This is a genomic window from Pseudomonas sp. SLFW, from assembly GCF_009905615.1.
GTDB lineage: Bacteria > Pseudomonadota > Gammaproteobacteria > Pseudomonadales > Pseudomonadaceae > Aquipseudomonas > Aquipseudomonas bambusae.
Genome location: NZ_JAAAKW010000013.1, coordinates 57,672 through 113,120, shown reverse-complemented (window position 1 = coordinate 113,120; position 55,449 = coordinate 57,672). Strand labels below are relative to the sequence as shown.

Sequence of the window (55,449 nt, the reverse complement as noted above, 5' to 3'; positions counted from 1 at the left end):
TGGGCTTCACGCCGGTTCAGGGCGGCAATGGCCCTCAGTTGACCGTGACCTTGGCTGAACTGAAGTATCAGTCGCCGAAGGAAGGTCTGTACGTGACCGAAGCCAACATCAGCGCGACGTTCCGTGCGGATGTGCAGAACAACGGTCGCAGCTACAACGGCCGTTACGCCGCTTCGCTGGATCAGCGTTTTGGCATGGCGCCGAATGAAGAGACCAACACCAAGCTGATCGGCGACGTCCTCAGCGACGCATTGACCCGCGTGTTCCAGGACCAGACCATCGGTCGCCAGCTGGGTCAGTAACGCTTTCGGTTGATACGAAAAAGCCCCGGTATCGCGAGATGCCGGGGCTTTTTTGTGGGGGAATGCATGACTACATCTGTGGGAGCGAATTCATTCGCGAAAAGGGCAGTACATCCGACACATCTCTGGTGCCTGACCCCTTTTCGCGAATGAATTCGCTCCCACAGGTTTCGGATCGTTCGCCAGACGTGTGTTTCAGGCGTGAGGCAATCTCATGCCGCCTGATAAAAATCAAGAAAGCTGAATCCGGTCACCAGGTCCACTTCAGGCAGGTCGTTGTGCTGGTGCCCGCCCAATGCGCAATAGACCAGCCAATGACGGTCCTGCACGTTGAACGCCAGGCCATCGATCAAGGCTTGTTGCTCGTCACTGGAGGCAATGAGGTAAAGGCGATCCTGGTTGTGGGCGTGCAGCATGACGGGCTCCGCGTCTGAATGGGGGCGTTCGAGGCGCTACACAGTGACCGGTTCAGGTGACGTTAAGGTGACAGGCGATACCGTATTCGGCAGATCCCACCGAAGAAACGGCGCGCCATCGATCGCGTGCCATTGAGGCCCCATGTCGCTCATCCAGCACTCCCCCGGGATGGTCATTAATCTTTTCGCGCTGCTGGCGGCGGGCCCTGGCATCTGGCTGCTGTACACCACGCGCAGCCGTGAACAGCGAGAAACCGCGCACCTCAACAACCTGACCGAACAAGCCCCGATCGACGAGCCGATGCACCTGATGGACGTGCCAACGCTGCGCCTGATTCGCCAGAGCTACCGGATCGGCGCCGGGTGCCTGGCGTTTGCGTTGGTGTTGTCGTGGGTGAGCACGAAAATCTGACGGCTATGGGTAGCCACTGTAGGAGCGCCTGACTCAGCTTCGCAGTGCAAATGAGCTTCTACAGGTTTTGCATCGCCGGCGTGCCATGGCCGGGAATAAAAACGGCGCCTGATCAGGCGCCGTTTTTTCATGGGACAGTCATCAGAGCGGCAATCCCGCCTTGACCCGATACTGATTGCGCACTGGGGTCGCGTATTGCAGCACCAGATAAGGCCGGTGCGTTTCAGGGCAGCCGTCCAGACGACGCTGCCATTCCTCCTTCGCACGCTCCAGTTCATCCGCCGGAAACACCTCGGCGGCCGTCGGCACGTTCAGGCTCGGATCGGCATCGGCCCACTGCGCATACGCCAGGTAATGCACCGGGAACAGGCGATAGCCGCCGAGGATCTGCTTGTCCATCTCAATCGCCAATTGCTTAGTGTCTTCGAACACTTCGGTGATCGGCGGCGCGAAGTTGACGTGCACGCGGCCTTTATAGCCCGTGATGCCCAAAGCAATGCTGACGTCGTCCTCGCCCGGCGCTTTCGTGTAGCTGCCGGTGGTGGCGCGGATGAACAGCTCGCGGGCCTTGGCGTGATCGCACGGGTCGTATTCGTAGCTGATGGACACTGGCGTTAGGTTCAACGACTGAATCACTTCGCCAAACGGCTCGTCCTTGCGGCTCATGTGGAACATCTTGAGGATCGCCGATTCAGTGCGGTCGTCGCCGTCCTTTGCGCGGCCTTCGGCCTGGGCGATCCAGATCGATGCGCAATCGTTGCGGATCGAGTGGTTGATGTACGCCGACAGCAACTGGTATGCCGCCATTTTCTCGCGACGCCCGGCGATGGAGCGGTGCACGATGAAGCTCTTGTTCAAGCGCATCAGGTCGCTGACGAAGGGCTTCTGCAGCAGGTTGTCGCCAATGGCGATACGCGGCGTCGGCAAGCCTGCGTGGTACACGGCATAGTTGACGAAGGCCGGGTCCATCACGATATCGCGGTGGTTGGCGAGAAACAGATAGGCGATCCCGGACTTGAACTGCTCAACGCCGGTATAGGTCACACCATCGGTGGCGCGCTCGATCGTATGGTCAACGTAATGTTCGACCTTGTCCTGCAAGGCCGCGACCGAGTCGATGCCCGCGAACTGGCGACGCAGCTTGCGCGCGATGGCGGGCTGCAAGATCCAGCCGAGGGAGCCGGCCAGACGTGGAAAACGGAAATGCGTGAGAATCGCGAGGAACGCCTTGTCACCCAGCAGCCGATTGAGTACGGCTTTTACTTCGGTGTCGTCGTACGGTCGGATGGCATCAAATTCGCCCATCATGCTCTCTTGTTGGAAACGGCTAGGGTAATGGTAGGTCGGGCGAATACTGAAGAATGAAACCCGGCCTGCAAACGAGTCGGCGATTATACGCAAAACTGCTCTCGGAGACTGTGATGCACGAAATACAACCAGCAGCGCCTTACGAGTGCCCCTATTGCGGCGAGCCGGGAGAGACCCTTCTTGATCTCTCCGAGGGGGATCATCATTTCATAGAAGATTGTCACGTGTGCTGTCGCCCGATCGAATTTCATCTGGAAACCGATGGCGAGCAATGGGACCTGGAAGTCCGTGCCGAGAACGAATAATGCGCAAAATCTACGAGCCGGAAAACATGATGGAAGGGGAGTTGTTGCAGTCCATGCTCGCCAGCGAAGGCATCGAGTCCCACATCACCGGGCGTCATCTATTGGGAGGGATCGGCGAATTGCCGGTGTTTGGTCTGTTGGGGCTGGCGGTGGACGATGAACAGGCCGAACGCGCGCGCCAGTTGATCACTGAGTACAATGGCGCCTTTCCGTTGTCGGGCGATGAACCTGACAGCTACCCCGACGTGTTGTTGTGCTGAAACCGGCGCCGCGTCATTTGAATTGCTTTACAGACGAGTTGCCCTGAGCCCATGTGTGGACGTTATGCGCTGTTTCGTTGGACGCCCGCTTTTGCGGCCTTGCCCGGATTCCCGGCAGACCAGCAGGCGCAGTGGAACATTTCGCCTGCCGATTCGGTGCTGATGATGCGGGCAGCGCAGGGCGAGGAGGGCGGTCGTGAACTGGCGCGGGCACGCTGGGGGCTGACCCCGCCCTGGCTGACGGACATGTCGAAAACCCCAGCGCACGCACGGGCCGAAACCCTGGCCGAACAACCGATGTTTCGTCAGGCGTTTCGTGAGCGACGGTGTCTACTGCCCGCGAATGGCTTTTACGAATGGCGTGGAACGGTGCGCAAGCGCCCTTTCTGGCTGACGCCGGGTGAAGGTTCGGCGCTGTTTTTTGCCGCGATCTGGGAAGCGTATCCGGTGGAGGGGCACGTGTACCTGAGTGTGGCGGTGGTGACGCAAGCGGCAATGAGTCAACGCAGGCCGCTGATTCTCGATGCTGAAGGGCAGGCCGCCTGGCTCGACCCCGAGGCCACGATGCCGACGTTGCAATCGCTGCTGGCTGCGCCGCAGATGCAACTGCGTGAGCGGCCATTGGCAAACCTGGTGAACGATCCGAAGCTCAATGCACCGGAGTGTTTGACGCCGTTGTAAGGCATGCGGCTCCAACGTTCCCGGTTTCTACCCGGAATTGTGGAAACGCCATCCCCCTGTGGGAGCGAATTCATTCGCGAATGGTCGGTACATCCGACTCATCTCTGGTGCCTGACCCCTTTTCGCGAATGAATTCGCTCCTGCAGTGAGTAATGCGGCGGGTCAGGCACGCCGCATTTTTTGCATCAAACCCTGAACTGATTGATCAACCGGCGTTGTTGCTCCGCCAACTTGGTCAACTCGGCACTCGCTTGGCTCGACTCATCCGCACCGCCCGCCACCTCGTTCGCGACCTGACCGATGTTGATCACATTGCGGTTGATGTCGTCGGCCACGGCGCTCTGTTCTTCGGCGGCACTGGCGATCTGGGTGTTCATGTCGTTGATCACCGACACGGCCTTGGTAATGCTTTCCAGCGCCTGTGCTGCTTCCGCCGCATGGCCCACGCTTTCGTCGGTCTTGGTCTGACTGTCTTCCATGACCTTGACCACTTGCCGCGTGCCGGTCTGCAGGGCCTGAATCATGCTCTGGATTTCTTCGGTGGCTTGTTGCGTCTTCTGCGCCAGATTTCGCACTTCATCGGCCACGACGGCGAAGCCTCGGCCTTGCTCGCCCGCGCGGGCCGCCTCAATTGCCGCGTTGAGGGCGAGCAGATTGGTCTGCTCGGCAATCCCGCGAATGGCCGTCAGGATCGCGTTGATGTTCTCGCTGTCCTTGGCCAGCGTCTGCACCACGCCCACGGCGCGGCCGATTTCCACGGCCAGTTCGCTGATGGAGTTCGAGGTGTTGTGGACGATGCGCATGCCTTGATTGGCGGCATCATCCGCGTGGTTCGCGGCTTGTGCGGCCTGAGTGGCGTTGCGTGCGACGTCCTGAGCGGTGGCGGTCATTTCATGCACGGCCGTGGCGACCAGATCGATCTCCGCCATCTGTTTATGCACGCCTTTGTTGGTGCGAATGGCGATGTCGGCGGTGTGTTCGGACGAATCGCTGACTTTCTGCACCGAGGTCACCACCTGGCTGATCATCACCTGCAACTTGCCCAGGAAGGTGTTGAATCCCGTGGCAATCGCGCCGAGTTCGTCGGCACGGTCGCTGGTCAGGCGACGGGTCAGGTCTCCTTCGCCCTTGGCGATGTCGTCGAGCATCACCACCATCTGTTTCAGCGGACGCGCAATGCCGCGACCCACAAACCAGACAATCAACAGCCCCAGTGCGGCGATCAACAAGCCGACCATGGTCATGCCAAAAATGTCGGTTTCACGCTGGTGCGCGAGGTCAGCCTGTAGTTTTTGCAGGTCGGCCATCACGGCGCTGACCGGCATGCGAATCATCAGGGTCCAGCGCGCGTCGGTGTCGCCGATCCCGAACGGCATGTACAGCTCGATGTGGCCGTGCTCCTTGTCGATGTCGTAACGCACTTCGCCTTTGGTAATGGTGTTGAGGTTCGCGACTTCGTTTGCATCGAGGATGTCGCTGGCCTTCTCGCCGAGCTTGCTGGTGTCCTTGGTGTAGGCGACCAGTCGACCGTTGGTGGCGATCAGCGCCATGTCACCGGCGCCCTCATAGAGCTTTTTATCAGCGCCTTCGAGCATGTCCTGGATGAAGTTCACCGACAGGTCGGCGCCGACGATGCCCTGAAACTTGCCGTCCAGCATGATCGGCTCGATGAACGACGACAGCATGACCATTTTGTCGCCGACTTTATAAGGGGCCGGGTCGATCACGCAGGGTTTGCGGGTTTCTCGTGAGCACAGGTAGTACTCGCTGGAGCGAATGCCCGTGGAGAGAATTTTGGTGTCTTCGAGGCTGGCGAGTTTTTCCAGGTTGAACGTGCCGTCCGGCTTGCGATACCACCAGCCCATGAAGCGGCCGTCCTTCGGATCGACGCCGGTGATGGGCGTCTCGGCGTACGCGGCATCGTTGTGATCCAGCACGTCTTTTTCCCAGCCAATGTAGGAACCGAGAATTTTCGGGTTCCGCACGACGGTTTCGTGCAGCACGTTGAGCAATTGCTCGCGGCTGACTTTCAGCAGCGGTTCGCCCTTGCTGTCTTTCATGCCCAGCGTGGCGTTCATGGTCGCGAGGCCGGCCGCGGTGTGCAGCGGCGCTTCCAGTTCGCGCTGGATTTCACTGGCCTGGGTGCGCGCAATCGCGGTCAGGCGCTGCTGGATAGCCTGTTCGAATTGTGCGGTGGTGCGCTTGTCCACCAGTTCCTGAGTTCGGGCCCCGGAAAACAAGGAATAAAGCACGAGGGCAGCCACGACGCTGAGCACGATGGCACCCGCCAGTGCCGCAACTGAAAACTGTATCGATTTGAACTTCATAGTGGCTCCGGACGTGGAATTACGCCTGAAGGAGATATCGCCTTGTCTCGCACTTAATTGAGGCGAAACCGACGAAGTGGCCGCTTTTGAATCGCTCAGGTCGCAATTGGGTATGTCGCCCACAGCCCACGGTTTCTAAGGCCTTCGAACTTTTTGAAGCGCTGATGCAGGAACTAAGGGGAATGTTTTATCTCTGTTACAAATGTGCGAATTTTTAACCGCTATTTATATGGCAATCGGCTGCTATATGGCACTCACCGGGCGTACGGCCTAGGATGAGCGCCTTGTTTCCAAGGAGATACAACATGCGTAAGGCCTTTACTCTCTGTTCCCTGAGCGCCGCGTTGTTGGTGGCAGGCTGTCAAGCCGTCAACACCACCAGCGGAGATTCGGTGGGCGTCGAGCGCAAGCAGTACATGTTCAGCATGTTGTCGACGGATCAGGTCAATCAGATGTACGCGCAGTCCTACCAGCAAACGGTCAGCGAGGCGTCGTCCAAGGGTGTGTTGGATAAGGACAGCGCCGAAGCCAAGCGCGTGCAAGCCGTTGCCCAGCGGCTGATCGCCCAGGCGCCGAAGCTGCGTCCGGATGCCGCCCAGTGGCAGTGGGATGTGAACCTGATCAAGAGCGATGAGCTGAACGCCAACTGCGGCCCGGGCGGGAAGATCATCGTGTACAGCGGTTTGATCGATACGCTCAAACTCAGCGATGACGAATTGGCGGCGGTGATGGGGCATGAAATCGCCCATGCCTTGCGCGAGCACGGTCGTGAAGCCATGTCCAAGGCGTATGGCATCCAGATGGCCAAGACCGGCGCAGGCTCATTGCTCGGTCTGGGGCAGGACAGCCTGGCGCTGGCCGACACCGTGGTCAATTACAGCCTGACGTTGCCGAACAGCCGTGCCAATGAAAACGAAGCCGACCTGATCGGGTTGGAACTGTCGGCCCGTGCCGGTTACAACCCCAACGCTGCGATCACCCTGTGGCAAAAGATGCAGGCTCAGGCGGGGGCGTCGCAGCCGGAGTTCATGAGCACACACCCGGCTTCGTCCAATCGGATTGCCTCGTTGCAGGCAGCGATTCCAAAGGTGATGCCGCTCTACGAGCAAGCGCCGAAGGGGTGACCCTCATTTGATGATTGACGCGATCCCAACTGTGGGAGCGAATTCATTCGCGAAAAGGGCTCACAAACGACAGATATGTATCGAATGTACTGGCCAATCGCGAATGAATTCGCTCCCACAGGGATGAGCATTCCGACACGGGTGATGCGGTATTTCAGGTGGGGTTAAATCCAGCCGCTCACCTGCATCGCCTTGTACACCGCCACGATGGCGAGAATGAAGAATGCCCCCGCTGCCAGGCGACGGATCAAGGTGAGGGGCAGTTTTTCCGCCGCGAAGTTACCTGCCAGCACCACCGGTACGTTGGCCAGCAGCATGCCCAGCGTCGTGCCCAGAATCACCAGCCACAGGTACGAATACTGCGCCGCCAGCATAACGGTCGCGATTTGCGTCTTGTCGCCGATTTCAGCGAGAAAGAACGCAATCAGCGTGGTCATGAACGGGCCGAATTTGCGCGCGGTGTTGGCTTCGTCGTCGTCCATTTTGTCTGGAACCAGCGTCCACAGCGCGGTGGCGGTGAAGCTCGCGGCGAGAATCCAGTGCAGCATGGCGTCAGAGAAGAAACTGCCGAACCAGGCACCCACGGCACCGGCTGCGGCGTGGTTGGCGAGCGTGGCTGCGACAATACCGGCGATGATCGGCCAGGGCTTGCGAAAGCGGGCTGCGAGGATGAGCGCGAGGAGTTGGGTCTTGTCACCGATTTCGGCCAGTGCGACGACTGCGGTGGGGACCAACAGGGATTCCAGCATCAGGATTTTCCTAAGGGGCGGGTCAACACGGCTATGACACGTACAACCTCCCCGCCCCGGGTCAGGATGTTCGTGTCATAGGTCTTGTCAAACCACCGATCCGTCTGATGCGGATTCCGGGGTCGCGCGCACCATGGTCTGAGGACCAAGTATGTTGATGCACGCCGGACGAGCGTGGCGCTCGTGGGAGACTACTCCCCTAGGACGGAGCGGATTCTGCCTTCGAGAATCCGGTTCGGCAAGCGTTAATTTCAGGCGCGTTTGGCGCGGTAAATCCGGAAGCCATTCCCTTCGGCCATGACGGCACATACGCCAAGATGCTGCTCGATGATCGGCTGGTAACGCAGGAAGCTATTGGCGACCAAGCGCAGTTCGCCGCCTTTTTTCAGATGTTCGCGGGCTTTTCTCAGCAGACTTTCAGTTGCAGCGTAATCAGTGTGCACGCCTGTGTGGAAGGGCGGATTGGTCAGAATCACGTCCAGATGTTCCGGCGCGGCGTCGATGCCGTCACCGGTAATGACCTCGGCTTCAAGACCGTTGGCGACGAGCGTCAAGCGGGTGCTGGCCGTGGCGAAGGCGTCGACATCGAGCATCGTCACTTTCATGTCGGGGTTGCGACGTTTGACTGCAGCGCCCAACACGCCCGCGCCGCAGCCGAAGTCGAGCAAATGGCCGGTGGGCAGGCGATCCAGATTGTCCAGCAGCAGGGCCGAGCCGCGATCCAGACGGCCATGGCTGAACACGCCGGGCAGACTGACGACTTTCAAAGGGCCGCCTTGCACTTCGATGTCGAAGTGTTTGGCGAGGCTGTTCAATTCGATGGCGTGAGGGGCGTCCTCGACGGTGACCTGCCACAGCTGGCAATGACGGGCGCTATCGAGTTTGCGCGCACGGCCAAATGGGCTGAGCTGACGGGCCGCCGCTTCGATGCCGGCGCGCTTTTCGCCCACCAGGAACAGTTCGCGACCGGCCAGGCGCGAGGCGAGAGCGTTGAGCAGGTAATCGGTGAGGTCTTTGGCTTTCGGCAAGAACAGCACCGCCGCCTCTAGGGGCTCGGCGGGTGCTTCAGTCCCGAAATGGGTGCGACCGTTGAAGCGGGTGTCCAGCGCGGCGAAATCCCCGGCATGCCAGCTCCAGCCTCGGGCGTTCGGCAGTGTGCCCAGCAGGTCGTCGGCGGGCAGATTGGCGAGCAGCAACGAACCCTGAAAAAGCTCGGCCTGACGGAGTAACACTTCACTGCGCGGGTCCATCATCGGCTCCTGAAAAAAGAGCGGAGTTTAACAGGGGAAACGGCCAAACACCGATCTACTGTAGGAGCGTGGCTTGTCCCGCGATCGGCGGGGAACCCGTCGTAACACCTGGAAATGTGGTGTTCCTGCCACACCGCTGTCACCGAACTTACGACGACTTCGTCGCCGTTCGCGGGACAAGCCACGCTCCTACAGATTGCGGGGCACTCAGCCGACCACCCGAATCGGCGCACCGGCATAGAACGCGCGGGCGTTTTCGTTGACTTGGCCGACGATGCGCTGGCGGGCTTCTTGGCTGCCCCAAGCGCTGTGAGGGGTGACGATCAGGCGCGGGATGTCGCCGGACAGCAGCGGGTTGCCGTTGACCGGTGGCTCGACAGTCAACACGTCGGTGGCCGCGCCGCCCAGATGGCCGTTGCGCAGGGCGTCGGCCAGCGCTTGTTCGTTGATCAATCCTCCACGCGCGGTGTTGACGATGAACGCCTTGGGTTTCATCAGGCTCAGTTCGTGGGCGTTGATCATGTCGCGGGTGTGTTCATTGAGCGGGCAATGCAGGGTCAGGGCGTCGACTTGCGGCAGCAATTCGTGCAACGGCACGCGATCCGGCCGGGCAGGGCGGCCGGGAATCTGGCCCACGATCACGCGCATGCCAAACGCTTCGGCGAGTTTCGCCACCGCGCCGCCCAGTTCGCCATGGCCCAACAGGCCCAGTGTCTTGCCTTCCAGCTCCACGATGGGGAAGTCCAGCAGACAGAACTGCTTCGACTTCTGCCACTGACCCTGTTGAATCGCCTGCTGATAGTCCGGCAGACGCGTGGCCATCGCCAGCAACAACATCAAGGCATGCTGCGCCACGGACGGCGTGCCGTATCCCTGGCAGTTGCTGACCACGACGCCATGTTTGCGCGCTGCGTCGAGGTCCACGTTGTTCACACCCGTGGCCGTGACGAGTACCAGCTTGAGGTCAGGACACGCTGCGAACGTGGCGGCATCGATCATGATTTTGTTGGAAATCACTGCGTGCGCACCTTGCAGGCGTTCAATCACCTGATCAGCCGTCGTGCTGGAATGCAGGACCAGTTCACCAAAGGTTTCACGCCAGGGATTCAGGTCCAGATCGCCGAGATCCAGTGAGGTGTGATCCAGGAAAACTGCTCTGCGTTGACTCGACATCAGCTGTACCTTTTGTCCGTTGGATAGGAAGCGTAAGGTAGCGAACGTAACAGCGCATGTCATTGGCCAAAGCGCCTTGGAGACCCTTCGATGTACTGGACGGAATTTTTCACCGTAGCCCTCATTCACCTGCTCGCTGTGGCCAGCCCCGGCCCGGACTTCGCGGTGGTCGTCCGCGAGAGCGTGACCCATGGCCGCAAGGCGGGCACTTACACCGCCATGGGCGTGGGGACGGCGATTTTCCTGCACGTTGGCTATTCGTTGCTGGGCATCGGGCTGATCGTGTCTCAGTCCATCGTGCTGTTTAACGCGTTGAAGTGGGCCGCTGCGGCGTACCTGCTGTACATCGGCATCAAGGCCCTGCGCGCCAAACCGGCGAACGCATCGGACGCACCGGTTGATCTTGCCAAGGGCGAGCGAACGGCGCGAGGCGCCTTTACCGCCGGTTTCGTGACCAACGGTTTGAACCCGAAAGCGACGCTGTTTTTCCTGTCGCTGTTCACTGTCGTGATCAACCCACATACGCCGCTGCTGGTTCAGGCGGGTTATGGCGTTTATCTGGCCGTCGCGACCGGCGTCTGGTTTTGTCTGGTGGCACGTCTGTTCAGCCAGGAGCGTGTTCGGGCCGGTTTCGCCCGTATGGGGCATTGGTTCGATCGGGCGATGGGCGGGGTGTTGGTCGCGCTGGGGCTGAAGCTCGCGTTGACCGAGATGCATTGATCTAAGTCGTTGTCATGCTGGATGCTTTTAATCTGTAGGAGTGAGCTTGCTCGCGATGGTGTCACGTCTGTCAGAACAATCGGCACAGGCCCACCGCTATCGCGAGCAAGCTCACTCCTACAGGGAGTCTCTATCACTTCAGCTGGCTCAACTGCCGCAACGCCCCCAGATACTCCCGGGGGCTCTCTCCCAAAAGGCGGCTGAACATCGCGCTGAACGCGCGTGCGCTGCCATACCCCAGATCATTCGCCACCCGCTGCACACTCTCGCCATCGAGCAGTCTCGGCAACGCTTCCATCAAGCGCACTTGCTGACGCCACGCGTTGAAACTCAGGTCCAATTCCTGTTTGAACAGCCGCGTCAGTGTGCGTGAGCTGGCGCCGACTTCCTGCGCCCAATCCTCCAGCGTGTTGCCGTGATCGGGGGCCTTGAGCACGGACACACAAATGCTGTGCAGACGCCGGTCGCGGGGCATCGGGATGTGCAGCGGCAGGTTTTTCAGCCCGGCGACTTCTTCCAGCATCAACTGTTGGATCAGCGGATTGGCCGCATGCTCGTCACCTTGAGTGGCCCGCACGATCAACTCGCGCAAAAGCGGCGTAACCGCCAGCACGCAACACTGATTCAACCCCGGTGGGCAGTGTTCGCCGGCGATGAACAGCGAGCGCATCAGCACCTCGCCGGACATGAACGTCTCATGCTCCACCATCGGCGGGATCCACACCGCCCGCGTTGGCGGAATCACCCAAGCGCCGGTTTTGGTCACCAGCCGCATCATGCCGCTGACCGCATAGAGCAACTGCGCCTCGGCATGAATGTGCCACGGGTGATAGCCGCCTTCGGGGTAGTCCGCAGGGTGGGCGGTCACGGGGCTGTGGCGGAGGTGATTGATCAACATGGCGGATTCGATGACTTTGTTGTCTGAAATGCGAATTGTCGCCAACTTAGCATGAGCATCCACCTTCACCGCAAGCCTCAGGATGCGCTGCCATGAGTCAATCCCAACGCCCCAACTCACCCCGACGGGTGATCCATTTCATTAACGCCGCCCACGTCATCGATCACATGTTCATGCTGATTTTTCCGGCCGCCGTGCTGGGCATGACACAGGCCTTTGCGCTGGATTACGCGCAACTCATCGGCCTGTCGCTGGGCGGTTTCATCGCTTTCGGGGCTTGCTCGCTACCGGCGGGCTGGCTCGGTGATCGCTGGAGTCGGCGGCACATGATGCTGCTGTTCTTCTTTGGGATCGGCGCGGCTTCGATCATCACCGGGCTGAGCACCAGCACAACCATGCTGGCGGTCGGCATGACGCTGGTGGGCGTGTTTGCCGCCATCTATCACCCCGTCGGCACTGCCATGCTGGTGGCCTACGCACAAAACCGTGGCCGCGAAATCGGTGTCAACGGCATGTGGGGCAACCTGGGCGTGGCGTTTTCCGCGCTGCTGACGGGCTTTGTCGTCGCGCAATTTGGCTGGCGCTCAGCGTTCATCCTGCCGGGCAGCGTGTCGATTCTGATCGGACTGGCGTTCGCCTGGCAGATCAAGGACGAGCCGATCCCGGTGCGGGCGCACACTGCGCCGAAAGGCAAATCCGGCCAGCGTATCTCCATGACAATGGTCTTCAGCGTGCTGGCCATCGCCACGGCCACCGGCGGTGTGGTGTTCAACGCCACCACCATGACGTATCCGAAGCTGTTTCAGGATCGCTTGCACGACCTGTTCGCCTCGCCGCAAACCTTGGGTCTCATCGTCAGCCTGGCCTACGCCTTCGGGGCGATTGCGCAATTGACCATCGGCCGTTTCCTCGACCGGTTCAGCCTCAAGTGGCCGTTCGTGATCCTGACCGTCTGCCAGGCACCGTTTCTGTTCGCGCTGGCCTACGTCGACAGCTGGCCGGTGATAATGCTGGGGGCAGGTTTCATGTTCGTGGTGTTTGGTCAGGTGACGGTTAACGATGCGATGGTCGCCAACTTCGTCGCGCCGCAATGGCAGTCGCGGGTATTCGCGTTGCGTTACTTCCTGTCCTTCGGCGCGAGTGCTACAGCGATTCCGTTGATTGCCTACGTCGAGCCACGACAAGGGCTGGCGGGGCTGTACGTCCTCCTGGCGGGCTTCGCGGCATTGACCTTCCTTGCGGCGGCCGTTTTCCCACGCACTCCGGCTGAAAACCCCTCGGCTCAGCTCGCTTAGGGCCGTTTCACCCTGTCAAATGGCGCAATGCCTGCATGGTCACTCGTCAATCGAATCATCCCTTTGGCTGATTTGGCTGGCGAGTGAAGGCTCTAGAGTGCATATTTTCAGCACCGCCCATGCATCTTGAAAAGGGATTCCTATGCTGCAGACTCGCGTGATTCCGCCAGCCGATGGCGCGTACCAGTACCCCCTGTTGATCAAAAGTCTGCTGATGTCGGGCAGTCGTTACGAGAAATCGCGGGAAATCGTTTACCGGGACCAATCACGCTATTCGTATCTGACCCTCAACGAGCGCATCTGCAGACTGGCCAATGTGCTGACCGAGGCGGGGGTGAAAGCGGGTGACACCGTGGCCGTCATGGATTGGGACAGCCATCGTTATCTGGAATGCATGTTTGCCATTCCCATGATTGGCGCCGTGATTCACACCATCAACGTGCGCCTTTCACCGGATCAGATTCTGTTCACCATGAACCACGCCGAAGACAAGTTCGTGCTGGTCAACAGCGAGTTCGTTCCCCTCTATCAATGCTTCGCGAGCAAGCTGACCACAGTCGAGAAGACCCTGTTGCTCACCGATACGGCAGACAAGACCGCCGACCTCCCGAACCTCGTGGGTGAGTACGAAACGCTGCTGGCGGCTGCCAGTCCGCACTACCGCTTCGAGGATTTCGACGAGAACTCAGTGGCGACGACGTTCTACACCACCGGCACCACGGGCAACCCCAAAGGTGTGTATTTCACTCACCGTCAGTTGGTGCTGCACACCCTGGCCGTCGCGACGATCATGGGCAGCGTCGAAGGGCAGCTGTGCAGCGACAAGGTCTACATGCCGATCACGCCGATGTTCCACGTGCATGCGTGGGGTGTGCCGTACGCGGCCACCATGCTTGGCGTGAAGCAGGTCTACCCCGGTCGTTATGACCCGGAATTGCTGGTCGAGCTATGGCGCAAGGAGAAGGTCACGTTCTCCCACTGTGTGCCGACCATCATGCAAATGGTGCTCAACGCCAAGGCCGCCAAGGATGTGGATTTCACCGGCTGGAACATCATCATCGGCGGCAGCTCGCTCAACCGGTCGCTCTACGAAGCGGCCAAGGCCAAGGGCATTCAACTGACGGGTGCGTATGGCATGTCCGAAACCGGGCCCCTCGTCTCGGTGGCGCACTTGAACGACGAACTGATGGCGGGCAGCGAAGACGAGCGCATCACGTACCGGATCAAGGCCGGTACACCCGGTGTTTTGGTGGAAGCCGCGATTGTCGACAGCGAGGGCAATTTCCTGCCGTCCGATGGCGAGACCCAAGGCGAGTTGGTGTTGCGCGCGCCATGGCTGACCGAGAGCTACTACCGCGAACCGCAAAAAGGCGCCGAGCTGTGGGCCGGTGGCTGGCTGCACACAGGCGACGTGGCGACGCTCGACAGCATGGGCGGCATCGACATTCGCGATCGCATCAAGGACGTCATCAAGACGGGCGGGGAATGGGTGTCTTCGCTGGAGCTCGAAGACTTGTGCAGTCGCCATCCTGGTGTGCGCGAAGTGGCCGTGGTCGGGGTCGCCGATCCACAGTGGGGCGAACGTCCCTTTGCGTTACTGGTGGTGCGCGAAGGTCATGTGGTCGACGCCAAGGCCTTGAAAGAACACCTGAAACCATTCGTGGAACAGGGGCACATTAACAAGTGGGCGATTCCGAGCCAGATCGCCCTTGTTACTGAAATTCCCAAGACCAGTGTCGGCAAGCTCGACAAGAAGAAAATCCGCCTCGACATCCTCGAATGGCAGAGCACCAACAGTACTTTCCTCTCGACTCTCTGAGTCATTTTGCTCGCATGCATCGCTCGGGTCCTGACCCGGGCGATGTGTCGCGAAGCCGCCGTCTAGACGTCCTGCTTGCCAAATTCCTAAATTCAGCCATCCTCCCTTTGCCGCACGCGTGAGTCCGTCGAAATCGGCGGATCAGAGGCGTCGACGCTGTAAATCACACTTTAGAGGGATCAAGCCGTTGTACCTGCTGGCTATAGTCGGCAGTAGGTAGGAACTGGAGAAAAACGCCGCCTCGTTTCGCAGCTTTACATGGGCTGCCCGACACGCGTTGACACCCAGGCATCGCGGATCTGTCTGCCTGAGTCGTTTCTGGAAGCACCCACTGCCATAAAAATAAAAGCACATGGAGTAGCGTCGATGACATCAGCAAACCCGTTCTGGCGCCGGGCAAGATTGCCCTTGGCCGTCAGCCTCGCTTCCACGCTCGCCGGTCCTGCGTTCGGCGTCAGTTTCAACATCGGTGAAATCGAAGGTAATTTCGACTCGTCGCTCTCCATTGGCGCCAGTTGGTCTACCCAGAACGCCAACAAGAACCTCATCGGTTCCAACAACGGCGGACACGGTCTTTCGCAAACCTCCGATGACGGCCACTTGAACTTCAAAAGTGGGGAAACCTTTTCGAAGATCTTCAAGGGTATTCACGATCTGGAGCTGAAATACGGCGACACCGGCGTATTCCTGCGGGGCAAGTACTGGTACGACTTCGAACTCAAGGATGAAGGCCGCGAGTTCAAGGACATCAGCGATTCAGGCCGCAAAGAAGGCGCGAAGTCCTCAGGGTTCCAGCTGCTCGACGCGTTCGTTTACCACAACTATTCCATTGCCGATCAGCCTGGCGCCGTGCGTTTCGGTAAGCAGGTGGTGAGTTGGGGTGAGAGCACCTTCATCGGTGGCGGCATCAACAGCATCAACCCTATCGATGTGTCGGCGTTTCGCCGTCCTGGCTCGGAAATCAAGGAAGGCCTGATTCCGGTCAACATGTTTTACCTGTCGCAAAGCCTGACCGAGAACCTGTCGGCCGAAGGCTTCTATCAGCTGGAGTGGGACCAGACGGTCGTCGACAACTGCGGCACCTTCTTCTCGCAGCCTGACGTGATCGCCGACGGTTGCCAAAACAACCTGGCGGTACTGCGCACTCGCAACAGCCTGAACGCTGCCTTGCCGGCCGCATTGCGGGGGCCGGTTCAAGCGACGCTGGCAGCGCGTGGCGTCAACTTCGGCAGCCCTGACGAGGGCGCCATCGTGGCCCGTGGCCCGGATCGCGATGCCCGCGACAGCGGCCAGTACGGCCTGGCCATGCACTACAACTTCGAGCCGCTGGACACCGAGTTCGGCGCCTACTACATGAATTACCACAGCCGCTCGCCGATCTTCAGTGGCAAGGGTGGCCCGGCCAGCGCCTACAGTGCGGCCGGTCTGGTGGGTGGTCTGGCGAGCCGCGGCGTACCGTTGGGTGTGGCCACCAGCCTCGCGCCGACGCTGCTGCCGGTCGTGGTCGCGGCCAACTCCAGCTATTACGTCGAATACCCCGAAGACATTCACCTGTTCGGCCTGAGCTTCTCCACCACGCTGCCTACGGGTACGGCGTGGAGCGGCGAGCTGAGCTACCGCCCGAACGCGCCGGTTCAGCTGAACACCACCGACATTCTGTATTCCGGCCTGACGCCGCTGAACCCAAGCGTTGCGTTGCTGCAAGGCACGCCGGGCGCTGACCAGAAAGGCTACCGCCGCAAGGAAGTCAGCCAGGCGCAGACCACCTTCACGCACTTCTTCGATCAGGTGATGGGCGCCGAGCGTCTGACCATGGTGGGCGAGGTGGGCTGGACTCACGTCGGTGGCCTGGAAAGCACGTCCAAACTGCGTTACGGACGTGACCCGAGCTACGGCCCTGGCCCGTTGCCGAATGGTCAATGTACCGCGCTCAACGCCAGCACCCTGGCAGGCGCGCCGCTCAACAACCTCAGCCGCTACTGCGAAAACGACGGTTTCACCACCACCGATTCGTGGGGTTATCGCGCCCGTGCCATCTGGGACTACAACAACGTGTTCGCCGGTGTGAACCTCAAGCCAAGCGTGGCGTGGTCCCACGACGTCAAAGGTTATTCGCCAGGCCCTGGCGGCAACTTCGAAGAAGGTCGCAAGGCCGTGAGCCTGGGCGTGGAGGCGGAATATCAGAACACCTATACCGCCAACCTTTCCTACACCAACTTCTTCGACGGCAAGTACACCACAGTGGATGACCGCGACTTCGTGGCCCTCAGCTTCGGTATGAACTTCTAAGGAATGACCATGAACATGAAAATCACGAAGGGGCTGCTGCACGTCGGCGTACTGGGTCTGTCATTGCTGGCGACCGGGGTGATGGCAGCGGTTTCCGCAGACGAGGCGGCCAAGCTGGGCACGACGCTGACGCCGATGGGCGCCGAGAAGGCCGGCAACGCCGCCGGTACCATTCCGGCGTGGACCCCGATGGCGACCAATGCGGGCGCGGTGGATGACAAAGGTTTCCTGGCCAACCCGTACGCCAATGAAAAACCGCTGTTCACCATCACGGCGCAGAACGTCGATCAGTACAAGGACAAGCTCGCACCGGGACAGTACGCGATGTTCAAACGGTACCCGGACACCTTCAAAATGCCGGTTTACCCGTCGCATCGTGGCGCGACCGTGCCCGCCGATGTCTTTGCGTCCATCAAGAAAAACGCCACCAACACCAAGCTGGTCGGTGGCGGCAACGGTCTGGAAAACTTCGAAACCGCGGTGCCGTTCCCGATTCCCAAAGATGGCCTGGAAGTGATCTGGAACCACATCACCCGCTATCGTGGCGGTAGCGTGTCGCGTCTGGTGACCCAGGCCACGCCGCAAACCAACGGCTCGTTCAACCCGGTGTATTTCCACGACGAGTTCGTCTTCCGCGACAAGATGAAGGACTACGATCCGAAGAATCCCGGCAACATCCTGTTCTACTTCAAGCAGGAAGTGACCGCCCCGGCACGTCTGGCGGGGACCGTGCTGCTGGTGCACGAAACCCTCGACCAAGTGAAAGAGCCGCGTGCGGCGTGGGTTTACAACGCCGGTCAGCGCCGCGTGCGTCGTGCGCCGCAAGTGTCTTATGACGGTCCAGGTACCGCCGCCGACGGTCTGCGCACCTCCGACAACCTCGACATGTACAACGGCGCACCGGATCGCTACGACTGGAAACTGATCGGTAAACAAGAGCTGTACATCGCCTCCGACAGCTACAAGCTTGACGATCCGAAGCTCAAGTACGCCGACATCATCAAAGCCGGCCATATCAACCAGGACCTGGCGCGCTACGAGCTGCGTCGCGTCTGGCACGTGACCGCCACCCTGAAAGAAGGCCAGCGCCACATCTACGCCAAGCGTGACTTCTTCATCGACGAAGACACCTGGCAAGCCGCTGTCATCGACCACTACGACGGTCGCGGCCAATTGTGGCGCGTCGCTGAAGCCCATGCCGAGAACTACTACGACAAGCAAGTGCCGTGGTACGCCCTCGAAGCCCTCTACGACCTGCAGTCCGGCCGCTACCTGGCGCTGGGCATGAAGAACGAAGAGAAAAAGGCCTACGATTTCGGCTTCACCGCCACCATCAGCGACTTCCAGCCTAACGCGCTGCGTCAGGAAGGCGTGCGCTGATCAGGCAAACGAATGGGCGCAGAGCCGTGCATTGTTGATCACAGCTACAGAGCACGGGCTGTCCTGCGCCGCTTTACCCTACGGCTGAACCCCGTGGTTGCACGTGAAAACACCCCGAATTTTCGGGGTGTTTTTTTCTAAGCCGTTCCTCACTTGTGCGAGAGCCCGCAAGTCGACTCTCACAGATATCCACAAACGTATTGCTTCCCCTCCCCAAACATATAAAGCAACATTCGCCCTGTTGATGGGATACGTTTTCTTACAGTCTTTCGTCGAACATTCTTCAAAAGCGCTGACTTAGCCGCTAGTCTCCCGACATCTGAACGCCGAATAACAAGCACCTCTAACAAGAGCCGGCCATGACTGATCTGTCGCGTTTGCAAGGAATCGCAAATCACGCAGTCACTGCGTTGGAAGGACGTTTCTTCCGCCCACCCCTGCCTGAAGGCTATGTGCCCAGGCCCAGGTTGTGCGAGCGGCTGAGTGCGGGGTTGTCAGGACGGCTGTTACTGGTCAGCGCGCCTGCCGGATTTGGCAAAAGTTCGCTGGCAGTGGAGTTCTGTGAGAGCCTTCCTGGTCAATGGCAAAACCTCTGGCTGGGCTTGAGCCAGCGTGACAGCGATCCCGGTCGCTTCCTCGAACGTCTTCTGTCAGGCCTTCAACAATTCTTCCCTCAATTGGGCAATCAGGCGCTGGGTCTGCTGAAAATGCGCCAGCGGCATCAGCCCTTTGCCTTTGAAGAGTGGCTCGACGGTTTGCTGGACGAACTGGCGATGCACCTGATGTTGAGCAAACCGCTGCTGCTGGTGCTCGACGACTACCACCTTGTGCAAGGCCCGGTGCTCGACCGCTGCCTGCAATTTCTGCTCAATCACCTGCCTGCGGGCCTGATCGTCATGGTCACCAGCCGACAGCGCCCGGACTGGCACCTGGCGCGGTTGCGGTTGTCCCGGCAATTACTCGAACTCTCCGAAAACGACCTGCGGCTGACCGACGACGAATCGATGGCCGTGCTGGATCAGTACAGCAGTTCGTTGACCGATGAAGCGCTACATAACTTGCTGCAGCGCAGCGAAGGGTGGGTGGCCGGTTTGCGTTTCTGGTTGCTCGCCGCGACAGAGGCGGGCAGTAACACCCTGACTCAAGGGGTGAACGGCGGCGAAGGGCTGATCCGCGATTACCTGCTCGAAGAGGTTATCGACTGCCTGCCTGCTGACGTCCAGGCCTTCCTCTATGAAACCGCCTGTCTTGAGCGCTTTTGCAGCCCCTTGTGCGACGCGGCGCGGGACAGTCACGACAGCACGGAAATCATCGCTTTCTTGCAAGCGCATCAGGTTTTTCTGGTGCCGTTGGACGAGAACGGGCGCTGGTTCCGTTATCACCACCTGTTTTCCGATCTCCTGCGCGCCCGGGCGGGCAACACTGTCGCGCCGCAACAAAGACGTCTGCATTTGAACGCCTGCCGCTGGTTCAGCGAGCAAGGCCTGCTGGACGAAGCCATCGAACAAGCGTTACGCGCGGGTCATCACGATGTCGCCGCCAATCTGGTCCAGAACCTGTCCGAAGAGCAGTTGTTGGCCGAGCAAAACGTCGGCATGTTGCTGCGTTGGAAAATGGACCTGCCTGACAGCCTGCTGATCAGCACGCCGCGTTTGATCGTGCTGTACGCGTGGGCGTTGGGTCTGGCCTGTCAGCTCGATGCTGCCGAAGAGTTGGGCAATCACCTCAGTCGTTTTCTGCCTGCACCCTCGGCTACTGCCCAGAAATCCATGCTGGCGCAGTGGCTGGCCCTCAGCGGCATCATTGCCCGGGGCCGTGGCGACAGCGACACTGCGCACCGCTATTGCAGCGAGGCGCTCGTGAGCCTTCCTCAAAAGCGCTACGGCCAGCGGCTGTTGTGCCTGTCCACCCTGGCCAATCTCGCCATTGCCGACGGAGACTTGTGGCGCGCACGGGCATTGAACCGCGATGCGCTGGAATTGGCGCAACGCGTCGCCAATCCCCTCTTCGAGGCGCTGGCCCACTACGACCGAGCGCGCACGCTCTTGGCCAGGGGGGAAGCATTACGTTCTCTGGAAGAGGTCCGTCAGGGATTGCGTCGCTTGAACGGTTTGTCCTCGCAGCGGATTTACGCGGTTCGTGCGCGGCTGACGCTGTATGAAGGCTACTTGCTCGTTCAATGCCTGCAGTTCGACGCCGGGCGCAAACGACTGGATAGCGGGCTGGTCGAAGCGCGCGCGTGCCGGGACATCAGCGTGCTGATCGGTCATTGCGTGATCGCCGGGATGGAGGGCCGGGAAGGGCGGTTCGCCGAAGCCTTCGCGGAACTGGCCGAAGCCGAGCGGCTGATGCACATCTGGGACGTACCGCCCGTGTATTACCTGGCGATGATCACGCTGGCGAAATGCGAGCTGTGGCTGGCGCAGGGAAGAATCGACCTCGCCGACGCCTGGCTTTTGCGTCTGGGGCAAACCTATGGCGGTGACCATCCCGCCGCCGCGCCGGAATGCATGCCGCTCATGCCGCAACACATCGAATTGCTGCGCGCCATGCTGGATCAGATACAAGGTCGCACGGAGGCATCCGTCGAACGTCTGATGGGCCTGGAAACTTATGCGCAACAGATCGGCGCCGGTCTACTCGGCTTGAGCGCCACGAGCCAGTGGCTCACCCTGGCGCTCGATACCGCAGACAAAACTCATGCACAAACGCTGCTCGGCCGCAGTCTCCAAAACGCCACCGGTGGCGCGATCCTGCCCCTGCTCCCCGTCATTCGCCAACACCCGGACTGGCTGAGCGAGCAATTGCTGAAACGCCCCCGTTGCCGACTCGTCGATTACCTGCTCAATCAACTGTCGCCCCATGTCAGCAAAGACCTGCCTTGCGCGCGGGACATCAACGAAACCGCCCCATGTCCCGGCGCCGACGCGCTCAGCGCCCGCGAGCTCGGAGTGCTTCAGTTGATCGCTCAGGGCTGTTCCAATCAGGAAATCAGCGAACGGCTGTTCATCTCGCTGCACACGGTCAAAACCCACGCCAGCCACATCAACAGCAAGCTGGGCGTGGAGCGTAGAACCCAGGCCGTGGCGCGGGCGCAGGAGCTGGGATTGTTGAGTTGATCGGCATTAAAATGCCGCTCTACGCGCTGAGCTACTGAGATTCGGCATTTAAGTGCCGATTTCAGCCGCTACGGCGCCGCGTCACCCGCCCACATCGTGTCCACATCCCCCAGGCCCCAATCCTCCGCCAGTTCGAATTTGACGATGCTGTCCTGTGCGCCGGGATCGCCCAGGTTGACGACTTCCGGTGCGAAGGTGACGCGTGTCCGAGTGGACATGAACACTTTCACTTTGGGGTGCAGCAGCGACTTTTCGCCTTGCTCTATCACCACGCCCAGCCGTTCGCTTTTCAGGCGCACCAGTGCGCCGATGGGGTAGATGCCGACGGTCTTGACGAAGTGCTGGAAGATTTTCTCGTCAAAGTGGCCTTTCCACGACGCCATTTCGCGGATGGACTGCGCCGCGTCCCAGCCTCGCTTGTAAGGCCGGTTTGAAGTGACCGCATCGTAGACGTCACAGATCGCGCCCATTTTGGCGAAGATGCTGATCTCGTCGCCTCTTAGGCCGTGGGGGTAGCCGCTGCCGTCGACCTTTTCATGGTGGTGCAGGCACACGTCGCGCACGGCGTTGGTGACCTGCTGGCAATTCTGCAGGATTTCCAGCCCGGCCTGCGGGTGATGCTTCATCGCTTCGTATTCATCGAAGGTCAGGCGATCGGGTTTGTTGAGAATGGCGGGGGAAATCATCATCTTGCCGACGTCATGCATCAAGCCCGCAACGCCCGCATCGCGCACCTGGTCTTCGCTCAGATTCATTTGACGGGCGAGTGCCACCATCAGCGCACAGACCGCCACCGAGTGCATGTAGGTGTATTCGTCAGACGTTTTCAAACGCGACAGACTGATCAGCGCGTGAGGGTGGCGCATGATCGACGTCGAGATTTCTTCGACCAGCAAATCGACGTCTTCGGCGTTCATCGCACGGCCCATCCGGGCGTCGGTGAACATGGTCATCACCGCATCTTTGGCTCGGCCACAAATCATCTTGGCGCGCGCCAGCTCTTTCTCTATAGAACTCGCGGTGGTGTCAGGCGCGGGAACGTGGGTCGAGGCGACAGCCAGAATCGGCGTCTGCTCATCGGGGATCTTGCCGCGCCGGGTGTCGATCCACACCTCGCGCGTCGATTCCTGAATGCGCTGCAGCACGGCTTCGTCGCGCAGTTCGCGTTCCACGTGCAAGGTCCAGAACGGATCGTGAACACGAGGGCGGCAAAATTCATGGATGTACATACCCAGCGTCAGGTCGGAGACCGCGATTTTTCTTAGCATGGAGCTTGCTCGTTCTTCGCTTCGGGTCTGTGCTGCCCTGCGGGATCATCGGGTCGACTTCTTATCATCCCGAACGCTACACATTCCAATGGTTGCGCAGTGCCAGTATATGAGCGGGTTTTTGAAAAATATATGAATTAAACAAACCCCTAAAAACAGGGCATTTTGGACTTTGTTCATACTAAACAGGCAGTTAGCGTGAAATGCTCATCTCCTCCGAAAGTTGGGCAACAAAAATAAATGGATGAGTTGTCCTGACCCCTCGTTAAAACCCACTCGGGTGAGTGTAGAAGCTGAGCGATAGACCGTCGGACCGTATGGAGAAAACCGGTGCTAGTTCAACCTTTTGCGCGCTTAGAGTCTTCCTAGTCGCGGGCATAGTGGCTGGGAGGACGACCGGTTAGACGACGGAACATGGTCGAAAAAGCGCCCGGGCTTTTATAGCCCAGCTCCAGCGCAATGCGGGTAATGGATTCACCGCTCGACAGCCGCGACAGCGCCAACACCACGCAAGCCTGTTGCCGCCATTGGCCGAAACTCATCTGCGTCTGTTCACGAAACAGGCGGCTGAACGAGCGCTCACTGACGAACAAATCCTGCGCCCAGTCCTGGGGCGATTGATGAATGTCCGGGTGTCGCAAGAAGGCCTGGCAGCGGGCGAGCAGGCGGTGATCATCGGGCAGGGGAATGTGCAACGGCAGCGTTCTGGCCTGCCCGATTTCCAGCAGGGCCAGCGTTATCAGCACCCCGTCGCGGCCGTCGACTGCGTACGTCAACGGCATCTCCACCGCCTCGATCAGCAGTTGGCGCAACAGGGGCGAGATTCCGATGACCTCGCAAGTCTGTCTAAATACGGGCACCGCAGACGGTTCGATGTACAGGCTGCGGGTGCTGACCCCGAGCATCAAGACTTCATGTTCCATCTGCGGCGGAATCCACACTGCCTGTTGAGGCGGCACCACCCAATCGCCCTGAGGGGTGGAGACTTTCATCACCCCCGTCGAGCCGTACAGCAATTGCGCACGGCGATGGTGATGACGACGCAGCAGGTAGCCATCGGCGTAATCATTGCCAATCGCGACGACCGGGCGGGGGGTGTTATCGAGCGTTTCGATAGAGACGTTGCGCATGGCGTTTTTCCAGAGTCTGGCCGAAACACAAACATGAATGGCCCGAATCCTCAAGTTTGACGTGATCACCCTGCTTATTGTGAACACCTCTTTTTCAAGGATTCAGGGCAATGACGTATCTCTTGCTGGCGCTGTTCGGCGCTCTTTCCGGGGTGACGACCGTGCTGTTCGGATTTGGAGGCGGCTTTGTGGTCGTGCCGGTGCTGTACGGTATCTTGAACAGCGAAACTGTCGGCGGCTTGAGCGCGCCAATTGCGATGCATGTGGCCGTAGCGACCTCAACCTGCGTGATGATCGTCAACGCCTCATTGAGCACCCGCCGCTCCGCCTGCTCGGGCACGCTGCTCAAGGATTGGTTGTGGCCACTGGCAGGCTTCATTGGCATCGGCTCGCTGATCGGCGCCGTCGCGGCTGGCTTCGTCAACGGCTCGGTATTGCGCGTAGCGTTTATGGCTTATCTGGCAATCACCATCGCCGATTGCCTGCTCAGACGCGGATTCGTTTCACGCGCTGCTGAAAATGAACCACGCCCACTGAGCGCAATGACGCGCGGCCCCGGCGGCATTCTCATCGGCGCCATTGCGACATTCCTGGGCGTCGGCGGCAGCGTCATGACTGTCCCGCTTCTGAGGCGCTGCGGCCTGAGCATGACCCAGGCCACCGCCATGGCTAACCCGCTGAGTCTACCCGTCGCCCTCTTCGGCACGACGACCTACATGGTCACCGGCGCATTGGACAATACGCGGCTGGGCGCGGGCTACATCGGCTACGTCAACCTCATCGCCTTCGCACTCCTGACCCTCGGCGCCTGGTTCGGCATGGGGCTGGCTGCACGTTGGGTGGGGCGCATCCCGGATCGGCTGCACGCGTGGGCGTACGTGGGGTTGTTGGGGGTGGTGTTGGTGAGTATGGGATTGACCTGAGCGGCTCGGCTCTTTACAGGATCAAGGCGGGTTGAACCACCGGGCTTTTCGGGCGAACCTTGCGTATCCGCTGCGAGGGCATACCCCGCACCACACCCGATACGATCAGGTCATCATGCAAACCCCAGCACCCACCCTCATCCGCGAAACCTTTCCCGTCGGCCCGTTGCAGTGCAACTGCACGATCATCGGCGATCCGGTCACGAAACAGGCCATCGTGGTCGATCCCGGTGGCAATCACGAGTTGATTCTAGCGAAGCTGGAGGCGCACGGTCTGAAGTGCGTGAGCATCATTCATACCCACGCGCACCTCGATCATTTCCTCGCATCGGGTCGGTTGAAGGAAAAGACCGGGGCGACATTGCATCTGCACAAGGAGGACCAGTTCTTGTGGGACAACCTCGAAACCCAGTGTCAGGTGTTTCGTGTTCCCTATGTGCCGGTGCCTTCGCCGGATCGGTGGCTGGAGCACGACGAAGAACTGGCCTGCGGGTGCGGAGTGGCGTTGCACACACCGGGGCATACGCCGGGGTCGATGAGTTTCTGGTTCGAGGACGCGAAGTTGTTGATCGCGGGCGACACCCTGTTCAAGCGCGGTGTGGGGCGGACGGATTTGTGGGGCGGCGATCAGGCCACCATTGTGCGTTCGATCAAGGAGCGGCTGTACACGCTGGACGAGGCGGCGACGGTGGTGACGGGCCACGGGCCGGACACTCGATTAGGGGATGAAATGCGCGAAAACCCTTTCGTCAGGGCGTAAATCGTTCAGGCCGCGTTAAGGAATTTTTGACGGTCTCCATGCTCTAATCGCCCATATCGTCGGCCTCTGTGGTTGGCCGTAGACATGCAAAACAGGAGCTTTCCTTGATGTTGACCTTTCGCCGTTTGATCATCGCTGCTACCGCGTTGGCTGTCCTTTCGGGCTGTGCGACGCAGAATCCTTACGACAATCAGGGGCAGGCGCAAAACTCCGGTGGTGTGAGCAAAACCGCCAAATACGGTGGTCTGGGTGCGTTGGCCGGTGCCGTCGCCGGTGCTGCCATCGACCACAACCATCGTGGTAAGGGCGCGCTGATTGGCGCCGCTGTCGTGGGTGCCGGCGCGGCCGGTTACGGTTATTACGCTGACAAGCAGGAAGCCGCCTTGCGGGCGAGCATGGCCAACACCGGTGTCGAAGTGCAGCGTCAGGGCGACACCATCAAACTGGTGATGCCAGGCAACATCACGTTCGCCACCGACTCTTCCGCGATTGCCAGCAGCTTCTATTCGCCGCTGAACAACCTCGCCGGTTCGCTGAAACAGTACAACCAGAACGTCATTGAAATCGTGGGCTACACCGACAGCACCGGCAGCCGTCAGCACAACATGGACCTGTCTCAACAGCGTGCTCAAAGTGTGGCGACGTACCTGACGTCCCAAGGTGTGGATGCGTCCCACCTGTCGGTTCGCGGTGCCGGTCCTGATTCGCCGATTGCCAGCAACGCCGATGTCAACGGCCGCGCCCAGAACCGTCGCGTAGAGGTCAACCTCAAGCCGATTCCCGGTCAGCAGTATCAGCAGCAATAAGTTGAGCGTGTAACGCCTGAAACCCCGGCCTGAGTGCCGGGGTTTTTGGTTTCTGATTGATGAAGATTCCCTGTAGGAGCGAATTCATTCGCGAACCGCTCGTACTGCCGATACACCTCTATCGAGTGTACCGGCCCTTCGCGAATAAATTCGCTCCTACAGGGGGGGGCGGCGTCGCGAGGATGAGGGACGGCTGGGGGGACATTTACCGGGAATACCGCTCATGCATCTGCCCCAGCAATGCATCCTTCTCTTCCCACAGCCGATTGATCCATTGCTGAAATTCTGCGCGATACGCTTCGTCCTGGTCGTAGCTTTTGCCAATGAACTGCTGCGGAATCTGCACTTCTTCAAAGTGCGCCACCACCTCGCGCACGTTGCCGCACAGCAAATCCCAGTACCCTGGCTGGCCCACCGGGTAATGAATAGTCACGTTGATCAACGATTCCAGTTGCTCGCCCATGGCATCCAGCACAAACGCAATGCCACCCGCTTTGGGTTTCAGCAGGTAACGAAACGGCGATTGTTGTTGAGCGTGCTTACCCTTGGTGAACCGTGTGCCTTCGGCAAAGTTGAAAATCCCCACGGGGTTGTTGCGAAACTTCGCGCAGGTGCGGCGAGTGGTTTCCAGGTCCTTGCCTTTCTTTTCCGGGTGTTTGGCCAGATACGCCTTGCTGTAGCGCTTCATGAACGGGAAGCCCAGCGCCCACCACGCCAGGCCAATCACCGGCACCCAGATCAGCTCTTGTTTGAGGAAAAACTTCAGCGGCCGAATGCGCCGGTTGAGCACGTACTGCAAGACCATGATGTCCACCCAGCTCTGGTGATTACTGGTCACCAGATACGAGTGTTGATAGTCCAGACCTTCCAGCCCGCTCAGGTGCCAGCGGGTGTGGCCGAGCAGGTTGATCCAGGCGTTGTTGTTGCTGATCCAGGCTTCGTGGATGTGGCTCATCAGCCAATCAGTGACTTTCTGCGCCGCCGGAAAGGGCAGGCACAGCTTGAAGATTGCGACGATGAACAGCGGCGTGCAGCAGACAATCGTGTTGAGCGCCAACAGCAGCGAGGCGAGGACACCGCGCAAAGGGGCGGGCAAGAAATCCATGGGGGATCGAACTCCGAAGGTAAGACAGCCGCCGGTGAGTTCCCGGCGGCGTTATTGTGAATGACTGATATTGCAGACCGGCGTTATTGAGGCAGGTTCGCCGCTTGAATGGCCGTGAGGGCAATGGTGTAGACGATGTCATCCACTTGGGCGCCGCGCGGCAAATCGTTCACCGGCTTGCGCAGGCCTTGCAGCATCGGGCCGAGGCTCACGCAGTCCGCACTGCGTTGCACGGCCTTGTACGTGGTGTTGCCGGTGTTGAGGTCGGGGAACACGAACACGTTGGCGCGACCGGCGACCGGGCTGTCCGGCGCCAGTTGCCGAGCCACGTTCTCGTTGGCTGCCGCATCGTATTGCAATGGACCGTCGATCAACAGGCTTCGACGGGTTTCCTGCGCCAGTTGCGTGGCCTCGCGCACTTTCTCCACTTCCTCGCCACTGGCCGAGTTGCCGCTGGAATAGCTGATCATCGCCACGCGCGGCGACAGGCCGAAGGCAACGGCAGAATCCGCGCTTTGCACCGCGATTTCCGCCAGTTCTTCTGCGGTCGGGTGCGGGTTCATGATGCAGTCGCCGTAGACCAGCACCTGCTCGGGAAACAACATGAAGAACACCGACGACACCAGCGTGCAGCCCGGCGCGGTCTTGATCAGTTGCAGGGCGGGGCGGATGGTGTTGGCAGTGGAATGCACGACGCCCGAGACCAGGCCGTCCACTTCGTCCAGCGCCAGCATCATGGTGCCGATCACGACCGGGTCTTCCAATTGCTGCTCGGCCATCGGCGCATTGAGGCTTTTGTTCTTGCGCAGGTCGACCATCGGCCCGACGTAGCGTTCGCGAATTTCGTCCGGATCGAGGATTTCCAGCCCCATCGGCAATTCGATGCCTTGAGCGCGCGCCACGGCCAGCACGTCGTCAGGCTTGGCGAGCAACACGCAGCGGGCGATGCCACGGGCCTGACAGATCGCGGCGGCTTGCACGGTCAGCGGGTCGGCGCCTTCCGGCAGCACGATGCGTTTGTTGGCGGCCTGTGCCCGCTGGATCAGTTGATAGCGGAACACGGCGGGCGACAGGCGCATTTCCCGAGGCGTACCGCAGCGCTGATGCAGCCAGTTGGCGTCCAGGTGGCTGGCGACGAAATCGGTGATGATCTCCGCACGTTCGCGGTCGTCGATCGGGATTTCCTTGTTCAGCCCGTTTAACTGATTGGCGGTGTCGTACGAGCCGGTGCTTACCGACAACACCGGCAGGCCCGCTTGTAGGGCGCCAGCGCACAGTTCCATCAGGCGCGGATCGGGGCGGGTGTCGCTGGTCAGCAGCAAACCGGCCAACGGTACGCCGTTCATGGTCGCCATGCTCACGGCGAGAATGATGTCGTCGCGGTCGCCGGGTGTGACCACCAGCACGCCGGGTTTCAGCAGTTGCAGCGTGTTCAGCACGGTGCGGGCGCAGATGATGATTTTCGACATGCGTCGCTGTTCGTAGTCACCGGCGTTGATCACCTGAGCGCCCAGCAATTCAGCGACGTCACGGGTGCGCGGGGCGTTGAGGTCAGCCTGGAACGGGATGCAACCCAGCAGGCGGAAATCGCCGCTGCGCAGCAAAGGCGAGTGTTCCTTGAGTCGCGCTGAGAAGGCTTCCATGCTTTCGTCGGTGCGCACTTTGTTGAGGATCACGCCCAGCACTTTCGGGTCTTTCGGGCCGCCGAACATCTGCGCCTGCAACTCGACGCGGCCGGAAAGCTCCGTCAGCACTTCGTTTTCTGGCGCAGACACCAGAATCACTTCCGCGTCCAGCGCCTTGGCCATGTGCAGGTTGACCCGCGCGGCATAGCTGGCGCTGCGGGTCGGCACCATGCCTTCGACGATCAACACGTCGCGGCCCACGGACGCTTCTTGATAAAGATTGATGATTTCTTCGAGCAACTCATCCAGTTGACCTTCGCCGAGCATGCGTTCGACATGGCCGAGGGCGAGGGGTTTGGGCGGCTTGAGGCCATGAGTGCGGGCGATCAGTTCGGTCGACCGCTCCGGGCCGAGGTCGCCGGGGTGGGGCTGAGCGATGGGTTTGAAAAAGCCGACCTTGAGTCCGGCGCGCTCCAGGGTACGCACCAGCCCGAGGCTGATGGACGTCAAACCCACACCGAAGTCTGTGGGCGCGATAAAAAAAGTCTGCATGCGGGCTTCTCGAAGGTGAGCGTGCAAGGGTCTTGATTCGTCAGAATCAGAGGACCTAAGTCAAACAGGACGCTGTTCAGTCGCAGCGTCTCAACGGGGCACAAGGTTATCGTCATCTGCCCCCTGCGCGCACCAGCCGCAACGAAACGATTGACCTATTTTTTCTTGTCGCGCCTGCGCATCGAGCACCCAGGCGCGGGATTGCCACGGTGGTTGGTGCCGCAAGTGCTGGGTGTGACCGCAGGCGAGGTCGGCGACCCAATGGCCATCCTCGTCCTGATGAAAGCCGATAATCGTGGTGTCGTTCTGAGGCATCGCAGGGTCGTGCAATCGGGGCCGTCCGTCTGAGTTGCGTTCGCTTTCGCGCGAGGGCTTGGTTAGACTTGCTCGCTCATATCTCTATTTGCAAAAGGTCTTGCCCCATGCCGATCGCCGCCAACAAGGCTGTCTCCATTGACTATACCCTGACCAATGACGCTGGTGAGGTCATCGACAGTTCTGCCGGCGGCGCGCCGCTGGTTTACCTGCAAGGCGCAGGTAACATCATTCCGGGTCTGGAAAAGGCACTGGAAGGCAAGGACGTCGGTGACGAGCTGAAAGTCGCCATCGAGCCTGAAGACGCTTACGGCGAGTACTCGGCTGAACTGGTCAGCACCCTGAACCGCAGCATGTTCGAAGGCGTCGACGAACTGGAAGTGGGCATGCAATTCCACGCTTCCGCGCCGGACGGCCAAATGCAGATCGTCACCATCCGTGATCTGGACGGCGACGACGTCACTGTCGACGGTAACCACCCGCTGGCCGGTCAGCGCCTGAATTTCCAGGTCAAGATCGTTGCCATCCGTGACGCCAGCCAGGAAGAAATCGCCCACGGCCACGTGCATGGCGAAGGTGGCCATCACCACTGATTTGTCCTGCTAAGCTCAAATAGCTGGCCAGGCGTCCTCGCGGGCTTTTGCGAAAACCGTCTTGGTTTCGCGGCCTGACAGGGCGCCTTTTTCGGCCGATAGTGTTTGTTTGGTGAGCAGGGGAGTTTCGTCATGAGTATATTTCACGACCTGAAATTAAAAGCTCTGGATGGCCAGGAACTGCCTCTCGCGCCCCTGAAGGGCAAAGTGGTTCTGGTGGTCAACGTGGCCTCCAAATGTGGCCTCACGCCACAGTACGCCGCACTCGAAAATCTCTATCAGAAATACAAGGACCGCGGTTTCAGCGTCCTGGGTTTGCCTTGCAACCAGTTCGCGGGGCAAGAGCCAGGTTCTCAGGAAGAGATTCAAGAATTCTGTTCGCTGAACTACGGCGTCACCTTCCCTCTGGGTGACAAGCTGGAAGTCAACGGGCCGCATCGTCACCGCCTGTATCAGATGCTGGCAGGTGAAGGTGCAGAGTTTCCGGGGGATATCACCTGGAACTTCGAAAAGTTTCTCGTCGGGCAAGACGGCCGCGTGCTGGCGCGTTTTTCGCCACGTACCACGCCGGATGATTCGGCGGTGATACAGGCCATTGAAAAAGCGCTGCATTGATTGATTCGGTCATCCTCGACGCTTGAACGCTGCCGCAGATTCTCTGTAGGAGCGAATTCATTCGCGAGGGGCCGGTGCAGCCGCTGCATCGGCGTCGCCTTACCCACCTTCGCGAATGAATTCGCTCCCCCAGAGGCCTCGTGGCGTTCGGAGGGCATGTGCATACGCCCATCCCAAGGCGTCTTTTTTGCGACTTCTAAACCTTAATCACCCAAATCAATAGTGCTAGGCATCCCGGCTCGGTCGGCTCATTCTGTATGACCTTCATAATATTCCCTGAGCCGAGGACGTGTGCATGCCAGTCAAAGCCTTGTTTAAACCTTTTCATCTGGGCAGCCTGGAATTGCCTACGCGGGTGGTCATGGCGCCGATGACCCGATCGTTTTCCCCGGGTGGCGTGCCAAATTCCAAAGTCATCGAGTACTACCGTCGCCGCGCTGCGGCAGGCGTGGGTTTGATCATCACTGAAGGCACGACCGTCGGTCACAAGGCGTCCAACGGCTACCCGAACGTCCCGCAATTCTTTGGCGAAGCGGCGTTGGCGGGCTGGAAAAAAGTGGTCGATGCGGTTCACGCAGAGGGCGGCAAGATCGTCCCGCAACTGTGGCACGTGGGCGCCGTGCGTCGCTTGGGCACCGAACCGGATGGCACCATTCCTGCGTATGGCCCGACTGAAAAACTCAAGGATGGTAACGTCGTCGTCCATGGCATGAGCAAACAGGACATCGTTGACGTTATCGCGGCCTTCGCTCAAGCGGCGAAAGACGCCAAGAACATTGGCATGGACGGCGTGGAAATTCACGGTGCTCACGGTTACATCGTCGACCAGTTCTTCTGGGAAGGCACCAACCAGCGCACCGACGAGTACGGCGGGGACCTGGCCCAGCGCTCGCGTTTCGCCATCGAACTGATTCAGGCCGTGCGCGCCGCCGTCGGCCCTGATTTCCCGATCATCTTTCGTTACTCCCAGTGGAAACAGCAAGACTACACCGCGCGTCTGGTGCAGACCCCGGAAGCGCTGGGGGCTTTCCTCAAGCCACTGTCTGACGCGGGCGTGGACATTTTCCACTGTTCGACGCGCCGTTTCTGGGAGCCAGAATTCGAAGGTTCTGATCTGAACCTGGCAGGCTGGACTCGCAAATTGACGGGCAAACCGACCATCACCGTCGGCAGCGTCGGGCTGGACGGTGAGTTCCTTCAATTCATGGTCAACACCGACAAAGTCGCGCAACCCGCCAGCCTGGAGAATCTGCTCAAGCGTTTGGGTGATGAGGAATTCGATCTCGTGGCCGTGGGCCGTGCGCTTCTGGTCGATCCGGATTGGGCGGTGAAAGTGCGCGAGGGTCGCGAGGAAGATATCCTGCCGTTCAGCCGGGACGCATTGGGCAAGCTGGAGTAAACCACCGCCTGCGCAGGTGTGTTTTTCGGTGGGAGCGAATTCATTCGCGAAACGTCGGTACAGACGACACGAATGTGTTAAATGTCCGATCATTCGCGAATGAATGCGCTCCCCAGCGCTAGACCCCTAAAGCGACTCCATCCCGCCGCTCACTGGCCACCCGCAAATATTGCTCGAACGCCTCGATCACCCCCGCCCACCCCTGACGGCTGGCATGTTGCCGAGCATTCAGGCGAACCCTGCGCAGGGTCTCGTCGTCCTCAAGCATCCAGCGTGCAGCGTCAGTAAAGCCCTCTTCATCGCCTGGCATCGCGACTGCGCCGTTGTGGCCGTGTCGAATGTGCTGGGCCGCTGCGGCTTCGTCGTACGCCACCACGCCGAGCCCTGAGGCCAGCGCTTCAAGAACGACATTGCCGAATGTCTCGGTCATGCTCGGAAACAGAAACAGATCCCCCGACGCATAGTGAGCCGCCAGCGCCTCACCTCGTTGGGTGCCGCAGAAGATCGCGTCCGGCACCTGCTGTTGCAGCGTTGCGCGAACCGGGCCGTCACCGACGATCACCAGCTTGAGCTTTTTGTCGGGATAAGCGCTGACCAGACCGTCGAACGCGGTTTTGAGCAGCCCCAGATTTTTCTCCGGGGCGAGCCGTCCTACGTGTAAAACAGCGGTGTCACCAGGCTCCAGGCCCCAAGTCTCACGCAGCACGTTCGAACGTCGGGATGGATGAAACAATTGGCAATCCACGCCCCTCGACAGCAGCTCCAACCGCTCGAAGCCGCGCCGTTCCAGTTCTGTCTTCTGGCTGGCGCTGGGCACCAGCGTGGCGTTCGAACGATTATGAAACCAGCGCAGATACGAGGTCAGCAGGCGCGTAATAAAGCCCATCCCGTACTGCCGCGTGTATTGCTGAAAATTAGTGTGAAAGCCGCTGACAATCGCAATTTGCAAGCGCCGCGCTGCCCTCAAGGCAGAAAGCCCTAACGGCCCTTCAGTCGCGATGTAGAGCACGTCCGGCCGACTCCGCTGCCAGCGCCGCAGCAACTTGTGCATCGACGACTGACCCCACTGCAACCCCGGATACCCTGGAATCGGCCAGCCGCGACACAGCATCAAATCATCACCCGCCGCCCGCAACTCGTCCTCGTTCTGCCGGGGACGAATCACTTCCACACGATGCCCACGCAGCCGCAAACCGTCGCACAACCGGCTGAGCGTGGTGGCCACGCCATTGATTTCAGGCGCGTACGTTTCAGTGATCAAGGTGATATGCAAAGACTTACTCATAACCGCCAGTTTCAGAGTCTGGCGTTGCGCTTGTGTGGCAGTTGGGTGATGGATTTGTGACCGTTCATCTCAGCCTCCGACCGTGAACGGCACGATCCGCGATGACCCGATCTTTTCCAGTGCGGCGGCCTCGGGTGTGTAGTGGGTTTGAACGGGGTTGAGGCTGACCAGATTCAGATGAGACCGCGGTTTCACGGGGCGGGCGAGCGTGGCCGGCTCCGCAGGTGAAGTGTTGGAGGTGGCTGTTTTCACTGCATCGGCCAATGCGTGCATGAACGCGGGTGCGTTGGGATCACGTTTCGCTTTTTGCGGCAGCAGCGACGGTTGGGTGTGATTCACGGGATTGAGACGGCTGGTTTCCATGCGTTTGAACTCCCATTGATGAACGCGCCCGGAGTGGGCGTCACCATGGTTGAACAAGGCGGTTGTGGGACGTATGGAAGACGTTTGTAGGATTGGTCCTGATTTTGTGGGCGTGGCTTACGGTGGGGATTTACCTCATATTCCAACCGTGATCAAAAAAGGCCTCGTATGAGGCCTTCTTATTCGATCAGCGAATCCGCTCCGCCAGCGTCTCCGCCCCCCGCTCTCGGACCCAGAACAACGTCGCTCCCGCCACCGCAGCGGGCATCATCAAAATGTTGACCACCGGAATCAGCAGCACCAGGTACACGATCCCGCCAAAGCTCATGCTCTGCCAGCGCTTGGCGCGCAGCCAGGCGAGCATGTCTTGCCAGCTCATTTTGTGGTTGTCGGCAGGGTAGTCGATGTACTGGATGGCCATCATCCACACGCCGAACATCAGCCACAGCGGTGCGGCGACGATGTTGACGACGGGAATCCAAGACAGGATGAACAGCCCGATGGCGCGGGGCAGGAAATAGCCCAGCTTGCGCATCTCGCGGCTGAGCGTGCGGGGGACCATTTCGATCAGCTCGCCCCAACTGAACGCAGGGAAATCATCGGTGCCGCGCAGGACCACTTCGACTTTTTCTGACAAAAAACCGTTGAATGGTGCGGCGATGACGTTGGCGATCATGGTGAAGGTGAAAAACACCATCAGCGCGACCAGCACCACGAACAGCGGCCACAGGATGTAATTGAGGAAGCTCAGCCAGCTGGGCAGCGTCGGCATGAACGAATCGACCCACAGGCTGAATTCGTGACCAGCGAAATAGATCAGTGCGCTGAACAGCACCAGGTTAATGGTCAGCGGCAGCAGGACAAACAGCCGCAAACCGGGGCTGAGGACCAGTTTCAGGCCTTCGCGCAGGTATTGCGGACCAGACAAGGCGGGTGCAGGCATACAAGCCTCCAAACATTGAAAACGCGCCGACCTTACCGGCTTTCCCCAAGCGGCGGAAGCGGGAACGGTATGGCGACATTCGCCGAAACAATCTGGTGAAGGCAGAGTCTATCGACGATACCCAGGCCATCGATCATCGGGATAGGTACGGCCTATGAGCTGGATTGTGAAACGATATTTCCTTAATCTTCCCCGCCCCGATAAGCTTGCGGGCATCTTTTAGACCTCTTCCATTCACTTTGAACCTCTCAGGAGTCTTAATGAGCGTTCTGGTTAACAAACAGGCCCCGGATTTCACTGCTGCCGCCGTTCTGGGCGACGGTTCGATTGTCGAGGACTTCAAACTGTCTTCGCTGCGCGGCAAATACGTCGTGCTGTTCTTCTGGCCACTGGACTTCACGTTCGTGTGCCCGTCGGAAATCATTGCGCACGACAACCGCGTCGCCAAATTCCGTGATCTCGGCGTTGAAGTGGTTGGTGTGTCCATCGACTCGCACTTCACCCACGCTGCATGGCGCAATACCCCGGTTGAAAAGGGCGGCATCGGCCAGGTCCGGTTCACTATGGTTGCCGACATCAAGCACGACATCACTCGCGCTTACGGCATCGAACACGACGACGGCGTTGCGCTGCGCGGTTCGTTCCTGATCGACCAGAATGGTGTGGTTCAGCACCAAGTGGTCAACAACCTGCCACTGGGCCGTGACGTTGACGAAATGGTCCGTCTGGTTGAAGCACTGCAGTTCACCGAGCAGCACGGCGAAGTTTGCCCGGCTGGTTGGCGTCCAGGCCAGAAAGGCATGAAGGCTGACGCTTCGGGCGTTGCCGATTACCTGGCTGAGAACGCCAAGAGCTTGTAATACCGTCGCTGCGGCTTCGGTCGCAGCGTCACGATTTCAGGATGGGTGGGCGAATCTTCTCCAAGTGGCTCACCGATCCGTTTTATTCAACCGGTCCGCCGGTTTAGACCACAGTGACTCCGACCACACGTAATGGCCGGTCAATAGGAGTGTGTCATGTCTGATGTACGTCATTCCCGAGTGATTATTCTCGGCTCCGGCCCTGCCGGTTACAGCGCTGCGGTCTATGCGGCCCGTGCCAACCTCAAGCCTCTGCTGATCACCGGCATGCAGGCAGGTGGTCAGCTGACCACCACCACCGAAGTCGACAACTGGCCGGGTGACCCCCATGGCCTGACCGGCCCGGTGTTGATGGACCGCATGCGTGAACACGCCGAGCGTTTCGAAACCGAGATCATTTTCGACCACATCAATGCCGTTGATCTGGCCGGTAAACCGTTCAGCCTGAAAGGTGACAGCGGCACCTACACCTGCGACGCGCTGATCATCGCCACCGGCGCCAGCGCCCGTTACCTGGGCCTGCCGTCCGAAGAAGCGTTCATGGGCAAAGGTGTTTCGGCCTGTGCGACCTGTGACGGTTTCTTCTACCGCAACAAGCCTGTCGCTGTGATCGGCGGCGGCAACACGGCTGTTGAAGAAGCGCTGTATCTGGCCAACATCGCCAGCAAGGTCACGCTGGTTCACCGTCGCGATACCTTCCGCGCCGAGAAGATCCTGATCGATAAGCTGCACGCACGTGTGGCCGAGGGCAAGATCGAGCTCAAGCTGAACGCCACGCTGGATGAAGTGCTGGGCGACAACATGGGCGTGACCGGTGCACGTCTGAAGAACAACGACGGCAGCAGCGCGGAGTTGAAGGTTGACGGCGTGTTCATCGCCATCGGCCACACTCCGAACACCTCGCTGTTCGAAGGCCAATTGGCGCTGAAAGACGGCTACATGGTCGTTCATGGTGGTCGCGAAGGTAATGCGACGGCGACCAGTGTCGAAGGCGTGTTCGCGGCAGGTGACGTGGCTGACCACGTTTACCGTCAGGCGATTACCTCGGCGGGTGCGGGCTGCATGGCGGCACTGGACGTTGAGCGGTATCTGGACGGTCTGGCGAACGCTTCGTTCTGATCGGCTGTTCCAAAACGAAAAAACCGGCTCATCGGGCCGGTTTTTTTGTGTCTGCACTGCAGGAGCGAATTCATTCGCGATCGGTGTTTCAGGGTAAACATCTGAATCGGATGTACCGGCCAATCGCGAATGAATTCGCTCCTACAGGGCCAGCGTGCGCCGTCATACCGCGGCGCAGTAGCGATCAGGCTTTACGCGTCAACGGCTGAGCGCTGAACTTCACGCCTGCCAGACCATGGGTGATCAGCGCACGGATATTGCCGTGATCGCTGCCCTCAGGCGTGGCGACCACCGAGCGATAGTGCTCGCCGAACGCCAACAGGGCTTCTTCGTCGCTCAGGCCTTCTAGCAGCGCCAGACCCAAGGTCTTGCACGAGCCTTCGTTCTGACCCGCTGCGTTCTCGACCGGGCCGTTGCTGAACGCCTGTGGCTGGTAGTCGTAGTGCGCGGCGACGAACGCCAGCGTGTCGGCGAACGCGTGTTCGCCGGATTTCAGGCTGGCGCGCAGGGTGTTCAGGTCAGTCATGTTTCTTTTCCTTGGCGAACGCCGCTTGCTGATCGGCGCTGGCTTCTTTCTGGTAGAGGGATTTCCACTCGCTGTACGGCATTCCGTACACCACTTCGCGGGCGTCATCGAGGCTGATGTCGATCTGCTTCTCGTCGGCGGCGGCCTTGTACCACTTGGACAGGCAGTTGCGGCAGAAGCCGGAGAGGTTCATCAGATCGATGTTCTGCACGTCCTTTCGGCTGTCCAGGTGCGCGACCAGACGACGGAAGGCGGCGGCTTCGAGTTCCAGGCGTTGTTGCTCGGTCATGATGGACTCTGTGCGAATGAAGGTGGGGCGGATGATAAGAGCGCGGGGCAGGGTGAGCAATGGCATTCGTCCAACGGATGGATGACCTGTGGGAGCGAATTCATTCGCGAGAGGCAGGTACATCCGATGCAAATCCGTTGATGTACACACGCATCGCGAATGAATTCGCTCCCACAGGAGCAAGCGTCATTTCCGGAATCAGCGCTCGGCGGCCAGCGTAATCGACACCGACTCGGCGAAGCGCAACGCGTGGGGCTTGTCGACTTCGACTTCGGCGTATTGCACGGCCTCGTGGCTCATCACCAGGTCCAGCACTTCCTGGGTCAACCGCTCCAGCAGTGCGAAACGATTGCTCTCGACGTGATGGATGATTGCCTTGGTGATGGTCCGGTAATTCAGCGCGTGATCGATGTCGTTGTCGCGCACCGCTTCCTGGGCGGCGTACAGGATCGTCAGGTTGATGAGGACATCCTGCTTGTTGAGGATTTCATCTTCGTTGATGCCGATAAAGGTTCGCAGGCACAGGTCCTTGACCCGGATGCGTGCGGTGCCTGGTTCGAGTCTTGCCATGGACTACTTGCTCCGTCCGATCAGTTGCAGGAATTCCATCCGTGTCGTATTGGATTCGCGAAAGGCGCCGAGCATCACCGAGGTATTCATGGTCGAATTCTGCTTTTCGACACCGCGCATCATCATGCACATGTGCTTCGCCTCGATGACCACCGCGACGCCTGCCGCATGGGTCACGCCCTGAATGGCGTCGGCGATCTGGCGGGTCAGGTTTTCCTGGATTTGCAGACGCCGGGCGAACATGTCGACGATGCGGGCGATCTTCGACAGCCCCAGGACTTTGCCGGTGGGGATGTAAGCCACATGGGCCTTGCCAATGAACGGCAGCAGGTGATGTTCGCACAGCGAATACAGCTCGATGTCTTTCACGATGACCATCTCGTCGTTATCCGACGCGAAGAGCGCGCCGTTGACGATCTCGTCCAGCGTCTGATCGTATCCATGACACAGGTACTGCATGGCCTTCGCTGCGCGCTTGGGGGTGTCCAGCAAACCCTCGCGCTCCGGGTCTTCGCCCAGGCCAACAAGGATTTCGCGGTAGTGCTCTGGCAGTGACAGGGTCATCAAATGGGTCCTCGGGGCGGCTTACTTGACGTGCCGTCCGCCGTTTACGGTCAATGTGGTGCCGGTGACGTACGGGTTATCCAGCAGATAGCGCAGGCTCTGGTAGATCACTTCAGGGCCCGGCTCGATGCCCAGCGCCGATTTGGCCAGCGTGCGTGCGCGGTACGCCGCGTCGTCGTCGGGTTGAAACATCAGCATGGCCGGAGCGATGCCGTTGACCTTTATAGAGGGGGCATAGCGGGCAGCGAACGACAACGTCAGGTTGTCCATGCCTGCCTTGCTCGCGCAGTAGGCAATGTGCTTGCTGCTGCCCTTGCGCGTGACGTCGTCTCCGATGTGAACGATGTCGGCGATCTCCGAGCGCTGTAGCAACTCGGCGCAATGCAGGTTGATCAGGTAGGGGGCGAGCATGTGCACGTTGAACATGCGCATGAATACATCGCCTTCATCGCCCTCGGTTTCTGCCAGCCACTCGGAGGCGTTGTGGATGATCGCGCGCAAGCGTGGGGTGTGTTCTTTCAATTGCGCGATGAAGGCCATCACGCTGTCCTGCGACGAAAAATCCGCCTGAATCGCGAGGGCGCCCAGTGCCTCCAGTCGCTCGACGCCAGGGCGTTCGGTGCGATAACTGATAATCACCGGCTGACCTTCGCCCAGCAGCCGTTCGGCGCAGTGCAGGCCGATGCGCTGGCTGGCGCCAGTGATCAGGACAGGGGCGGGGGAGGAGGCCATGGCAGCTCGTGGGTTATCAGGGAAGAGGACACCGGAAAGTCATTGGCGTATCGGCTCTGGGTTGCGGGCGCCGGTTGCTTTCATTGCGCCATCAGAGATCGAACGTCTGGGGCAAAGTTAACCCAATGGTCAGTGGTGTACAACTGTGGGTTCGGCGCTGGAGGTCGGGACGATATGGGATCAGCGAGTAGACGCCGATTCGGCGGACACTGATGGCGTCTGACTGTTGCTCTGCAACCACCCTGACAACAGATGCGTCGACAACGGAATGAACCAGAACACCATCAATGGCGTGAGAATGAGCGTGCTGATCATGATCCGCGGCAGCAACGCCAACTCACTCAGCAAGGGCCCCAACACGTAGTTGAAGATCAATGAGACGGGAAAGAACGCCAACCAAATGGCGATGGCCTGTTTCCAGCGCGGCGGACGCTGTCCGACGGTGCCGAACCAGCCGTCCAGCCCGCGCACACGGTGCACGGAATTCTTGGCGAAAAGCCCGCTGCCACGCACCAACCAGGAGCGTCGAGACGCAGAATGCTCCCACGCGTGCATGGTGGCTTCATCGGCAAAGCGGAAAATGATCTGGAATTCGTCGTCTCCCGGAGGCGGCGCGAGGACGCCCGAGCCCAGGTAGCCGGGGAAGTCGGTGGCGAGGTGCTCGCCTTCGTGCAGCCAGGTAATGAGTTCCTCATAGCGGCCATGGGCAACGCGGCGGGCGACCATCAACGTGACGGGTGAGGTAGACATTGTGTATCTCCGATAGACGAGTGAGCTTCCCGGGTAGGGAAATCACATGGCGCAACGCCGGGGTGGTGGCGTCGCGTCAATTTCATTACGAAATGCAAGCAAGGATTATTCCTGATTCCGTGGACAAAGCCACAAGTCTTTGCAGATCGGTTTTCCTTGATTGAATCCCGGCAGATGTACAATCCTGTTTCTAAATCACTTCAAGACGGACACTTTCATGACTCAGTTGCGCAGTGCGTCATCTGAAAACGATGAGGAGCTGTTGCCCATTCGCGAGGTGTCGCGCCTGACCGGTGTCAACTCGGTCACGCTTCGCGCATGGGAACGCCGTCATGGCTTGATCACACCCATCCGTACCGACGGCGGACATCGGCTTTATACCCACGCGGATGTGGCGACGGTTCGGAGCATTCTCATGTGGACCGAACGCGGAGTGGCTATCAGTAAGGTTGGAAAAATCCTTGCCGATACCCGCGATCTGAATGCCAAGGCGCGAGGGCCGCTGAGTGTCGTCGACAGCGCGGGGAAAGAGGCGTGGCAAGGGCGGCTGCGTCAGGCTACCGAAAATTTCGACGAACGCTGGCTGGATCAGATCTACGATCAGGTCCTTTTCGCCTACCCGGTTTCAGTGGTCTTCGAGCAAATCCTGATGCCGGTCTGGTACGACCTCGTCGCTCGTCATGACGCGTTTGGCCCCCTCAGCGAATGGCTGTTCTTCGACCACTTCCTGCGAGGGCACGCACTCCAGCGGCTCACTTCAGCGCGAGCAGACGCCGATTATCGGGTTCTGGTGGTCGCCATGCCCGGTGGATGCAGGGAGCTGGAACTGTGGGTTGCCGCTTTGCTGATGACCTCTGAGCGCGCATCGATCAGTGTGCTGGCGCCGGGGCAGCCGCTGGAAGAACTCGGGCTTGTTTGCGGCAAGATCAAACCCGACGCGCTGGTGTTGTTCTCTGATCAACTGCCTTCGGCCGACTTCAACAGAAAGTTGGAAAGGCTCGCGCTGGGGCTTGCCTGCCCGCTGCTGCTGGCGGGTAAAACCGCTGACATGGCGCAGGCCAGTTTGCAGGGTTCGGTCATCGGGTGTCTGAGTAGTGACGCAGGCGTGATGCAACAACGCTTGCAGCAGTTTCTGGCGGGACGTCTCGATACTTGAGAGCCGCCGCGAGTTTTGAGCCTTACGCGGCAAGTGGGGCGGCACGGTCAATCTTGCAGCTTGCCGCTCAAAACTCGCCGCTGTTACAAATGCATGGAAGGATGAATCTTGCGATGTTCCTGAAGGATGTACTGCCGCAGGCGCTCGGTGTCTTCCTTGCTGTTCTGGCTCAAGCGGTACGCGGCCAGGCCCTGTTCGGTCAGGCGCTCAAAGGTGCCGCGCAAGGCGATGGGGGCAAGGCCGGCCGGGGTAAACCAGGCGGAAAAATATTTGGGCGGCTTGGTCTGTTTGCGGATTTCCAGCAGGATGCCTTTAAAGGAAATCTCGTGCACCCACAGGGCCGTCAGCGCGCCTTTCTCGGTTTCCAGCGCCATAGGCTCGGGCAAACTCAAACGCCACGGACGGATGCGCGGGCCTTCTTCAAAAATGCTGGGGGCGCCCAACTCCAAGTGCAGTGCGTGGAATTCGTCTTCAACCAGATGCAGCGGAAAGGTCATCTGCTGGTTGTCGAACTGGGCTTGAATCGTCACTTGCTCATGAGCGGCGAGGCGCGTCAGCAGGTCCTGAATCTGGACACCGCCGTTGACCACCAGGCTACGGGACTTGTCGCGCAGGTTCAGCTTGGGGTTGTGCTGCATGTTCTGGATGAAGTCCAACTCATCCTGCGTGAGAATGTTGTCGCGCTGCATGGTCAAGCTCGATTAACCGGTTATTGAAAAAGCAGACATTAAATTCGCTTTTTGGTTGCTGCCGTTCGTCAGTTACAAGGTGTTACCGCTTTAGCGCCGCTATTTCCAAGCGAGCTTGCGCCAGTTCTGCCTCTAATTCGACAACTTTTTGTTGCGTCTGAACGTGGTCGGTCACGTCCTTCTGTATGCCAATGTAATACATCAGTTTTTCAGCGTCGTTGTAGATCGGCGTGATCGACAGCTCATTCCAGAACGCACTGCCGTCCTTGCGGTAATTGCGCAAGATCTGGCGGCATGGATGCCCATTTTTCAGGGCTTCGCGGATGGCCCGGCGCGCGAACTGATCGCGGTCGTCACCCTGCAACAGGCGGCAATCCTGATAGAGCACCTCATCGGCGCTGAATCCGGTCAGCCGTTCGAACGCCTTGTTGGCATATATAAGGATGTTGTCGTCACCCTCATGCTCGGCGATCACAATCCCGTCGATCAAGGCGTCGATCGCCAATTGCATCAGCTTTGCGTTGATCACCCACAGCCTCCGTGCGATTGCGCAAAGGGCGCATTCTAAGACATTGCGCTCGACTGGGGCATAATGCCGCACGATTTCAATCAGTCACAGGATCACACAATGAAAGTCGCCATTGTTTCGGGCTCGGTGTACGGCTCTGCCGAAGAAGTCGCCCGACACGCCCAGCAGATTATCCAAAAGGCCGGCCATGCAGTGTTCTTCAACCCGCGCGCGACGTTGGCCGATCTTCAGGCATTTGCCCCCGAAGCGTTTCTGGCCGTGACATCCACCACGGGCCTGGGTGAACTCCCTGACAACATTCAGCCGCTGTACTCGCAGATCCGTGACGTGCTGCCCGCAGCCTGGCGCGGCCTGCCTGGCGGCGTCATTGGTCTGGGCGACGCAAGCTATGGCGACACGTTCTGCGGCGGTGGCGAACAGTTGCGCGCACTGTTCATGGAAGTGGGTATTCGCGAAGTGCAGGACATGCTGCGCCTGGATGCCAGCGAAACCGTGACGCCGGAAAGCGATGCCGAGCCGTGGCTCGCGGAGTTCCTCGAAAAGCTCGGCGCCTGACCCGTCAGTCGGCGCCGAAGCGTTGCGGCTTACTTGCGCATCAGCGCCAGCCACGCCTGAGCGGCTTTGGACAGGTATGCGCCTTCACGCCAAATGAAGGCGATGTCCCAGCGCAAGCTTTCAGGTGCTTTCAAGGTGAGACGAGCCACACCCGGCCGCACCAGCGCTCGCGCGACGACCTGCGGCAGCAGCACGACGCCTTGCCCTGCCGCGACCAGCGCGACGAGGAAGTCTGCCTGTCCGCTGCGCCCGCCTTCTTTGGGGGTGAAACCTTCTTGCTTACACGCCTGCAGCAGCCGATCGTTAAGCACGAAGCTACGTTGATACAACAGAAAGGGTGTGTCGGCTAGCTGGCTCAATTCCACTTCCTTTAGATGCGCCAGTGGGTGATTGATCGGGAGTAGGGCATCCATGGGCTCGTCGCAGAACGGCTGTGAGGCGAACATCGGGTCATCGGGGGTCAGGCTCGCACCGATCTCCAGATCGCCCGTCATCACAGCCCGCTCGATGGCGCGACTGCCGTCTTCGAGCAAATGAATGGTGACATTGGGGTAAAGCCGCCGGTATTCAGCGAAAGCTTTGGCGAACAGCGTGTCACTGCCCAGCATCGGCAGGCCGAGGCGCAACTCACCGCGTGCCAGATTGCTGAGGTCATCCAGCTCTCGCAGCAGGCCGTTACGCAGGATGAGCATCTCTTCAGCCCGGTGCAGCACGACTTTACCGGCGGCGGTCAGGTTGACCTGTGACCCTTGGCGATCCAGCAAGCTGACCCCCAGGCTTTCTTCCAGTTGTGCAACCTGTTTACTCACCGCTGACTGACTGATGAACAGTGTCCGGGCGGCCTGGGTGAAACCGCCTTCCCGCACCACCTCAATAAAGCTGCGAAGCTGTTTGAATTCCACGTTGAGTACTGTCTTTCGGGATGAGATATGCCGACAGTGTGAATGATGCGATTCCATATTGGAATCGCTAAAAGTCTTACAATTCGTTTTTGGGATGTTAAGTGAATCGTTAAACTGGAGCCCTCAGAGGGCAGGATGACCATGAAACGATTGTCTCGACTCGCACGGCTGGTGGGCGAACTTGTTGCCTTGATCGCGATTTACCAAGTGGGTTGCGAGATCGTGTTGTGGCTTAACCTCCCCATCCCAGGTGGAGTTGTCGGCCTCGGGCTGTTGCTGGTGGTGTTCGCCAGCGGCGTACTCAACCCCGCTACCTTGCAAACCGGTGCGGGCCTGTTGCTGGCCGAGATGTTGCTGTTCTTCATTCCTCCGTTGATGAGCCTGCTGGACTATGGCGCGCTGGTCCGTCACGAAGGCTGGCGCATCATGCTGGTGATTGGGTGCAGTACGTTGATGGTCATGCTGGTCACCGCTTGCACGGTTGAAGTGGTCTGTCGCCTGAAGGACCGAACTGCGGAGGGCGGGGCATGACTTTTGAGCCAATGCCGATCTTCTGGCTGCTGATCACGGTGACCGCGTATGTCAGCAGTCGCTGGCTGTACCGTCGGACCGGTCGGTATTTGCTGTCGCCGCTGATCCTTGTTCCTACGGTTCTACTGGCCATTGCTGCGCCCATGCACACAGGCTACGCCGAATACTCCACCAACACCCATTGGTTGATGCTGGTGCTCGGCCCGGTCACCGTGGCGTTCGCCGTGCCGATCTGGCAGCAGCGTGCGTTGCTCGCCCGGCACTGGCCCGCCTTGCTCATTGGCATGTTGGCGGGAAGTGCTGCCTCGATTGCCAGTTCGTTCGGGCTTTCCAGGGTCATGGCTCTGGACACCTCGGTGGTGATGTCGTTGGTTCCTCGTTCGATCACCACGCCTTTTGCGATGCCCCTCGCACACGACTTGGGTGGCGTACCGGAACTGACCGCTGTATTTGTGATGTGCACCGGTGTCTTCGGCGCGGCATTGGGTGGCGTGCTTCTCAAATGGCTGCCGCTACGCACTTCATTGGCCCGTGGCGCGCTGTTTGGCGTGGGCGCGCATGGTGCTGGCGTGAGTCGCGCTCGGGAGGTGGGGGGTGAGGAGGGCTCCGTGGCCGGACTGGTCATGGTGCTCACCGGCATTCTCAATCTCTTAGCGGCGCCCTTGCTGGTTTGGATGCTCTGAAAGCTTTGCGCTAGAGCCATCGCAGCGCCTCTGACTCGCCGGGCCACTAACGTGGCTGCGAAGGCAAGTACCGCTTGTTCCCGGTCTGACTAGACTGCTGATCCATTAGAGCAGAATAACCGCCGAGGAACGCTGATCGTGAAAGTCGCCCAAGTAGCCGCCGATGGCGTGAGCCACATCCACCCCAGCGTCAAAGAGCGGGTCAGCCCCGAAGAGTGGCAGGCTCGCGTAGACCTTGCAGCGTGCTACCGGCTAGTAGCCCTTCACGGTTGGGATGATCTGATTTTTACTCACATCTCGGCCAAGGTGCCCGGCACCGAAGATTTTCTGATCAACCCCTACGGGATGATGTTTCACGAGATGACGGCGTCCAGCCTGGTCAAAGTCGATCAGTCGGGCAAGAAACTCATGGACAGCCCCTACGACATCAACCCGGCGGGCTATACCATCCACAGCGCCGTGCATGAAGTGCGTCATGACGTGATGTGCGTCATGCACACCCACACGGCGGCAGGTGTGGCGGTGTCCGCGCAGAAACAAGGCGTGTTGCCGATCAGCCAGCAATCGCTCTTTGTGCTGTCGAGCCTGGCCTATCACGGGTATGAAGGCGTTGCGCTAAACCATGATGAGAAGGCCCGTCTGCAGGCGGACCTGGGGCCCTCCAATTTCCTGATGCTCAATAATCATGGGCTTTTGACCTGCGCCTCCAGCATCGCGGACACCTTTCTGATGATGTTCACCTTTCAGCGGGCCTGTGAGATTCAGGTGCTCGCCCAAGGTGGCGGGGCCGAACTGATCCCTATCGACGGACAGATTCTCGCAGGCGCGAAGGCGATGGTCGCCGGCGTAACGCGCAGCGCCGAGGGCATGGGGGGCAAATTGGCCTGGCCTGCCTTGTTGCGCAAACTCGATCAATGCTCTCCGGGATACGCGCAGTAATGTGTCTCTCGGAAATCCCCCTCAGCGTCTGGCGCAGACGAGGCAACGACTTCGTGTTTCGCGGCCATCGCATTCGCTATTGGGCGGCCGGGCAGGGCGAGCCCTTACTGCTGATCCACGGTTTTCCTACGGCAAGTTGGGATTGGCACTACTTGTGGCAGCCGCTGGCCCGCCGCTACCGGGTCATCGCCTGCGACATGCTGGGATTTGGCGACTCCGCCAAACCTCGGAATCATGTGTACAGCCTTATTGAGCAAGCGGATCTTCAGCAGGCGTTGCTCGGCCATCTGGAGGTGAGCCAGCCGGTGCACATCCTCGCCCATGACTACGGTGACAGCGTCGCCCAGGAACTCTTGGCGCGGCATGCCGAGGGGCGGTTTGACATGGGCAGTTGCGCGTTTCTCAACGGCGGCCTGTTTCCGGAGGCGTATCGACCGTGCCGGGTGCAGAAAATGCTGCTTGGCCGCTTGGGCTGGGTGGTGGGGCGGCTGTTCGACCGCAACAGCCTGGACCACGACTTCAGTCGGACATTCGGGCCCGACACCCGCCCCAGTGAAAGCGAACTGGATGATTTCTGGAGCCTGATTTCAGCTGGCCGAGGCCATCACATGCTGTATCGCCTGATCAATTACCTCCCCGAACGCGTAGAGCTGCGCGACCGTTGGGTGCAGGCGATGCAGCGCAATCTAGTGCCAATGCGCTTTATCAACGGCGCCGCCGACCCGATTTCCGGGCGCCATATGGTGGAGCGCTATCGTGAGCTGATTCCCAACCCGGACACCATCTTGCTGCCGGATGTGGGCCGCTACCCCCAGACGGAGGCTCCCGCACGTGTCTTGAGCTGCTACGAGGCGTTTCGCGCTTCAGCCGCTGACTTCAGACCTCCAATTGTCGTGCCGCTGGCGATCCAGAACAGCAAGCCTGCCAATCATCCCTTTGTGTTATCGAGCACCATTCAGAACGGCTCGTATTGATTGTGACCCGCCAGCGACTGGTTGACACTCCATGACTGTTTCGCACGCCCTCGAACGCCCCAGCTGATTGGCGCGGACTTCACGGAATCGAGTGCGTGCCTCATCGGTGGGGAGTGCGGCATGAGTGAGTCCATACGTTTCGAAGACAAAGTGGTCATCGTCACGGGTGCTGGCGGCGGGCTTGGGCGGGCCCACGCCTTGCTGTTCGCCCGCCACGGGGCGCGAGTGGTGGTGAATGACCTGGGCGGTTCGGCCCATGGTGAAGGCGCCAATGCGTCGGCAGCCGACCGCGTCGTGGCGGAAATTCGCGAAGCGGGCGGCCAGGCAGTGGCCAATCATGATTCTGTGACCGATGGCGACAAGATCGTCCAAAACGCGCTGGATGCGTTCGGTCGCGTAGACGTCGTGGTGAACAACGCGGGGATTCTGCGCGACAAGAGTTTCGCCAAAATGGAAGACGCCGATTGGGAGCTGGTTTACCGGGTCCACGTCGAAGGCGCCTACAAAGTGACCCATGCCGCCTGGTCCCATCTGCGCGAGCAGAACTACGGGCGGGTCATCTTCACCTCGTCCACATCCGGGATCTACGGCAACTTCGGCCAATCCAACTACGGCATGGCCAAGCTCGGCCTCTACGGCCTGACCCGCACACTGGCGCTGGAAGGGCGCAAGAACAACATACTGGTCAACGCCATCGCACCGACCGGCGGCACGAGAATGACCGAAGGGCTGATCCCGGCCAGCGTCTTCGAGCTTCTCAAGCCTGAACTCGTCAGCCCATTGGTGGTGTACCTAGGCAGTGAACACTGCCAAGAGAGCGCCGGATTATATGAAGTCGGAGGCGGCTGGATAGGCAAGGTCCGCTGGGAACGCAGCATTGGCGCCGGGTTCGACCCAAGGGCAGGGTTCTCGCCAGAGGATGTCGCCGCGCAATGGAACACCATCAACGACTTCACCGACGCGGCACATCCTGGCGACAACGTTGAAGCGCTGAAGGAAATGATGGCGAATCTGCAGAAGTTTGCGGGTTGAAGTCGAAGCTGGCCGTGACCGTTTCGGGGGAGTGGAACGGGTCAATTTTGTAGGGCGATTATTGGCTTATTTGTAGGAAGGGTCTCTTTATAAGGCAATGATTCCGTCTTCAGGTTTTTTGCCTCAAGCCTGGGTCCGCGCCCCCGATAGGACGAACGTAATCGTTCCTATCGTGGAGGTCGAAAATGCTTCAGAATTTTTCCGAGATAAATCGCCGGCTCAGTACTTATGCCGTCGTTCCTGATAACCGGTTCCGGACTCAATCAGGTGCTTCGGAGCAGGAAGAAAGTATCAAGCAAAAAGTCAGACAGTACTGGGCTGACGAGAGCATTTCCAATAAAGAGAAATTGAAGGGCTTCAACCTGGACCTGTCAGGTTTTGATCCCAGGAATACGACCAACCGAAAATTGCGTGAAATTGGCAACGTGCTGGTGGACATGGGCATCATTGATTACGGCACGTCGGGGTGGCTTTCGGGCATTGACCTGGATTTTGATGCGCAGGGAAATGAAATAAGCCTCGATAAGAAAGTGGATATGTATGACTACTTTGAGCGTCAACTCGGGTTTCTCAATAAGCACATATCGGAGGGGCACGGGTTTGCCAGCGATACGCTGACCAAGCTGAAAACGGTCATGTCGGTCACACTTGCGCTTGAGGAACATGGCAATACGCCTCGCGAGAGGTCCTTGGTCAACATCCGAACATGACCGAGATCATGAAGCCGGAGCGGTGAGTTCGTCACCGCTCTGGCGCCCCTTACAGCGGCACAGAGAAACTGCCGCGATAAGCGATAGGTGTTTTGCCATTACGATTATCGAGAATCCCCCGAAAGCTGCCACCGCCCCATTTGGCAGACGGGTCGTGTGCATCTCTTGCAACAGTGACCCAGCCACCGCCTTGTAGCTGTTCCACTGTCACAGGCTGCAGCGACCCCTGTTGAGTTCTCAACGTGATGTTGTGAAGTGTTGTTCCGCAATTGACGGTATAGCTGTGAACCACTTTGTACTCGCCGGGCTGCGCTACGCCTGGTGACATCTGGTTGCTGTACCTGAAGCAGGGAAATGCTTGAGAAGACGGTGCTGCTGTGGCGGTGCTTGCAAGATGAGTCAGACTCAATGCCAGTATAAAAGCTGCAATTTTTTTATTATTCATGATCAAACCTCATTTATTTAAAAGTGCTCAAGATCGGCCGTAAACGTGGAATCCACATCACGCCGATAACTACCCTTTAAACATATGATCTTGTAGGACTGCTGCTCATAATCCCGTAAGGCATTTCTGATCGCACCCGAATTCCATGGAGCGTCCGCCGCGGCTGCATACAAAGTGCCATCGCTACCGTAAATAGACAGCCCAAAAAAAAGCCGCTGCAAACGCAGCGGCTAAATATGACGTCAGATCCAGGAGCTTGAAAATCTACGTCAGGAAATCCATTGAGAGGCCTGAGGTAAAAAACCGTCAGACGAAATAAGAGGGATTTCCGGTTCGCGACAGGGTGGCCGCGAAGTGAGTGAATGATAAGTTTTTCCCGATGGCTTAAACATCGTCGTTTACGACATGCAGTTTTACCCAAGCGGCAACAATGTGATTTTTCCGGGCTTCCCGTCGGACGGTTCCCACATAAGCCGTCGTAACGTAGGGGCGCATCATATAAATATGTACCGCTACCTCGGACGGATGAACCCGTATCATAGGCGCTCACTTTCGTCGTTTACCTGTGTTCCCAATCGGCTGGATGCCGTGAGGGGGTAAGCGAACCACTCTGGAGCTGTACTCATGAATGCTGTGCTTGATCCCAAAATCGCCCCCGCTGCCTCTCAAACCTTCGATGAAATCACTCAACACCTGACAGCGCTGTCCGAAGCGAGTTCCGGCTGTCAGCAGGTACTCGCACAAAGCCAGATCCTGCGCGAATGGACTTCTGAGCGACTGCGCGAAGGGTTGAACCGGGCGCGTCCGCAGACTGGGCTGGATGTGTCAAACCCGGACGCGATCTTCTACACCCGACGCACTGAAAGTGGCTCGATTGCCTCTGTCGGCATGACGGATCTGCTGATTGACACCCTGCGCAACGGCTCGGCGCTTCCTTCCATTACCGATGTCGGCTTCTACACCCGACACGGCACACTGGAGCGTAATCATGCGCTTACGGGTACGCAAAACCGCAGCATCATCAGCGTTCTCACTGCGCTGATGCCGACGCTCTTCTCCGGATATGAAGGGTATCTTCGGGGTCTGTGGACAAAAATGATCCCTCACCCTGAGGACCCGTTGCGCATCGAACCGGCCGATCACATTTTGATCGACCTGCAACGCAAGACGCTTACCCATGAGATCGCGTTACGCATGTTGTGCCGGGCCATGTCGGTGCCGGAGCTCAACCGCTTATCCAGCGTCATTGCCGGTGATTCGGTCGCCGGGTTGTACGAGGTGGCGTTCGAAAAGCGTCAGCGAGGCATCCCATTACTGTCCACCTACGTCGTCAGCCAATCAGGACAGCCCTCGGATGACCCATCGGGCGTCGTTTTCCTGGTCATGCCTCATCGGGGCATTGAGCGTTTCGAATCGATTGGCGTCTTGCGCGAGGCACTGAGCCGGCGATTTTCGACCGATTCACAGGATGCCCATCTGGTCGCCGCCCTATGTCTGTCTGATCGCGGGCAATTGTTGACGACCGATACCCTTGCGCCGGAGGGGTGGCGGTTCGCAGCTGTCACCCGACCGATGTTGGACCACCACATGCAGTCGGTGAAAAGCAAAGCGGCTCAGGACTTCGCGTTCCTTCTGGAGCAAAAGGCGGTGGCCTCTGCCGCTTGGCATGAGCAAGTCGAGCACGTTCAGCTGAGCGCCTATCTGAATGACGCGATGGGGCATCGTTTCAACCTGCTCTCCGTCATGACGGAGGCCTTCGTGGCGCCTCACTGGCGCAAGTACGCCAAGCCGTCCGACAAGACCCATTTGTTGGCCCTTGAGAGCAAACACCGAGCCTCGAAGGGGCGGTTGGCCAGTCGGCTCGCGGGCGTCGAATCGTTCACCGTGTTCGCCCACCGTGAGCTGATGGCTTACATTCAGGAGCATCTCGGTTGCCTGATCGACCCCAGCAAGGTCGTGATCACCCTCAACGATACGATCGCGCTCGGCCATGGCGACACGTTGGCAACCCAATACGCAAAGACCCTGTTCGAATTTGCCGTTGACGGGCTACCTGACACGGGTAAACCGCTTAGCTTCGCCCCCGCGGCGAATCACCTTCACACGGAGTTTTCTGAAGCGTTCGTCAGGACGATGCTCTCCAAGCTGAATCTGCATCATCGCTATGGCATCGCGCTTCGGCAGGCTTACGAGGACCCCGAAACCGTTCGCCAGATGGTCATCCATCGCGACAGTGCGCTCGCGTTGAGCAGTTTCACAGCGGGCTTGCGAGGGCATTTGATTCAGGATCGCAGCCATGAGCTTTTGCGCATGATTCGCGGCGACCAGCGCCAGGAGGGATCTAAATACAGCATCGGCAGCCTGTACCTGCTCGAATCTCACACGCGTTTCAACGACCTCATTGTGTTTGAGGAGAAAACCCAATCCGGCACCCATTACGTCCTTTATGCGCCTGGCGCGCCAAACGGTCAGGACTTCTTCGAATACAGAACCTGGCAACAGCTGTGTTTCGGGGTAGGTGCCTGGCTGGCGACTGAAGCCGGCCGATCCTACGTCCATGACCAATTGTCCGGGCCGACCGAGCATGGGCATGCCGCCATCCTCAACAACGTTCACCTGAAGCCTTCGCTGTGGGGATTGAACAGTTGCCTGTTCGTTCGCTGTATGGGCGAGACATTCCAAGCCAATATGGCGGATCTTGTCAGTCAGAAAGTGTCGCGTGCGGTGTTGGCGGCGGAGATGGCGGCTCCCCATACCGACAGTCAGACCTCGTTCGCCAGTCCGTCGATCCAGGCGTTGATGGATGCCCGGATCGAGGCGCTGAACGGCGAGTTCAAGTCGATCAGTACAGGCCTGGTGGATTATCGAAGCTATGTTCATCAATACACGACGCAGGTGCTGAACGAGTTTCTACGGCAAAACGGGTTTGATCGGTCCATCGACCCGGACACGCTTTACTTTGGTCTGGGGCAGCCTCGTCAGGAGACGCCGGACTTCGGTGAGCACAGCGAACTACATCAATTGACCGATCTCATGATGGCAGGGAGTGAGGACATTCTTTCTCACCGCCCCCAGATTCATCTGTATGTCTCGACCGGGCTGGACTACAGAGAACTCCCGATCAAGTTGACGCATTTCATTGATAAGCAGGTGCGAGGCGCGGACCTGGGCGCCAAGTACATGGACTTTATCGAGTCGTCATTTCTAGGGCGTAAAAGCCCGCAATACGCCCGCCGCAAGCGCCTGATGGCGAAACGCATTCAATACCAGATGTCCCGCGGCGCCTTGAAAGAGTTCATGCGCGGCCAACTCAGCGAGACTCAATATGCCTGGCTGCGGCGAACCGTCATCAGCCTCGATCAGGGTGCGTCGGTCCACAACCTGACCAGTGCCGTTTCCGCGTTTCGGATCGCCAATCAGATCATTGAGGGCGTTTACATCTTTCGGGACTTCGCCAAAACCGACCCTGACTTCAATCTGCTGTACACCCCCAACGCTCCGGACGGGGTCGAGTTCCGGCGACTGTCGGACTACGCGCAGTTGCTGGAGTCGTCGCCGATGCAAAACTATTACTACAGTCGCGTGGCTTACATGGGACAGCCACAGGTGGGGTCGTTCTTCGAGCGGCTCGAACGCGGCGGGAAGTTCGATGAGAAGTTCATCCGCATCGTGAACCGTATTGAAAGTCGCATTCCTGACGCCGAGCTGATTTACGGGAACATGATCGAGCGAATGATTGCGGACGTGGATGCGCAGACCGAGAGCCTGGCCGAGGCCCGATTCGCGACCGCCTGGACGGTCATTCAGTGGCTGGGCAATGTGCTGTTGGTGCCGTTTCCGGCAGTGAGCATCGCCTGGGGAATCTTCACCAGCGCGGTGAAGGTTTATCAGGGAATAGACGCGTACCTGTCAGGGGACAGGGCCGCCGCATTGCCATTATTGTTGGAAGGTGTGATGGGGCTGCTGAAGGGTGGGAATGCCGCCCGTAAGCTGTTCAATGCGGCGCAACTGGCCGCCAAAGGGGTTGGCGTGCCGGTGGGCGTCTGGGTCTGGCATAACCTGGAGTTCGAAGGAAAGCTGCAGGACGCGGTCAATGAATACCTCCGCGGGACGGCAGAGTCACTAATCTTTGAGTGAGCCTGATCCGTTGAACAGGGTCTTCGCTCAACAATAGCGCGTGCTCCAGGTCGTAACGCTCGGCCTGCGGGCACTCCAGCGCCTGGTACAGGCTGGCACGTGCGAGGTAATCGCTGGTGTTGGCCTGTCCCAGTTCAAACACCCGGTTGGCATCTTTAAGAGACGCGATTGCATCGTCGTTGATGTGATGCAGGTGGCGCAGGTTGCGTGACAGGCGCTGCAGCATGGCCTGGGGTGTCGCGGTACGCATGTGTTCGGCCTTGAGCGGCATGTCCGGCCCGAACTGGCGCAGCAGCAGTTCACGGCAATCCTTGGGATAGAGCCTGCGGCCGCCGCAAGGGTCGAGGGTATGGTCGGCGCCCGGCACACGCAGCAAGAAGTGACCGGGAAAGTTGACGCCCTCAAGGGGGATTTCCAGACGGCGCGCGAGTTCCAGCGCAATCATCGCCAGCCCCAGCGGTTGGCCTCGGCGACGCTCGACAATCTTGTCCAGCAAGGCAACCTGCGGCTTGGGTTGGGCGACATCATCCTGTTGAAATCCGATTGCCGTCATATAACGCAGAAGCGGTTGCGCCAGTTCAGTGGCAGGCAGCATCGGCAGAGCGGCGCTGACCTGGCGCTGAAGTTGATCGATCCATTCGAAAACCTGCCGAGGATCGACCAGCGCATCGTGTTCGACACTGATCCACAGCGCTGCTTCGAACGTTGCAGGCGGCACGCTGTGGAAGCAATCGAGGCATTTTTGGCGTGGATTCATCGACTTCTCCGACCGGACCAGGCGTCTGAAATGCTGTTCCGGGAAGCTTTGTTTTAGCCCCCCGCGTGGGGGTTCGTCCAGTGCCGAAGACCGATTGGCGGCTTCATGTCGGCAAGTTGTCAGGATGTTTCCGTGGCTGCCGCCGTTTTTTCAGCGAACGCCTATACTCGCAGTACAAAAAAACGGGAGCACTGCCGATGTTCGCTCTCATGCAAAATTCACGCATTCAATCGCTACACATGGTCGTCGATCCACAGACCTGCCTTAAAGCCGTGGTGGCGATTCACAGCAGCCGCAAGGGCCCGGCCCTCGGTGGCTGTCGCTACCTGTCCTATCCAAATGAAGACAGCGCCATCGAAGACGCCATTCAATTGGCGAGAAACATGAGCTACAAGGCCGTGCTCGCGGGCCTGTCGCTGGGCGGCGGAACGGCGGTCATTTTGCGGCCCGCTCATGTGCCGGACCGCGCCGCGCTGTTCGAGGCCTTTGGC

55 protein-coding genes, 2 pseudogenes and 1 riboswitch (2 of these 58 running past the window's edge) are annotated in these 55,449 nt (G+C 59.4%); of the genes and pseudogenes, 30 read left to right on the top strand and 27 right to left on the bottom strand.

Annotated features, from left to right (window positions below; translation table 11 throughout):
* A protein-coding gene (locus tag GVN17_RS21335) for a YajG family lipoprotein (RefSeq protein ID WP_166597233.1) crosses the window boundary here: on the top strand, positions 1-302 show its 3' portion. Its footprint begins 280 nt before the window's first position; 302 of the gene's 582 nt are visible here — the last part of the coding sequence; its start codon lies beyond the left edge, outside the window; it ends in the stop codon at positions 300-302.
* Between the two features lie 212 nt (positions 303-514).
* Here GVN17_RS21335 and GVN17_RS21330 read toward each other — a convergent pair whose 3' ends face one another.
* On the bottom strand, positions 515-718 hold the full coding sequence (locus tag GVN17_RS21330) for a hypothetical protein (RefSeq protein ID WP_166597232.1): 204 nt from the start codon (positions 716-718) through the stop codon (positions 515-517).
* A 142-nt stretch (positions 719-860) separates the two neighbouring features.
* Between GVN17_RS21330 and GVN17_RS21325 the strand changes: the two genes are divergently transcribed.
* Positions 861-1,130 (top strand): hypothetical protein, encoded by a 270-nt coding sequence (locus GVN17_RS21325; protein WP_166597231.1) that lies wholly within the window; start codon positions 861-863, stop codon positions 1,128-1,130.
* A 141-nt stretch (positions 1,131-1,271) separates the two neighbouring features.
* Here the strand turns inward: GVN17_RS21325 and GVN17_RS21320 are convergent, their stop codons facing one another.
* On the bottom strand, positions 1,272-2,435 hold the full coding sequence (locus tag GVN17_RS21320) for a 1-acyl-sn-glycerol-3-phosphate acyltransferase (protein ID WP_178115752.1): 1,164 nt from the start codon (positions 2,433-2,435) through the stop codon (positions 1,272-1,274).
* 116 nt (positions 2,436-2,551) lie between these two features.
* Here GVN17_RS21320 and GVN17_RS21315 point away from each other — a divergent pair, with 116 nt between their 5' ends.
* Genes GVN17_RS21315 through GVN17_RS21305 form a run of 3 tightly spaced genes read left to right on the top strand, consistent with a single transcriptional unit; the run spans position 2,552 to position 3,684 of the window.
* The gene (locus GVN17_RS21315; protein WP_166597229.1) at positions 2,552-2,743 is read left to right on the top strand and encodes a CPXCG motif-containing cysteine-rich protein; all 192 of its coding nucleotides are present in this window, start codon (positions 2,552-2,554) and stop codon (positions 2,741-2,743) included.
* On the top strand, positions 2,743-3,003 hold the full coding sequence (locus GVN17_RS21310; RefSeq protein WP_166597228.1) for a DUF2007 domain-containing protein: 261 nt from the start codon (positions 2,743-2,745) through the stop codon (positions 3,001-3,003). Before GVN17_RS21315 ends, GVN17_RS21310 begins: the two co-directional genes overlap by 1 nt.
* Positions 3,004-3,054: 51 nt before the next feature.
* Positions 3,055-3,684 (top strand): SOS response-associated peptidase, encoded by a 630-nt coding sequence (locus GVN17_RS21305; protein ID WP_166597227.1) that lies wholly within the window; start codon positions 3,055-3,057, stop codon positions 3,682-3,684.
* A gap of 185 nt (positions 3,685-3,869) precedes the next feature.
* Here the strand turns inward: GVN17_RS21305 and GVN17_RS30040 are convergent, their stop codons facing one another.
* Together GVN17_RS30040 and GVN17_RS30035 are read right to left on the bottom strand one after the other, a co-directional pair.
* Positions 3,870-4,613: a methyl-accepting chemotaxis protein gene (locus GVN17_RS30040; protein WP_371928595.1), complete on the bottom strand. Its 744-nt coding sequence runs from the start codon at positions 4,611-4,613 to the stop codon at positions 3,870-3,872.
* Positions 4,614-4,727: 114 nt separating this feature from the next.
* Positions 4,728-4,922: pseudogene (locus tag GVN17_RS30035) on the bottom strand (HAMP domain-containing protein); the annotation flags it as partial.
* Between the two features lie 1,394 nt (positions 4,923-6,316).
* Between GVN17_RS30035 and GVN17_RS21295 the strand changes: the two are divergent.
* Positions 6,317-7,135, top strand: a complete 819-nt coding sequence (locus GVN17_RS21295) for a M48 family metallopeptidase (RefSeq protein WP_166597225.1) — start codon at positions 6,317-6,319, stop codon at positions 7,133-7,135.
* Positions 7,136-7,299: 164 nt separating this feature from the next.
* Here the strand turns inward: GVN17_RS21295 and GVN17_RS21290 are convergent, their stop codons facing one another.
* From GVN17_RS21290 to GVN17_RS21280, 3 genes are all read right to left on the bottom strand, one after another.
* Entirely contained in the window at positions 7,300-7,884 is a 585-nt protein-coding gene (locus GVN17_RS21290) for a TMEM165/GDT1 family protein (RefSeq protein ID WP_166597224.1), read from the bottom strand.
* A 90-nt stretch (positions 7,885-7,974) separates the two neighbouring features.
* Positions 7,975-8,096: riboswitch (yybP-ykoY riboswitch) on the bottom strand.
* A 39-nt stretch (positions 8,097-8,135) separates the two neighbouring features.
* Positions 8,136-9,134, bottom strand: coding sequence for a class I SAM-dependent methyltransferase (locus tag GVN17_RS21285; RefSeq protein ID WP_166597223.1), 999 nt, complete (start codon positions 9,132-9,134; stop codon positions 8,136-8,138).
* A gap of 207 nt (positions 9,135-9,341) precedes the next feature.
* The gene (locus tag GVN17_RS21280; RefSeq protein ID WP_166597222.1) at positions 9,342-10,307 is read right to left on the bottom strand and encodes a 2-hydroxyacid dehydrogenase; all 966 of its coding nucleotides are present in this window, start codon (positions 10,305-10,307) and stop codon (positions 9,342-9,344) included.
* 90 nt (positions 10,308-10,397) lie between these two features.
* Here GVN17_RS21280 and GVN17_RS21275 point away from each other — a divergent pair, with 90 nt between their 5' ends.
* Positions 10,398-11,027, top strand: coding sequence for a LysE family translocator (locus GVN17_RS21275; RefSeq protein ID WP_166597221.1), 630 nt, complete (start codon positions 10,398-10,400; stop codon positions 11,025-11,027).
* 133 nt (positions 11,028-11,160) lie between these two features.
* Here the strand turns inward: GVN17_RS21275 and GVN17_RS21270 are convergent, their stop codons facing one another.
* Positions 11,161-11,925, bottom strand: coding sequence for a helix-turn-helix domain-containing protein (locus tag GVN17_RS21270; protein ID WP_166597220.1), 765 nt, complete (start codon positions 11,923-11,925; stop codon positions 11,161-11,163).
* Positions 11,926-12,017: 92 nt separating this feature from the next.
* Between GVN17_RS21270 and GVN17_RS21265 the strand changes: the two genes are divergently transcribed.
* The 5 genes from GVN17_RS21265 to GVN17_RS21245 all read left to right on the top strand — a co-directional run bounded on the left by GVN17_RS21265 (position 12,018) and on the right by GVN17_RS21245 (position 21,827).
* Entirely contained in the window at positions 12,018-13,220 is a 1,203-nt protein-coding gene (locus GVN17_RS21265; RefSeq protein WP_166597219.1) for an MFS transporter, read from the top strand.
* Between the two features lie 142 nt (positions 13,221-13,362).
* Complete coding sequence (locus GVN17_RS21260) at positions 13,363-15,039, top strand: fatty acid--CoA ligase (protein WP_166597218.1); 1,677 nt, start codon at positions 13,363-13,365, stop codon at positions 15,037-15,039.
* 366 nt (positions 15,040-15,405) lie between these two features.
* Entirely contained in the window at positions 15,406-17,328 is a 1,923-nt protein-coding gene (locus tag GVN17_RS21255; RefSeq protein ID WP_166597217.1) for a DUF1302 domain-containing protein, read from the top strand.
* Positions 17,329-17,343: 15 nt separating this feature from the next.
* Positions 17,344-18,708, top strand: coding sequence for a DUF1329 domain-containing protein (locus GVN17_RS21250; RefSeq protein WP_166597289.1), 1,365 nt, complete (start codon positions 17,344-17,346; stop codon positions 18,706-18,708).
* A gap of 359 nt (positions 18,709-19,067) precedes the next feature.
* Positions 19,068-21,827: a LuxR C-terminal-related transcriptional regulator gene (locus GVN17_RS21245; protein ID WP_166597216.1), complete on the top strand. Its 2,760-nt coding sequence runs from the start codon at positions 19,068-19,070 to the stop codon at positions 21,825-21,827.
* 68 nt (positions 21,828-21,895) lie between these two features.
* On the opposite strand, the gene GVN17_RS21240 is transcribed toward GVN17_RS21245, so the two are convergent.
* Together GVN17_RS21240 and GVN17_RS21235 are read right to left on the bottom strand one after the other, a co-directional pair.
* Positions 21,896-23,095 carry an HD-GYP domain-containing protein gene (locus tag GVN17_RS21240; protein WP_166597215.1) on the bottom strand — a complete coding sequence of 400 codons (1,200 nt, stop codon included), beginning with the start codon at positions 23,093-23,095 and terminating at the stop codon, positions 21,896-21,898.
* Between the two features lie 365 nt (positions 23,096-23,460).
* Positions 23,461-24,225, bottom strand: coding sequence for a helix-turn-helix domain-containing protein (locus tag GVN17_RS21235; protein ID WP_166597214.1), 765 nt, complete (start codon positions 24,223-24,225; stop codon positions 23,461-23,463).
* 110 nt (positions 24,226-24,335) lie between these two features.
* Here GVN17_RS21235 and GVN17_RS21230 point away from each other — a divergent pair, with 110 nt between their 5' ends.
* The 3 genes from GVN17_RS21230 to GVN17_RS21220 all read left to right on the top strand — a co-directional run bounded on the left by GVN17_RS21230 (position 24,336) and on the right by GVN17_RS21220 (position 26,714).
* Positions 24,336-25,148 (top strand): sulfite exporter TauE/SafE family protein, encoded by an 813-nt coding sequence (locus tag GVN17_RS21230; RefSeq protein WP_166597213.1) that lies wholly within the window; start codon positions 24,336-24,338, stop codon positions 25,146-25,148.
* Between the two features lie 115 nt (positions 25,149-25,263).
* Complete coding sequence (locus GVN17_RS21225; protein WP_166597212.1) at positions 25,264-25,908, top strand: MBL fold metallo-hydrolase; 645 nt, start codon at positions 25,264-25,266, stop codon at positions 25,906-25,908.
* A gap of 107 nt (positions 25,909-26,015) precedes the next feature.
* Positions 26,016-26,714 (top strand): OmpA family protein, encoded by a 699-nt coding sequence (locus tag GVN17_RS21220; RefSeq protein WP_166597211.1) that lies wholly within the window; start codon positions 26,016-26,018, stop codon positions 26,712-26,714.
* Positions 26,715-26,919: 205 nt separating this feature from the next.
* Here the strand turns inward: GVN17_RS21220 and GVN17_RS21215 are convergent, their stop codons facing one another.
* The 3 genes and pseudogenes from GVN17_RS21215 to GVN17_RS21205 form a co-directional block, all read right to left on the bottom strand.
* Positions 26,920-27,819: an acyltransferase gene (locus GVN17_RS21215; RefSeq protein WP_166597210.1), complete on the bottom strand. Its 900-nt coding sequence runs from the start codon at positions 27,817-27,819 to the stop codon at positions 26,920-26,922.
* Positions 27,820-27,902: 83 nt separating this feature from the next.
* On the bottom strand, positions 27,903-29,996 hold the full coding sequence (pta, locus tag GVN17_RS21210) for a phosphate acetyltransferase (protein WP_166597209.1): 2,094 nt from the start codon (positions 29,994-29,996) through the stop codon (positions 27,903-27,905).
* Between the two features lie 90 nt (positions 29,997-30,086).
* Positions 30,087-30,420: pseudogene (locus GVN17_RS21205) on the bottom strand (DUF3565 domain-containing protein).
* Between GVN17_RS21205 and GVN17_RS21200 the strand changes: the two are divergent.
* The 3 genes from GVN17_RS21200 (at position 30,419) to GVN17_RS21190 (ending at position 32,918) form a co-directional block, all read left to right on the top strand.
* Positions 30,419-30,904, top strand: coding sequence for a peptidylprolyl isomerase (locus tag GVN17_RS21200; RefSeq protein WP_166597207.1), 486 nt, complete (start codon positions 30,419-30,421; stop codon positions 30,902-30,904). The pseudogene GVN17_RS21205 and the gene GVN17_RS21200 sit on opposite strands and share 2 nt — an antisense overlap.
* 132 nt (positions 30,905-31,036) lie before the next feature.
* Entirely contained in the window at positions 31,037-31,519 is a 483-nt protein-coding gene (locus GVN17_RS21195; RefSeq protein ID WP_166597206.1) for a glutathione peroxidase, read from the top strand.
* Positions 31,520-31,808: 289 nt separating this feature from the next.
* The gene (locus GVN17_RS21190; protein WP_178115751.1) at positions 31,809-32,918 is read left to right on the top strand and encodes an NADH:flavin oxidoreductase; all 1,110 of its coding nucleotides are present in this window, start codon (positions 31,809-31,811) and stop codon (positions 32,916-32,918) included.
* Positions 32,919-33,036: 118 nt separating this feature from the next.
* Here the strand turns inward: GVN17_RS21190 and GVN17_RS21185 are convergent, their stop codons facing one another.
* The 3 genes from GVN17_RS21185 to cysZ form a co-directional block, all read right to left on the bottom strand.
* Positions 33,037-34,203 carry a glycosyltransferase family 1 protein gene (locus GVN17_RS21185; RefSeq protein ID WP_166597204.1) on the bottom strand — a complete coding sequence of 389 codons (1,167 nt, stop codon included), beginning with the start codon at positions 34,201-34,203 and terminating at the stop codon, positions 33,037-33,039.
* A 69-nt stretch (positions 34,204-34,272) separates the two neighbouring features.
* Positions 34,273-34,566 (bottom strand): hypothetical protein, encoded by a 294-nt coding sequence (locus tag GVN17_RS21180; protein WP_166597203.1) that lies wholly within the window; start codon positions 34,564-34,566, stop codon positions 34,273-34,275.
* Between the two features lie 187 nt (positions 34,567-34,753).
* Positions 34,754-35,509 (bottom strand): sulfate transporter CysZ, encoded by a 756-nt coding sequence (gene cysZ / locus GVN17_RS21175; protein WP_166597202.1) that lies wholly within the window; start codon positions 35,507-35,509, stop codon positions 34,754-34,756.
* A 260-nt stretch (positions 35,510-35,769) separates the two neighbouring features.
* Between cysZ and GVN17_RS21170 the strand changes: the two genes are divergently transcribed.
* Positions 35,770-36,369: a peroxiredoxin gene (locus GVN17_RS21170; protein WP_166597201.1), complete on the top strand. Its 600-nt coding sequence runs from the start codon at positions 35,770-35,772 to the stop codon at positions 36,367-36,369.
* A gap of 156 nt (positions 36,370-36,525) precedes the next feature.
* Positions 36,526-37,488 (top strand): thioredoxin-disulfide reductase, encoded by a 963-nt coding sequence (gene trxB, locus GVN17_RS21165; RefSeq protein ID WP_166597200.1) that lies wholly within the window; start codon positions 36,526-36,528, stop codon positions 37,486-37,488.
* A gap of 184 nt (positions 37,489-37,672) precedes the next feature.
* Here the strand turns inward: trxB and GVN17_RS21160 are convergent, their stop codons facing one another.
* The 6 genes from GVN17_RS21160 to GVN17_RS21135 all read right to left on the bottom strand — a co-directional run bounded on the left by GVN17_RS21160 (position 37,673) and on the right by GVN17_RS21135 (position 40,919).
* Complete coding sequence (locus GVN17_RS21160) at positions 37,673-38,014, bottom strand: HopJ type III effector protein (RefSeq protein ID WP_166597199.1); 342 nt, start codon at positions 38,012-38,014, stop codon at positions 37,673-37,675.
* Complete coding sequence (locus GVN17_RS21155; RefSeq protein ID WP_166597198.1) at positions 38,007-38,303, bottom strand: DUF1244 domain-containing protein; 297 nt, start codon at positions 38,301-38,303, stop codon at positions 38,007-38,009. Before GVN17_RS21155 ends, GVN17_RS21160 begins: the two co-directional genes overlap by 8 nt.
* 198 nt (positions 38,304-38,501) lie before the next feature.
* Positions 38,502-38,873, bottom strand: a complete 372-nt coding sequence (gene folX / locus GVN17_RS21150; RefSeq protein ID WP_166597197.1) for a dihydroneopterin triphosphate 2'-epimerase — start codon at positions 38,871-38,873, stop codon at positions 38,502-38,504.
* Positions 38,874-38,876: 3 nt separating this feature from the next.
* Positions 38,877-39,437, bottom strand: coding sequence for a GTP cyclohydrolase I FolE (gene folE / locus GVN17_RS21145; RefSeq protein ID WP_166597196.1), 561 nt, complete (start codon positions 39,435-39,437; stop codon positions 38,877-38,879).
* 21 nt (positions 39,438-39,458) lie between these two features.
* Entirely contained in the window at positions 39,459-40,169 is a 711-nt protein-coding gene (gene folM, locus GVN17_RS21140) for a dihydromonapterin reductase (protein WP_166597195.1), read from the bottom strand.
* A 180-nt stretch (positions 40,170-40,349) separates the two neighbouring features.
* Positions 40,350-40,919, bottom strand: coding sequence for an antibiotic biosynthesis monooxygenase (locus GVN17_RS21135; protein WP_166597194.1), 570 nt, complete (start codon positions 40,917-40,919; stop codon positions 40,350-40,352).
* Between the two features lie 217 nt (positions 40,920-41,136).
* Here GVN17_RS21135 and GVN17_RS21130 point away from each other — a divergent pair, with 217 nt between their 5' ends.
* Positions 41,137-42,075, top strand: coding sequence for a MerR family transcriptional regulator (locus GVN17_RS21130; RefSeq protein ID WP_166597193.1), 939 nt, complete (start codon positions 41,137-41,139; stop codon positions 42,073-42,075).
* An 83-nt stretch (positions 42,076-42,158) separates the two neighbouring features.
* On the opposite strand, the gene GVN17_RS21125 is transcribed toward GVN17_RS21130, so the two are convergent.
* A complete protein-coding gene (locus tag GVN17_RS21125; RefSeq protein WP_166597192.1) occupies positions 42,159-42,764 on the bottom strand; it encodes a hypothetical protein in 606 nt (201 codons plus the stop codon).
* Positions 42,765-42,846: 82 nt separating this feature from the next.
* On the bottom strand, positions 42,847-43,293 hold the full coding sequence (locus GVN17_RS21120) for a PAS domain-containing protein (protein WP_166597288.1): 447 nt from the start codon (positions 43,291-43,293) through the stop codon (positions 42,847-42,849).
* Positions 43,294-43,392: 99 nt separating this feature from the next.
* Between GVN17_RS21120 and GVN17_RS21115 the strand changes: the two genes are divergently transcribed.
* On the top strand, positions 43,393-43,848 hold the full coding sequence (locus GVN17_RS21115) for a flavodoxin (RefSeq protein ID WP_166597191.1): 456 nt from the start codon (positions 43,393-43,395) through the stop codon (positions 43,846-43,848).
* A 29-nt stretch (positions 43,849-43,877) separates the two neighbouring features.
* On the opposite strand, the gene GVN17_RS21110 is transcribed toward GVN17_RS21115, so the two are convergent.
* A complete protein-coding gene (locus GVN17_RS21110) occupies positions 43,878-44,750 on the bottom strand; it encodes a LysR family transcriptional regulator (protein WP_166597190.1) in 873 nt (290 codons plus the stop codon).
* A gap of 141 nt (positions 44,751-44,891) precedes the next feature.
* Between GVN17_RS21110 and GVN17_RS21105 the strand changes: the two genes are divergently transcribed.
* The 6 genes from GVN17_RS21105 to GVN17_RS21080 all read left to right on the top strand — a co-directional run bounded on the left by GVN17_RS21105 (position 44,892) and on the right by GVN17_RS21080 (position 49,619).
* The gene (locus GVN17_RS21105; RefSeq protein ID WP_166597189.1) at positions 44,892-45,281 is read left to right on the top strand and encodes a CidA/LrgA family protein; all 390 of its coding nucleotides are present in this window, start codon (positions 44,892-44,894) and stop codon (positions 45,279-45,281) included.
* Positions 45,278-45,964: an LrgB family protein gene (locus GVN17_RS21100; protein WP_166597188.1), complete on the top strand. Its 687-nt coding sequence runs from the start codon at positions 45,278-45,280 to the stop codon at positions 45,962-45,964. The genes GVN17_RS21105 and GVN17_RS21100 overlap by 4 nt, the downstream gene beginning before the upstream one ends.
* A 168-nt stretch (positions 45,965-46,132) precedes the next feature.
* The gene (locus GVN17_RS21095; protein WP_166597287.1) at positions 46,133-46,903 is read left to right on the top strand and encodes a class II aldolase/adducin family protein; all 771 of its coding nucleotides are present in this window, start codon (positions 46,133-46,135) and stop codon (positions 46,901-46,903) included.
* On the top strand, positions 46,903-47,877 hold the full coding sequence (locus GVN17_RS21090; protein WP_166597187.1) for an alpha/beta fold hydrolase: 975 nt from the start codon (positions 46,903-46,905) through the stop codon (positions 47,875-47,877). The genes GVN17_RS21095 and GVN17_RS21090 overlap by 1 nt, the downstream gene beginning before the upstream one ends.
* 120 nt (positions 47,878-47,997) lie before the next feature.
* Positions 47,998-48,909 carry an SDR family oxidoreductase gene (locus GVN17_RS21085; RefSeq protein ID WP_166597186.1) on the top strand — a complete coding sequence of 304 codons (912 nt, stop codon included), beginning with the start codon at positions 47,998-48,000 and terminating at the stop codon, positions 48,907-48,909.
* A gap of 185 nt (positions 48,910-49,094) precedes the next feature.
* The gene (locus GVN17_RS21080) at positions 49,095-49,619 is read left to right on the top strand and encodes a hypothetical protein (protein ID WP_166597185.1); all 525 of its coding nucleotides are present in this window, start codon (positions 49,095-49,097) and stop codon (positions 49,617-49,619) included.
* Positions 49,620-49,668: 49 nt separating this feature from the next.
* On the opposite strand, the gene GVN17_RS21075 is transcribed toward GVN17_RS21080, so the two are convergent.
* On the bottom strand, positions 49,669-50,064 hold the full coding sequence (locus GVN17_RS21075; protein ID WP_166597184.1) for a hypothetical protein: 396 nt from the start codon (positions 50,062-50,064) through the stop codon (positions 49,669-49,671).
* 624 nt (positions 50,065-50,688) lie between these two features.
* On the opposite strand from GVN17_RS21075, the gene GVN17_RS21070 reads away from it, so the two are divergent.
* Positions 50,689-54,201 carry a dermonecrotic toxin domain-containing protein gene (locus GVN17_RS21070; RefSeq protein WP_166597183.1) on the top strand — a complete coding sequence of 1,171 codons (3,513 nt, stop codon included), beginning with the start codon at positions 50,689-50,691 and terminating at the stop codon, positions 54,199-54,201.
* Here GVN17_RS21070 and GVN17_RS21065 read toward each other — a convergent pair.
* Positions 54,155-54,958: a SirB1 family protein gene (locus GVN17_RS21065; RefSeq protein WP_166597182.1), complete on the bottom strand. Its 804-nt coding sequence runs from the start codon at positions 54,956-54,958 to the stop codon at positions 54,155-54,157. The genes GVN17_RS21070 and GVN17_RS21065 overlap by 47 nt on opposite strands.
* A gap of 197 nt (positions 54,959-55,155) precedes the next feature.
* Here GVN17_RS21065 and GVN17_RS21060 point away from each other — a divergent pair, with 197 nt between their 5' ends.
* Positions 55,156-55,449 carry the beginning of a Glu/Leu/Phe/Val dehydrogenase gene (locus tag GVN17_RS21060; protein ID WP_166597181.1) on the top strand. Its footprint extends 729 nt past the window's final position, so 294 of the gene's 1,023 nt are visible here — the first part of the coding sequence; its start codon is at positions 55,156-55,158; its stop codon lies beyond the right edge, outside the window.

Bases quoted from the DNA above. Each gene is read 5' to 3' on its own strand.
- GVN17_RS21330 (WP_166597232.1), bottom strand. From the start codon at position 718: ATGCTGCACGCCCACAACCAGGATCGCCTTTACCTCATTGCCTCCAGT.
- GVN17_RS21325 (WP_166597231.1), top strand. From the start codon at position 861: ATGTCGCTCATCCAGCACTCCCCCGGGATGGTCATTAATCTTTTCGCG.
- GVN17_RS21320 (WP_178115752.1), bottom strand. From the start codon at position 2,435: ATGGGCGAATTTGATGCCATCCGACCGTACGACGACACCGAAGTAAAA.
- GVN17_RS21315 (WP_166597229.1), top strand. From the start codon at position 2,552: ATGCACGAAATACAACCAGCAGCGCCTTACGAGTGCCCCTATTGCGGC.
- GVN17_RS21310 (WP_166597228.1), top strand. From the start codon at position 2,743: ATGCGCAAAATCTACGAGCCGGAAAACATGATGGAAGGGGAGTTGTTG.
- GVN17_RS21305 (WP_166597227.1), top strand. From the start codon at position 3,055: ATGTGTGGACGTTATGCGCTGTTTCGTTGGACGCCCGCTTTTGCGGCC.
- GVN17_RS30040 (WP_371928595.1), bottom strand. From the start codon at position 4,613: ATGGCGGAGATCGATCTGGTCGCCACGGCCGTGCATGAAATGACCGCC.
- GVN17_RS21295 (WP_166597225.1), top strand. From the start codon at position 6,317: ATGCGTAAGGCCTTTACTCTCTGTTCCCTGAGCGCCGCGTTGTTGGTG.
- GVN17_RS21290 (WP_166597224.1), bottom strand. From the start codon at position 7,884: ATGCTGGAATCCCTGTTGGTCCCCACCGCAGTCGTCGCACTGGCCGAA.
- GVN17_RS21285 (WP_166597223.1), bottom strand. From the start codon at position 9,134: ATGGACCCGCGCAGTGAAGTGTTACTCCGTCAGGCCGAGCTTTTTCAG.
- GVN17_RS21280 (WP_166597222.1), bottom strand. From the start codon at position 10,307: ATGTCGAGTCAACGCAGAGCAGTTTTCCTGGATCACACCTCACTGGAT.
- GVN17_RS21275 (WP_166597221.1), top strand. From the start codon at position 10,398: ATGTACTGGACGGAATTTTTCACCGTAGCCCTCATTCACCTGCTCGCT.
- GVN17_RS21270 (WP_166597220.1), bottom strand. From the start codon at position 11,925: ATGTTGATCAATCACCTCCGCCACAGCCCCGTGACCGCCCACCCTGCG.
- GVN17_RS21265 (WP_166597219.1), top strand. From the start codon at position 12,018: ATGAGTCAATCCCAACGCCCCAACTCACCCCGACGGGTGATCCATTTC.
- GVN17_RS21260 (WP_166597218.1), top strand. From the start codon at position 13,363: ATGCTGCAGACTCGCGTGATTCCGCCAGCCGATGGCGCGTACCAGTAC.
- GVN17_RS21255 (WP_166597217.1), top strand. From the start codon at position 15,406: ATGACATCAGCAAACCCGTTCTGGCGCCGGGCAAGATTGCCCTTGGCC.
- GVN17_RS21250 (WP_166597289.1), top strand. From the start codon at position 17,344: ATGAAAATCACGAAGGGGCTGCTGCACGTCGGCGTACTGGGTCTGTCA.
- GVN17_RS21245 (WP_166597216.1), top strand. From the start codon at position 19,068: ATGACTGATCTGTCGCGTTTGCAAGGAATCGCAAATCACGCAGTCACT.
- GVN17_RS21240 (WP_166597215.1), bottom strand. From the start codon at position 23,095: ATGCTAAGAAAAATCGCGGTCTCCGACCTGACGCTGGGTATGTACATC.
- GVN17_RS21235 (WP_166597214.1), bottom strand. From the start codon at position 24,225: ATGCGCAACGTCTCTATCGAAACGCTCGATAACACCCCCCGCCCGGTC.
- GVN17_RS21230 (WP_166597213.1), top strand. From the start codon at position 24,336: ATGACGTATCTCTTGCTGGCGCTGTTCGGCGCTCTTTCCGGGGTGACG.
- GVN17_RS21225 (WP_166597212.1), top strand. From the start codon at position 25,264: ATGCAAACCCCAGCACCCACCCTCATCCGCGAAACCTTTCCCGTCGGC.
- GVN17_RS21220 (WP_166597211.1), top strand. From the start codon at position 26,016: ATGTTGACCTTTCGCCGTTTGATCATCGCTGCTACCGCGTTGGCTGTC.
- GVN17_RS21215 (WP_166597210.1), bottom strand. From the start codon at position 27,819: ATGGATTTCTTGCCCGCCCCTTTGCGCGGTGTCCTCGCCTCGCTGCTG.
- pta (WP_166597209.1), bottom strand. From the start codon at position 29,996: ATGCAGACTTTTTTTATCGCGCCCACAGACTTCGGTGTGGGTTTGACG.
- GVN17_RS21200 (WP_166597207.1), top strand. From the start codon at position 30,419: ATGCCGATCGCCGCCAACAAGGCTGTCTCCATTGACTATACCCTGACC.
- GVN17_RS21195 (WP_166597206.1), top strand. From the start codon at position 31,037: ATGAGTATATTTCACGACCTGAAATTAAAAGCTCTGGATGGCCAGGAA.
- GVN17_RS21185 (WP_166597204.1), bottom strand. From the start codon at position 34,203: ATGAGTAAGTCTTTGCATATCACCTTGATCACTGAAACGTACGCGCCT.
- GVN17_RS21180 (WP_166597203.1), bottom strand. From the start codon at position 34,566: ATGGAAACCAGCCGTCTCAATCCCGTGAATCACACCCAACCGTCGCTG.
- cysZ (WP_166597202.1), bottom strand. From the start codon at position 35,509: ATGCCTGCACCCGCCTTGTCTGGTCCGCAATACCTGCGCGAAGGCCTG.
- GVN17_RS21170 (WP_166597201.1), top strand. From the start codon at position 35,770: ATGAGCGTTCTGGTTAACAAACAGGCCCCGGATTTCACTGCTGCCGCC.
- trxB (WP_166597200.1), top strand. From the start codon at position 36,526: ATGTCTGATGTACGTCATTCCCGAGTGATTATTCTCGGCTCCGGCCCT.
- GVN17_RS21160 (WP_166597199.1), bottom strand. From the start codon at position 38,014: ATGACTGACCTGAACACCCTGCGCGCCAGCCTGAAATCCGGCGAACAC.
- GVN17_RS21155 (WP_166597198.1), bottom strand. From the start codon at position 38,303: ATGACCGAGCAACAACGCCTGGAACTCGAAGCCGCCGCCTTCCGTCGT.
- folX (WP_166597197.1), bottom strand. From the start codon at position 38,873: ATGGCAAGACTCGAACCAGGCACCGCACGCATCCGGGTCAAGGACCTG.
- folE (WP_166597196.1), bottom strand. From the start codon at position 39,437: ATGACCCTGTCACTGCCAGAGCACTACCGCGAAATCCTTGTTGGCCTG.
- folM (WP_166597195.1), bottom strand. From the start codon at position 40,169: ATGGCCTCCTCCCCCGCCCCTGTCCTGATCACTGGCGCCAGCCAGCGC.
- GVN17_RS21135 (WP_166597194.1), bottom strand. From the start codon at position 40,919: ATGTCTACCTCACCCGTCACGTTGATGGTCGCCCGCCGCGTTGCCCAT.
- GVN17_RS21130 (WP_166597193.1), top strand. From the start codon at position 41,137: ATGACTCAGTTGCGCAGTGCGTCATCTGAAAACGATGAGGAGCTGTTG.
- GVN17_RS21125 (WP_166597192.1), bottom strand. From the start codon at position 42,764: ATGCAGCGCGACAACATTCTCACGCAGGATGAGTTGGACTTCATCCAG.
- GVN17_RS21115 (WP_166597191.1), top strand. From the start codon at position 43,393: ATGAAAGTCGCCATTGTTTCGGGCTCGGTGTACGGCTCTGCCGAAGAA.
- GVN17_RS21105 (WP_166597189.1), top strand. From the start codon at position 44,892: ATGAAACGATTGTCTCGACTCGCACGGCTGGTGGGCGAACTTGTTGCC.
- GVN17_RS21100 (WP_166597188.1), top strand. From the start codon at position 45,278: ATGACTTTTGAGCCAATGCCGATCTTCTGGCTGCTGATCACGGTGACC.
- GVN17_RS21090 (WP_166597187.1), top strand. From the start codon at position 46,903: ATGTGTCTCTCGGAAATCCCCCTCAGCGTCTGGCGCAGACGAGGCAAC.
- GVN17_RS21085 (WP_166597186.1), top strand. From the start codon at position 47,998: ATGAGTGAGTCCATACGTTTCGAAGACAAAGTGGTCATCGTCACGGGT.
- GVN17_RS21080 (WP_166597185.1), top strand. From the start codon at position 49,095: ATGCTTCAGAATTTTTCCGAGATAAATCGCCGGCTCAGTACTTATGCC.
- GVN17_RS21075 (WP_166597184.1), bottom strand. From the start codon at position 50,064: ATGAATAATAAAAAAATTGCAGCTTTTATACTGGCATTGAGTCTGACT.
- GVN17_RS21070 (WP_166597183.1), top strand. From the start codon at position 50,689: ATGAATGCTGTGCTTGATCCCAAAATCGCCCCCGCTGCCTCTCAAACC.
- GVN17_RS21065 (WP_166597182.1), bottom strand. From the start codon at position 54,958: ATGAATCCACGCCAAAAATGCCTCGATTGCTTCCACAGCGTGCCGCCT.